General features: G+C 65.4%; 43 protein-coding genes and 5 pseudogenes (2 of these 48 running past the window's edge). 38 read left to right on the top strand and 10 right to left on the bottom strand.

Annotated elements, in window-relative coordinates:
• The 9 genes in view from ACQVLG_RS19895 to ACQVLG_RS19935 are tightly spaced (at most 17 nt apart) and all read left to right on the top strand, a layout consistent with a single transcriptional unit that may run on beyond the window.
• Window positions 1–917, top strand: the final stretch of a protein-coding gene (locus ACQVLG_RS19895; RefSeq protein WP_474290734.1) for a hypothetical protein. Its footprint begins 1882 nt before the window's first position; the window shows 917 of its 2799 coding nt (coding positions 1883–2799); its start codon lies beyond the left edge, outside the window; it ends in the stop codon at window positions 915–917.
• 14 nt (window positions 918–931) lie between these two features.
• On the top strand, window positions 932–1798 hold the full coding sequence (locus ACQVLG_RS19900; RefSeq protein ID WP_474295731.1) for a DUF4132 domain-containing protein: 867 nt from the start codon (window positions 932–934) through the stop codon (window positions 1796–1798).
• Window positions 1799–1815: 17 nt separating this feature from the next.
• Window positions 1816–2922, top strand: coding sequence for an ATP-binding protein (locus ACQVLG_RS19905; RefSeq protein WP_474290735.1), 1107 nt, complete (start codon window positions 1816–1818; stop codon window positions 2920–2922).
• Window positions 2913–3119 carry a hypothetical protein gene (locus ACQVLG_RS19910; protein ID WP_474290736.1) on the top strand — a complete coding sequence of 69 codons (207 nt, stop codon included), beginning with the start codon at window positions 2913–2915 and terminating at the stop codon, window positions 3117–3119. Before ACQVLG_RS19905 ends, ACQVLG_RS19910 begins: the two co-directional genes overlap by 10 nt.
• Window positions 3120–3135: 16 nt before the next feature.
• Window positions 3136–4638: a DUF5682 family protein gene (locus ACQVLG_RS19915; RefSeq protein ID WP_474290737.1), complete on the top strand. Its 1503-nt coding sequence runs from the start codon at window positions 3136–3138 to the stop codon at window positions 4636–4638.
• The gene (locus ACQVLG_RS19920) at window positions 4635–5390 is read left to right on the top strand and encodes a DUF5682 family protein (protein WP_474290738.1); all 756 of its coding nucleotides are present in this window, start codon (window positions 4635–4637) and stop codon (window positions 5388–5390) included. The genes ACQVLG_RS19915 and ACQVLG_RS19920 overlap by 4 nt, the downstream gene beginning before the upstream one ends.
• Window positions 5383–5682: a hypothetical protein gene (locus tag ACQVLG_RS19925; protein WP_474290739.1), complete on the top strand. Its 300-nt coding sequence runs from the start codon at window positions 5383–5385 to the stop codon at window positions 5680–5682. The genes ACQVLG_RS19920 and ACQVLG_RS19925 overlap by 8 nt, the downstream gene beginning before the upstream one ends.
• A complete protein-coding gene (locus tag ACQVLG_RS19930; RefSeq protein WP_474290740.1) occupies window positions 5637–6518 on the top strand; it encodes a VWA domain-containing protein in 882 nt (293 codons plus the stop codon). The genes ACQVLG_RS19925 and ACQVLG_RS19930 overlap by 46 nt, the downstream gene beginning before the upstream one ends.
• Window positions 6515–8536 carry an SWIM zinc finger family protein gene (locus ACQVLG_RS19935; protein WP_474290741.1) on the top strand — a complete coding sequence of 674 codons (2022 nt, stop codon included), beginning with the start codon at window positions 6515–6517 and terminating at the stop codon, window positions 8534–8536. The genes ACQVLG_RS19930 and ACQVLG_RS19935 overlap by 4 nt, the downstream gene beginning before the upstream one ends.
• Window positions 8537–8549: 13 nt before the next feature.
• Here the strand turns inward: ACQVLG_RS19935 and ACQVLG_RS19940 are convergent, their stop codons facing one another.
• Window positions 8550–8948, bottom strand: coding sequence for a DUF1090 family protein (locus tag ACQVLG_RS19940; RefSeq protein WP_474290742.1), 399 nt, complete (start codon window positions 8946–8948; stop codon window positions 8550–8552).
• A gap of 152 nt (window positions 8949–9100) precedes the next feature.
• Here ACQVLG_RS19940 and ACQVLG_RS19945 point away from each other — a divergent pair, with 152 nt between their 5' ends.
• The 4 genes from ACQVLG_RS19945 (at window position 9101) to ACQVLG_RS19960 (ending at window position 13126) form a co-directional block, all read left to right on the top strand.
• Window positions 9101–9925: a tetratricopeptide repeat protein gene (locus ACQVLG_RS19945; protein ID WP_474290743.1), complete on the top strand. Its 825-nt coding sequence runs from the start codon at window positions 9101–9103 to the stop codon at window positions 9923–9925.
• Window positions 9922–10926: a tetratricopeptide repeat protein gene (locus tag ACQVLG_RS19950; protein ID WP_474290744.1), complete on the top strand. Its 1005-nt coding sequence runs from the start codon at window positions 9922–9924 to the stop codon at window positions 10924–10926. The genes ACQVLG_RS19945 and ACQVLG_RS19950 overlap by 4 nt, the downstream gene beginning before the upstream one ends.
• Window positions 10927–10994: 68 nt before the next feature.
• A complete protein-coding gene (locus tag ACQVLG_RS19955) occupies window positions 10995–12209 on the top strand; it encodes an AGE family epimerase/isomerase (protein ID WP_474290745.1) in 1215 nt (404 codons plus the stop codon).
• Window positions 12206–13126 (top strand): carbohydrate kinase family protein, encoded by a 921-nt coding sequence (locus tag ACQVLG_RS19960; RefSeq protein WP_474290746.1) that lies wholly within the window; start codon window positions 12206–12208, stop codon window positions 13124–13126. Before ACQVLG_RS19955 ends, ACQVLG_RS19960 begins: the two co-directional genes overlap by 4 nt.
• A gap of 7 nt (window positions 13127–13133) precedes the next feature.
• Here ACQVLG_RS19960 and ACQVLG_RS19965 read toward each other — a convergent pair whose 3' ends face one another.
• Complete coding sequence (locus ACQVLG_RS19965; RefSeq protein ID WP_474290747.1) at window positions 13134–14105, bottom strand: LacI family DNA-binding transcriptional regulator; 972 nt, start codon at window positions 14103–14105, stop codon at window positions 13134–13136.
• Window positions 14106–14180: 75 nt separating this feature from the next.
• Window positions 14181–16094 carry a glucokinase gene (locus tag ACQVLG_RS19970; RefSeq protein WP_077402982.1) on the bottom strand — a complete coding sequence of 638 codons (1914 nt, stop codon included), beginning with the start codon at window positions 16092–16094 and terminating at the stop codon, window positions 14181–14183.
• 345 nt (window positions 16095–16439) lie between these two features.
• Here ACQVLG_RS19970 and ACQVLG_RS19975 point away from each other — a divergent pair, with 345 nt between their 5' ends.
• From ACQVLG_RS19975 to ACQVLG_RS19995, 5 genes and pseudogenes are all read left to right on the top strand, one after another.
• A complete protein-coding gene (locus ACQVLG_RS19975; protein ID WP_474290748.1) occupies window positions 16440–17729 on the top strand; it encodes a carbohydrate porin in 1290 nt (429 codons plus the stop codon).
• A 244-nt stretch (window positions 17730–17973) separates the two neighbouring features.
• Window positions 17974–19229, top strand: a pseudogene (locus ACQVLG_RS19980) (ABC transporter substrate-binding protein).
• A gap of 116 nt (window positions 19230–19345) precedes the next feature.
• Window positions 19346–20237 (top strand): annotated as a pseudogene (locus ACQVLG_RS19985) (carbohydrate ABC transporter permease).
• Window positions 20234–21102, top strand: a pseudogene (locus ACQVLG_RS19990) (carbohydrate ABC transporter permease). The pseudogenes ACQVLG_RS19985 and ACQVLG_RS19990 overlap by 4 nt, the downstream one beginning before the upstream one ends.
• A gap of 9 nt (window positions 21103–21111) precedes the next feature.
• The gene (locus ACQVLG_RS19995; RefSeq protein WP_474290749.1) at window positions 21112–22221 is read left to right on the top strand and encodes an ABC transporter ATP-binding protein; all 1110 of its coding nucleotides are present in this window, start codon (window positions 21112–21114) and stop codon (window positions 22219–22221) included.
• A gap of 68 nt (window positions 22222–22289) precedes the next feature.
• On the opposite strand, the gene ACQVLG_RS20000 is transcribed toward ACQVLG_RS19995, so the two are convergent.
• Window positions 22290–23306: a ParB/Srx family N-terminal domain-containing protein gene (locus ACQVLG_RS20000; RefSeq protein WP_474290750.1), complete on the bottom strand. Its 1017-nt coding sequence runs from the start codon at window positions 23304–23306 to the stop codon at window positions 22290–22292.
• Between the two features lie 107 nt (window positions 23307–23413).
• On the opposite strand from ACQVLG_RS20000, the gene ACQVLG_RS20005 reads away from it, so the two are divergent.
• The gene (locus ACQVLG_RS20005) at window positions 23414–23857 is read left to right on the top strand and encodes a hypothetical protein (protein WP_474290751.1); all 444 of its coding nucleotides are present in this window, start codon (window positions 23414–23416) and stop codon (window positions 23855–23857) included.
• 166 nt (window positions 23858–24023) lie between these two features.
• Here ACQVLG_RS20005 and ACQVLG_RS20010 read toward each other — a convergent pair whose 3' ends face one another.
• Both ACQVLG_RS20010 and ACQVLG_RS20015 read right to left on the bottom strand, forming a co-directional pair.
• A complete protein-coding gene (locus ACQVLG_RS20010) occupies window positions 24024–25604 on the bottom strand; it encodes a ParB/Srx family N-terminal domain-containing protein (RefSeq protein WP_474295733.1) in 1581 nt (526 codons plus the stop codon).
• Window positions 25486–26319 (bottom strand): hypothetical protein, encoded by an 834-nt coding sequence (locus tag ACQVLG_RS20015; RefSeq protein WP_474290752.1) that lies wholly within the window; start codon window positions 26317–26319, stop codon window positions 25486–25488. Before ACQVLG_RS20015 ends, ACQVLG_RS20010 begins: the two co-directional genes overlap by 119 nt.
• 123 nt (window positions 26320–26442) lie before the next feature.
• On the opposite strand from ACQVLG_RS20015, the gene ACQVLG_RS20020 reads away from it, so the two are divergent.
• Both ACQVLG_RS20020 and ACQVLG_RS20025 read left to right on the top strand, forming a co-directional pair.
• Window positions 26443–26895, top strand: a complete 453-nt coding sequence (locus tag ACQVLG_RS20020; protein WP_474290753.1) for a type II toxin-antitoxin system RelE/ParE family toxin — start codon at window positions 26443–26445, stop codon at window positions 26893–26895.
• The gene (locus tag ACQVLG_RS20025; protein WP_474290754.1) at window positions 26892–27230 is read left to right on the top strand and encodes a helix-turn-helix domain-containing transcriptional regulator; all 339 of its coding nucleotides are present in this window, start codon (window positions 26892–26894) and stop codon (window positions 27228–27230) included. The genes ACQVLG_RS20020 and ACQVLG_RS20025 overlap by 4 nt, the downstream gene beginning before the upstream one ends.
• Before the next feature lie 15 nt (window positions 27231–27245).
• Here the strand turns inward: ACQVLG_RS20025 and ACQVLG_RS20030 are convergent, their stop codons facing one another.
• Genes ACQVLG_RS20030 through ACQVLG_RS20040 form a run of 3 tightly spaced genes read right to left on the bottom strand, consistent with a single transcriptional unit; the run spans window position 27246 to window position 30143 of the window.
• Entirely contained in the window at window positions 27246–28268 is a 1023-nt protein-coding gene (locus tag ACQVLG_RS20030) for a Gfo/Idh/MocA family oxidoreductase (protein WP_474290755.1), read from the bottom strand.
• A gap of 29 nt (window positions 28269–28297) precedes the next feature.
• Complete coding sequence (gene iolG / locus ACQVLG_RS20035) at window positions 28298–29284, bottom strand: inositol 2-dehydrogenase (protein ID WP_474290756.1); 987 nt, start codon at window positions 29282–29284, stop codon at window positions 28298–28300.
• The gene (locus ACQVLG_RS20040; RefSeq protein ID WP_034757651.1) at window positions 29277–30143 is read right to left on the bottom strand and encodes a MurR/RpiR family transcriptional regulator; all 867 of its coding nucleotides are present in this window, start codon (window positions 30141–30143) and stop codon (window positions 29277–29279) included. Before ACQVLG_RS20040 ends, iolG begins: the two co-directional genes overlap by 8 nt.
• Before the next feature lie 258 nt (window positions 30144–30401).
• Between ACQVLG_RS20040 and ACQVLG_RS20045 the strand changes: the two are divergent.
• The 11 genes and pseudogenes from ACQVLG_RS20045 (at window position 30402) to cobA (ending at window position 43374) form a co-directional block, all read left to right on the top strand.
• A pseudogene (locus tag ACQVLG_RS20045) lies at window positions 30402–31446 on the top strand (sugar ABC transporter substrate-binding protein).
• 169 nt (window positions 31447–31615) lie between these two features.
• The gene (locus ACQVLG_RS20050; protein WP_230542457.1) at window positions 31616–32737 is read left to right on the top strand and encodes an ABC transporter permease; all 1122 of its coding nucleotides are present in this window, start codon (window positions 31616–31618) and stop codon (window positions 32735–32737) included.
• A 3-nt stretch (window positions 32738–32740) separates the two neighbouring features.
• Entirely contained in the window at window positions 32741–33526 is a 786-nt protein-coding gene (locus ACQVLG_RS20055; protein WP_474290757.1) for an ATP-binding cassette domain-containing protein, read from the top strand.
• Between the two features lie 8 nt (window positions 33527–33534).
• Window positions 33535–35481, top strand: coding sequence for a bifunctional 5-dehydro-2-deoxygluconokinase/5-dehydro-2-deoxyphosphogluconate aldolase (locus ACQVLG_RS20060; RefSeq protein ID WP_474290758.1), 1947 nt, complete (start codon window positions 33535–33537; stop codon window positions 35479–35481).
• Window positions 35478–37307: a 3D-(3,5/4)-trihydroxycyclohexane-1,2-dione acylhydrolase (decyclizing) gene (gene iolD, locus ACQVLG_RS20065; protein WP_474290759.1), complete on the top strand. Its 1830-nt coding sequence runs from the start codon at window positions 35478–35480 to the stop codon at window positions 37305–37307. Before ACQVLG_RS20060 ends, iolD begins: the two co-directional genes overlap by 4 nt.
• Before the next feature lies 1 nt (window position 37308).
• On the top strand, window positions 37309–38223 hold the full coding sequence (gene iolE / locus ACQVLG_RS20070) for a myo-inosose-2 dehydratase (protein WP_474290760.1): 915 nt from the start codon (window positions 37309–37311) through the stop codon (window positions 38221–38223).
• Window positions 38220–39017 carry a 5-deoxy-glucuronate isomerase gene (gene iolB / locus ACQVLG_RS20075; protein WP_474290761.1) on the top strand — a complete coding sequence of 266 codons (798 nt, stop codon included), beginning with the start codon at window positions 38220–38222 and terminating at the stop codon, window positions 39015–39017. Before iolE ends, iolB begins: the two co-directional genes overlap by 4 nt.
• Window positions 39018–39029: 12 nt before the next feature.
• Window positions 39030–40531, top strand: a pseudogene (locus ACQVLG_RS20080) (CoA-acylating methylmalonate-semialdehyde dehydrogenase).
• Window positions 40532–40608: 77 nt separating this feature from the next.
• A complete protein-coding gene (locus tag ACQVLG_RS20085; RefSeq protein ID WP_230541854.1) occupies window positions 40609–41247 on the top strand; it encodes an ANTAR domain-containing response regulator in 639 nt (212 codons plus the stop codon).
• 157 nt (window positions 41248–41404) lie between these two features.
• Window positions 41405–42595 (top strand): CmpA/NrtA family ABC transporter substrate-binding protein, encoded by a 1191-nt coding sequence (locus ACQVLG_RS20090; RefSeq protein WP_474290762.1) that lies wholly within the window; start codon window positions 41405–41407, stop codon window positions 42593–42595.
• Window positions 42596–42609: 14 nt separating this feature from the next.
• Window positions 42610–43374, top strand: a complete 765-nt coding sequence (gene cobA / locus ACQVLG_RS20095) for a uroporphyrinogen-III C-methyltransferase (RefSeq protein WP_474290763.1) — start codon at window positions 42610–42612, stop codon at window positions 43372–43374.
• 12 nt (window positions 43375–43386) lie between these two features.
• Here the strand turns inward: cobA and ACQVLG_RS20100 are convergent, their stop codons facing one another.
• A complete protein-coding gene (locus tag ACQVLG_RS20100; RefSeq protein WP_474290764.1) occupies window positions 43387–44370 on the bottom strand; it encodes a cyclase family protein in 984 nt (327 codons plus the stop codon).
• 108 nt (window positions 44371–44478) lie between these two features.
• On the opposite strand from ACQVLG_RS20100, the gene ACQVLG_RS20105 reads away from it, so the two are divergent.
• The 6 genes from ACQVLG_RS20105 to recD form a co-directional block, all read left to right on the top strand.
• Window positions 44479–45369: a LysR family transcriptional regulator gene (locus ACQVLG_RS20105; RefSeq protein WP_474295735.1), complete on the top strand. Its 891-nt coding sequence runs from the start codon at window positions 44479–44481 to the stop codon at window positions 45367–45369.
• A gap of 142 nt (window positions 45370–45511) precedes the next feature.
• Window positions 45512–47734, top strand: coding sequence for a CHASE domain-containing protein (locus ACQVLG_RS20110; RefSeq protein ID WP_474290765.1), 2223 nt, complete (start codon window positions 45512–45514; stop codon window positions 47732–47734).
• Window positions 47722–48543: a response regulator gene (locus ACQVLG_RS20115; protein ID WP_474290766.1), complete on the top strand. Its 822-nt coding sequence runs from the start codon at window positions 47722–47724 to the stop codon at window positions 48541–48543. The genes ACQVLG_RS20110 and ACQVLG_RS20115 overlap by 13 nt, the downstream gene beginning before the upstream one ends.
• 75 nt (window positions 48544–48618) lie before the next feature.
• The gene (gene recC / locus ACQVLG_RS20120) at window positions 48619–52053 is read left to right on the top strand and encodes an exodeoxyribonuclease V subunit gamma (RefSeq protein ID WP_474290767.1); all 3435 of its coding nucleotides are present in this window, start codon (window positions 48619–48621) and stop codon (window positions 52051–52053) included.
• A 102-nt stretch (window positions 52054–52155) separates the two neighbouring features.
• Complete coding sequence (gene recB / locus ACQVLG_RS20125; RefSeq protein ID WP_474290768.1) at window positions 52156–55737, top strand: exodeoxyribonuclease V subunit beta; 3582 nt, start codon at window positions 52156–52158, stop codon at window positions 55735–55737.
• Window positions 55727–57671, top strand: the 5' portion of a protein-coding gene (gene recD / locus ACQVLG_RS20130; RefSeq protein ID WP_474290769.1) for an exodeoxyribonuclease V subunit alpha. The gene runs 14 nt beyond the window's last position; the window shows 1945 of its 1959 coding nt (coding positions 1–1945); its start codon is at window positions 55727–55729; its stop codon lies beyond the right edge, outside the window. The genes recB and recD overlap by 11 nt, the downstream gene beginning before the upstream one ends.

A 57671-nucleotide genomic window follows, 5' to 3' on the forward strand; every position in this document is an offset into this window, starting at 1 on the left:
CCGCCGTCCCGGCGCTGTACCAGGCGCTGGACAAGGAGACGCGCGAGACCGTGATCGCCGCGCTGATGACGGCGCTGGAAAAACTGGGCGAGGACCTGAGTCCGCGCCTGTCGCCCGAGATATTGCTGGCCGCCGCGCGCAAGGGCTTGAAGGGCAAGGCGCCCGTCGGCCTGGCCTGGTTCGTCTTCGAGGCGCTGCCCGCCTGCCGCTGGCAGGACGGCACGCCGGTCGACGCCGACGTCATCCGCTGGTGGGTGGTACTGGCCTGTAAATTGAAGGAGCCGGGCGGCAACGCCTTGCTGCAGCGCTATCTGGGCCTGCTCGACGAGGCAGGCCGCGCCGCCCTGGGCGAGACGGTGCTGCGCCTGTTCATCACCGAGGATCTGCGCGGCCCGAGCCTGGAAGTGGCGACCGCCGAAGCGCAGGCGCGCGCGCCGCAGACCTACCAGAGCTACCAGGACAACGCCAGACGCTATCCCGAGTATTATGGCGCGCAGGGCAAGATGACCGAAGAGCAGGTGTTCGACCAGATCCGCCGCAACAAGATGGCCGAATACCTGGGCAGCGCCATCGGCGAGAAGGGCATCCTGGCGCTGGCCGCCCATACGCCGGCCATGTGGCGATCAGCCTGCTGCAAGCGTATATGCGCGACCATTACCCGCGCCGCGCGCAGATCGAAGCGATGCTCGACGGCCTCGCTGACGGCTACGACCCGGCCGTTATCCAGTTATTGCTGGGCATTGCGCGGCGCTACCGCACGGCCTCGGTGCAGGAAAAGGCGCGCCTGCTGGTCGAGCGCATCGCGCAAGGCAAGGGCTGGAGCCAGGACCAGCTGGGCGACCGCACGATCCCGACCGGCGGCTTCGACGACAGCGGCCGCCTCGACCTGTCGTATGGCGAGCGTGTCTTCCATGTGACCCTGGACGGCGCCATGAAGCCGCGCCTGCACAACCCCGACGGCAAGGAGATCAAGGCCTTGCCCGAGCCGCGCCAGGACGAAGCGCCCGAACTGGCGAAGGAGGCCAAACAGCAGCTATCCGTGTGCAAGAAGGAACTCAAGCAAGTCATCACCATGCAGACGGCACGCCTGTACGAAGCCATGTGCGCGGGACGTGTCTGGCCGGCGCAGGAGTGGCGCGATTACCTGCTCGGCCATCCGATCGCTGGCCGCCTGGTGCAGGCGCTGGTGTGGATCAGCGAGGACGACGCAGGCCGCACCCTGCTGCGCCCCAGCGACGATGGCAGCCTGCTCGACGCGGACGACGAGGAAGTCGACCTGAACGATGGCAGCCGGCTGCGCCTGGCGCACGCCTCGCTGCTGGATGCGCCGCAGATCGCCGCCTGGCAGCGCCATTTCAAGGATTACAAGGTCAAGCCCCTGTTCGAGCAGCTGGCCCACCAGTTGCCCGACGCCGCGCTGATGGCAGGCCGGCACATCGCGGACCGCGAAGGCTGGGTGGGCGACACCTTCGGCTTGCGCGGCGCCTTCGGCAAGCACGGCTATCAGCGCGGCCAGGCCGAGGATGGCGGCGTCTTCACCGAGTATCACAAGGATTTCGTCAGCGCCGGCCTGCGCGCAGTGATCGAATTTTCCGGCAGCAGCCTGCCAGAGGAATTGATGGCGGCCGCCCTGAAAACGCTGCAATTCTATCCCTTGCCGCGCTCCTGGCGCGACGAGGCTGTGCCGCTGGCCGACGTGCCGTCCGTGCTGCTGGCCGAAACCTATGCCGATTATCTGGCGGTGTCGAAGGCGTGCGGCGGCTATGATGCGCAATGGGAAAGTAAAATGCCGTGGTAAGCAAAGAAAGCAAAATCATGACGGAACAAGATAACGATAACCAGGTGGTGCGCCGCAGCGCCGAACAGCGCTACGCGAGCGAGCTGGAACGCCTGAAGGAGGCCGATGCCGATCCGCGCCCGGAGGGCTGGCAGCTGTCGCCGCGCGCGGTGCGCCGCTTCATCCTGGGCGACGCGGCGCTGCAAGTGAGCCGCAAATTCTATGGCGACGATCCGCTGGTCGACCGCGCCATCGTCACCTTGATGGGGCACCAGGGGTTGATGCTGGTGGGCGAGCCGGGTACGGCCAAGTCGCTGCTGTCCGAATTGCTGCTGGCCGCGGCCATCAGCGGCGACTCCGCGCTGGCGATACAGGGCACGGCCGGCACCACTGAAGACCATATCAAGTATTCGTGGAACTATGCCTTGCTGCTGGCCGAAGGGCCGAGCCGGCGCGCACTGGTGCCGTCGCCCTTGTTCCAGGCCATGGAAGCGGGCAAGCTGGTGCGCTTCGAGGAAATCACGCGCTGCGCGCCCGAGATGCAGGACGTGCTCATTTCACTGATGTCGGAAAAGCAGCTGATGATTCCCGAACTGGGCGGCGACGCGCGCGTGCATGCGCGGCGCGGCTTCAATATCATCGCCAGCGCCAACTTGCGCGACCGCGGCGTGCATGAAATGTCGTCGGCGCTGAAACGCCGCTTCAACTTCGAAACCGTCAAGCCGATCCGCGACCATGGCTTCGAAGTCGAACTGGTGATGCAGCAGCTGCAGCGCGAACTCGATGCCATCGGCGCCGCCGTCATCGTCAGGCGTGACGTGGTCGAACTGCTGGTGACCACGTTCCAGGAACTGCGCGCCGGCCAGACCCGCGAAGGTACGGCCATCAAGACGCCGGAGGCGGTGATGTCGAGCGCCGAGGCGGTCAACCTGGTCTATGCGGCTTCGCTGGAGGCGCTGCATTTCGGCGACGGCACCTTGCGCCCGCGCGAGCTGGCCAACCAGCTGCAGGGCGTGGTCCTGAAGGACAACGCCGATGACCTCAAGCGCGTGCGCCATTACTTCGACACGGTGGTGCGCGAACGTGGCCGCCGCGACGACTTGTGGAAAAGCTTCGGCGACGCGGCGCGCCAGCTATGGCTGTAGTGCAGCCGGATTTGCCTGCCGGCGTGGCTGCTGCGCGCGCCAGGCTGTTCGGGCCGGGCGTGTACTTTGCGCCGGTGCGCCACCACAGCCCGGCATGTGCGCATGCATTGCAGGCCATGTTGCGCGAATTGCGCCCGGCCGCCGTGCTGATCGAGGGACCGGAAGGTTTTACGGACATGCTGCCCCTGCTGGGATGAACGCACGCGCCCGCCCGTGGCGCTGTTGTGCCAGACGCCGGCGGCAGGCGCGGAGGGCGCGCGCGCGCAATCGGCGTTTTTCCCGTTTTGCGATTACAGCCCCGAATGGGTGGCGCTGCGCGAGGGGGCGGCCGTGCAGGCGCAGCTGGCCTTCATCGACCTGCCGTGGCAGGCGCGCGCGGGCTCGGCCGACGCGCAGCCCGATGCCGAGGCGCGCAGCCTGATGGCCGAGCGCTACCTGGCCCACAGCAGCTATCTGAACGCCCTGGCCGCGCGCGCCGGCTGCCGCGACCAGGACGAATTGTGGGATCACCTGTTCGAGGCGCGCTCGCGCGCGGCGCTGGCGGACTGGCGCAGCGTGTTTGGCGACGTGTTTTCATACTGCGCCATGGCCCGCCTCGATTACGAGCCGGCCGTGCTGGAAGCGGAAGGCAGCCTGCCGCGCGAACGCCACATGGCGGCGCATATCGCCCGCTGGCGCAAACAGGTCGACGGCCCCGTGGTGGTGGTCACCGGCGGCTTTCACACCAGCGCGCTGATCGAACTGCTTGACGCCGATCCTGCGCCTGCCGCGTTGGCCGCGTCGGCCGCCGCTGGCGCCAGCTGGCTGATACGCTACAGCTTCGAGCGGCTCGATGCACTGAATGGCTACGGCGCCGGCATGCCGGCGCCCGCCTACTACCAGGCCGTCTGGGACGCCCTGCAGTCGCCGGCGCCTGGCGATCATCAGCTTGCCGTCGCCGTGGACCAGTTGACCAGGCTGGCCCAGGACAGCCGGGCGCGCGGCGTGCAGGAGCGCATCTCCACGGCGCAGGTACAGGCGGCGGTGCTGCAGGCGGCCAGGCTCGCCGCCTTGCGCGGCCATGCGGGGCCGGGCCGCCAGGACGTGCTTGACGCCATGCGTTCCTGCTTCGTCAAGGGCGCCATCGACGATGGCATGCAAGGCCTGTTCGACGACGTGCGGCGCCAGATGACGGGCAGCCGGCTGGGCGACGTGCCGCCGTCGGCCGGTTCGCCGCCGCTGGTGCAAGACGCGCGCGCGGCTGCGCATCGCCATGGCTTGCGCCTCGACGACGGCGACACGCGGCTGGCGCGGCTGGATCTGTACCGCAAGCAGCGCCACCGCCGGCGCAGCCGCTTCTTTCATCTGATGCAGTATCTGGACACGGACCTGGCGCGCTGGCAGGGCGGCCCCGATTTCATGGCCGGCAGCCGGCTGGAACTGCTGTTCGAGGAATGGACGTATGCGTGGACGCCGCTGGTCGAAGCGCGCCTGATCGAATTGGCCGCCGATGGCGCCACCCTGGCCGAGGTGGCGCTGGCGCGGCTGCTGCGCGAAGAGCAGGCGCTGGGTGACGCGGGCCGGGCCCGTTCGGCCGGCAGCGCCGCGGCCCTGCTGGTGCGCGCCTGCCTGGTGGGATTGCATGAACGCCTGCCCGCTCTGTTGTCGCTGTTGTCGCGCCATCTCGATGAGGATGCCGATTTTGCCTCGTCGTCGCCTGCGGCCATGCGCTGGTGACCCTGTGGCGCGCGCGCGAGCCGCTGGGCGTGCGCGACCATCCGGGCGTGCTGGCGCTGATGCGGCGTGTCTGGCCGGCCGCGCTGTTCCTGCTGCCCGGGCTGGCCGATACGGGGATGGACGGCGAAGGCGCGCAAGTGGGACAGTTGCTGGCATTGCGCGAATTCGGCCGTGCCGCACGCGGCGCCTTGCCGGAGCAGGAGGCTGGCCTGGCCTTCGAAGCCGGCGACCTGCACCGGCGCCTGCAGTCCCTGACGGCGATGCGCGGCTGCGCGCCCGGCATCTGCGGCGCCGCTGCCGCGCTGCTGTTCCTCGATGGCGCCTGGGATGAACAGGATTTGTCGCGCTTGCTGGAACAGCGCTTCGGCGCCGGCGCCACGCCGCAGGACGCCGTGCGCTTCCTGTCGGGCCTGATGGCCGCCGCGCCTGAATTGCTGCTGACGCAGCCGGGACTGCGGCGCAGCTTCAATACCCTGGTCGGCAGCTGGGACGAGGCCAGTTTCATCCAGTATCTGCCCGATTTGCGGCTGGCCTTCACTGGCCTGAAGCCGCAGGAGACGAGCGACCTGGCCGAGGCGCTGGCGGTGCTCAACGGCGCCGCGCCGGACGCCTTGCAGGCCGAATTCCACTACGACGTCAGCGAAGACGAGATGCTGGCAGGCGGCCGCCTGAACGCGGCGCTGGCCGCCTGCCTGGAGCGCGATGCGCTGTCTGGCTGGCTGGATCTTTCAACGGAGAAGCCGCATGGCTGAGAATCTGGACAATCAGGCGTTGCTGCGCCGCTGGCGCCTGATGCTGGGACGCTACGCGCAGCCGCTGCAAACCGAAGCGTGGTCCGCCAATGATGGCCGGCTCGATGCCTGCCTCGATTACCTGTATGGCCGCGAGTATGCGCGCAAGGGCATGCTGCGTGCCGGCGGTGGCGGTTCGCTGGATCCCAGCCAGCTGCGCGCCATCGACTGGCTGGCACAGACACGCGCAAGCTGTTCCCGCAGGACGTGTACGAGCGCGTGCAGGGCCACGCGATCGAGCGCTATGAATTGAGCGGCCTGCTGCGCGACCCGTTTGTCCTGGCCAGCCTGGAGCCGAACCAGGCGCTGGCGCGCGCCCTGATCGGCATGCGCGGGCGGCTCGGCGCGGACATGCACGACGCGGTGCGCGCCGTGATACGGCGCGTGGTCGAAGAAATCACCGAGCGCCTGCGCAAGGATTTCGTCAACGCGGTGGTGGGGCGGCGCAACCGCTTTCGTCGCACGCAGATGAAGAGCGCGCAGAACTTCGACTGGCGCGCCACCATCACCGCCAACCTGAAACACTACGATCTGGCCAGCCGCCGCCTGCTGATGGCGCGGCCTATCTTCAATGCGCGCGTCAAGCGCAGCCTGCCGTGGGACGTCATCCTGTGCGTCGACCAGAGCGCCTCGATGATGGATTCGGTGATCTATGCGGCGGTGGTGGCCGGCATCCTGTCCGGCCTGCCGGGCGTCAACGTGCGGCTGGTGGTGTTCGACACCGGCGTGGTGGACCTGACGCACCTGGCCGCCGACCCGGTCGAGGTGCTGCTGACGGTGCAGCTGGGCGGCGGCACGAATATCGGCCGCGCGGTGCAGTATTGCGAGCAGCTGGTAAGCAATCCGCAACGCACGGTAATGGCCCTGATCAGCGATTTCGAGGAGGGCGCGCCGCCAGGGCCGCTGCTGGCGGCGCTCAAGCGCATGGCCGAGTCGCGCGTCACCCTGCTGGGCCTGGCGGCGCTCGACGCGCGCGCGCAGCCCGTGTATGACCACGGCATGGCGCAGCGCCTGGCGGAGCAGGGCATGCACGTGGCGGCATTGACGCCGCAGCACTTTGCCGAATGGCTGGGCGGGGTGATGGGATGAGCTGGCACGCCGTGTACCGCAGCTTCGACGACGACAGCCTGGCGACGCTGGCCAACGCGGGCCTGCTGCGCCGTGCCCTGAAAGATATCGAGGCGGGCAAGGTGGGCTGGCAGGATGACGTGGGCGGCGCCCTGGTCGCCGACGGCCAGCGGGTGCTGCTCGATGCGGGCGGACCGCAGAAGGGCCGCTGCGATTGCCCGGCGCCCGGCATCTGCAAGCATATCCTGGCCGCTGCCGTGTGGTTGCGCGAACTGCCGCAGGAGAGTGGACAAGACAGTGGACAGGACGGTGTCCAAGATGCGCCGCCGGCCGGCGTGCAGGAGGAAGTGCTGGCGCTTGACAGCGCGGCCGTCTGCAAGCAGGCGGGCAAGCCGGCGGTGCGCCAGGCGCTGGCCTGGCTGGCGGAAGGCGACCAGGCGGACGTCACCATCGTCAATGCCAGGCTGCAGATCGAGCTGCCCCTGTTGAAACTGGGCTGCAGCTATCTGCGCGGCGCCGGTGCGGACGCCATGGTGTCCGATACCCCGGCGGCCCTGCGCAAGGCGCTGCACCTGTATGCGCTGGCCTGCGTCTGGCGCAAGCATGGCCGGGAGTTTGCCTGGCCGGACGGCACCGCAGCGGCGCCTGTCGCCGCAGCGCAGGGCATGAGTACGTCAGAGCTGGTGTTCCTGGCCCAGGTGCGGCGGCTGCTCGGTGAGCTGTACGACAACGGCTTGTCGCATGCCAGCGCGATTGCCGCCGGCCAGCTGCGCGCGCTGACCATGTCGGCGCGCAGCGAAAACCTGCCCCGTCTTGCCGCCCTGTTGCGTGGCCTGGGCGGTACGCTGGATTTGCTCGTGCGGCGCGATTACCACGCCAGCGAGCGCCAGGCATTTGAAGAGATGGCGGCCATCAGCGCCTTGTGCGCGGCGCTCGAACACGCGCCGGGCCCGCTCTTGCAGCGCTTGCGCGGACAGGTGCGGCGCAGCTTCGATGCGGCCGGTGATGCGCCCCTCGAGCTGCTGCCGCTGGGCGCGTATTGGTGGGAAACGCGCGGCGGCGCGCATGGCCTGACCTTGTCGTTCTGGCAGCATGCCGAGGGTCGCATCGTGCAGGCCGTGCTGGCGCGGCCCGACGCCAGCGACCACTCGTTTACGCGCGAATCGGCATGGGATGCGGGCAGCCTGTGGGCGGGCGCCGGCAGCGCGCGGCATATGTGCGAGGCGAGCTGGCAGTTGGCAGGCGCGTCCCTGGCCGACGATGGGCGGCTTGCCATGGACAGCCGGGTGCGCGCCAGTGCGGCGCCGCTGTGGGCGCTCGACGATGCGCGCTGGCAGAGTCTGGGTTTCAGCGACTGGACGGCGCTGGCCGCCTTCATGAGCGGCAACGTCGGCCTGGCGCCGGAGCCCATCGATTGCGTGCTGTTGCGCCCGGCGGCAGTGGCGCGGCCGCAGCTTGACGAAGTGGGGCAGCGGCTCGATTGGCAAGTGTTCGATGCCAGTGGCGCCGCCCTGGACTTGCAGATTCCGGCACTGCCGGCGCTACGCCCGCGCATCACGCGGCTGCAGGCGGCCGTGGCGGACGGCGCCGATATCCGGGCCGTGCTGGCCAGCCGCGCGCGCGGCGAAGCCGGCGGCTGGCAACCGGTGGCGCTGCTCATCGCCAAGAATGCCAAGCTGAGCGTGGTGTCGCTCGATTTCGAGATCGACGCAGGCAAGCTGCCGTCGGCGCTGGCGCGTTTTTTCAAGAGCCTGGGGGGTACCAGCCTGGCGCCGTCGGCGCCGCAGCAAGCCTCGGCGGCATCACGGGTGCTGGCCCAGGTGCTCGACCTTCTCGCACTGCAGGCGCGTAGCGGCCGGCCGCGGCTGGAAGCGGAACTGGCCGGTGAACTGGCGCGGCACGGCGCCACCTTGCGCGCGCTGGGCCTGGATTTGCCGGCCGGCCTGCTGGCGGCCTACGTCAGTGCGCCGCGCGCGCCTGAAGCCTTGCGCCTGGCGTACGTCTGCACGACGTGCCTCGCGCTGGAGGCGGCAGGGTAGCCGTGGCTCGCCATCAGGGCTGCTGCGCCTGCAGGGCAGCCAGTTCCGCCCTGGCTTTTTCCAGCTTGCCTTCCAGCTTGGCGATCTTCTTCGGCTCTTTATTGGCTTCCTGGGCCAGGCGCAGCGAACGCTCCGTCTGGTTCACCTTGGCTTGCGCCTTCAGCACCTTCTTGTTGTGGCGTTCGACCAGGCTGCTGTCGCGGCAGTGGGCGTTGACTTCGTCGAGCGCGCGCGTCAGGCCCGCGACCTTGTCGGACAGGCCCTGTTCCTGCGCCTGCTGCAATTCGCTGCGGATGCTTTCGCGCTTGGCGGCGCAGCCGGCCAGCTGGGAATTTGCGGCGCTGGCGGCGCTGGCGCCCACGGAGGCGGCGGCGAGCAGCAGGGTCAGGGCGGTTTTCGATAGAAGGTTCATGGCATTCCTGTGTCAGTGGTGGGCCCGTGCAATGTAAGCCTGCCGGCCTGCCCTGTCAAACTTCGCCTACCGTGCGCGCCTGTCCCGCATGGCATCGGCTACCATGCGTGTTTTCTTCTTTCCGATACCGCCGCATGACCAGGAAACTACTGTTGTTGATCCCTCTGCTATTGCCGCTGCCTGTTCTGGCGCAAACCGCGCCCACCTTGCTCGATCTGCAGTTGATCGCCATCAAGGCACGGGCGGATGCGGCCAGCCATAGTCCGGAAAGCATCGCCGAGTTTGCCGAAACCCGGCGCGTGGCTGAAACGGGCGACGTGGAGGCGCAGCTGGAGCTGGCGCGCATGCTGCAGATGGGCGTCGGCACGCCGCAAGATACGGCGCTATCGATGGCCTGGATACGCAAGTCGGCCGAGGGCGGCTATGCGCCGGCGCAAGCGGCATTGGGGCTGGCCTACACCGTGGGCGGCAAGGTGCCCGTCGACCGCGTGCAGGGCGAATACTGGCTGCGCAAGGGCACGGCGCAAGGCGATGAACTGGCGCAAACCATCCTGGCGCTGGAATTCATCAACGGCGACAGCAGTGCCGAAGAGCAGGCGCTGGCCATCACCTGGCTGAATGCGGCGGCGAACGAGCAGCACTTTGTGCCCGCCTACAATGCGCTGGGCGAGCACCTGATGCGCGCAGCCGTCGATGAACAGGACCGTGGCGAGGCTTTCCACTGGTATTACAGATCGGCGCGTGAAAAGGAGCCGGCCGGCATGCGCAACCTGGCCCGCGCACATGAGCTGGGCCTGGGCGTGGCGCAGTCGGACAAGTGGGCCCTGGTCTGGTACGAGCGGGCCGGATGGAGCGGCGACCTGCCCGCCATGCGGCGCATGATCGAGGTGTATGTCAAAGGTGAACTGGGAGAACAGGCGAATGCCGAGGACGCCGCCGAATGGCGCGCCAGGCTGGCAGAGAAGGAAAACAAATGAAGACTGTCCTGTTGATATTGAGTCTGGCCATGGCGCAGAGCGTGCTGGCGCAGCCAGCCGCCGAACCGGCGCCGCGCCAGCATCCGGCGCTGGTCGAATTCGATATGTCCGGCCTCGATGCCATACGCGCAAGGGTGCGGGCCGTGGTCGACCGCCCGGCCGACCTGTCGCCGGAGAAGGTCGTCGCCGCTTATGAAACGACGCGCCGCGCCGCGCAAGGGGGTGACACTGCCGCCCAGCTGGAACTGGCGCAGATGCTGCATGGCGGCGAAGGCACGCCGCGCGACTTTGACGCCGGCCTGGCGTGGATGCAGAAATCGGCCGAAGGCGGCTATGGCCCGGCGCAGGCTTTCCTCGGCGTGGCCTACACGCTGGGACAGGGCATGGCCATCGACCGCAAGCTGGGCGAATACTGGTCGCGCAAGGGCGCCGCGCAAGGCGTGGAACTGGCCAACTTCACGGTGGCCCAGCACTTTGAAAATATCCACAGCAGCCCGGAAGAACAGGCGCATGCGCTGCAATGGCTGAAATATTATGCGGAAAACGGTTTCATCCCCGCCTACAATGAAATCGGCTACCGCCTGATGATGACGGCGCAGGACGAGGCGCAGCGCAAGGAAGCATTCACCTGGTACATGCGGGCGGCCAAGGCGCTCGACCCGCCGGGCTTGAACAATGTCGCCTATTCATATGAAGTGGGGCAGGGCGCGCCGCAGAGCGACGAGGCGGCCCTGGGCTGGTACGAGATGGCGGCCATCGCCAAGAGCCCACCCGGTCAGACGGGTTTCGCGCGGCTGCTGGAGCAGGGCCGTGGCGGCCCGACCCGGCAAGGGCCGGCGCCCAAGCCCTTCGCGCTGTACCTGCTGGCGGCGAAGCAGGGCGACCTGGAAGCCATCGAACGGCTGGTCAAGGTGTACGATAGGGGCGAGCTGGAACAAGCGGCCGACCCTGCGCAGGCGGCGCTGTGGCGCGAAAAGCTCTGGCTGGCCAGGACGCCCTAAGTGGATGAGACGGGGCGGAAACGGCATGCTATCATCATTGTTATCGATAACAATATCATGAGAGACCCATGAATCCCGATTTCCGCTCCAGGGAAATGCTTGAAAAGCATATCCAGCACACGATGAATTTTTATCACCCGCGCGCGTTTGACCCCAGCGGCGGCTTTTATCACTTCTTCCTCGACGATGGCACCGTCTACGACGCTGCCACGCGCCACCTGGTCAGCAGCACGCGCTTCATCTTCAATTACGCCATGGCGTACCGCCGTTTCGGCGGCGACGATTACCAGGCAGCGCTGCGCCACGGCGTGGCCTTCCTGCGCGACGTACACCGCGACCCGGCCACGGGCGGCTATGCCTGGCAACTGTCGTGGAAAGACGGCGTCAAGACGGTGGAAGACGGCGCCAATCACTGCTACGGCCTGGCTTTCGTGCTGCTCGCGTATGCCCATGCCTTGCAGGCGGGGGTAACGGAGGCAGGCGCGTATCTGGACGAAACGTTCGAGTTGATGGAACAGCGCTTCTGGCTGCCCGAACACGGCCTGTATGCGGATGTGGCCAGCGCCGACTGGGCGACGCTGGACGGCTACCGGGGCCAGAACGCCAACATGCATGCCTGCGAAGCCATGCTGGCCGCATTCGAGGCGACGGGCGAAGCGAGATATCTGCACCGCGCCGAGACGCTGGCGCACAACATCACGGTGCGCCAGGCGGGTCTGGCGAACGGCATGATCTGGGAACACTACACGCCCGATTGGGCTATCGAATGGGATTACAACCTGCACGACAAGAGTAATATCTTCCGTCCCTGGGGTTACCAGCCCGGCCACTTCACGGAGTGGGCCAAGCTGCTGTTGATCATGGAGCGTCACAGCCGGTTCATGGCCGGACCGTCCGGCTGGCTGCTGCCCCGTGCGCGCGAACTGTACGACACGGCGCTGGCGAAGGCCTGGGATGGCGCGCATGGCGGCATCCACTACGGTTTCGGTCCGCACGATGAAATTTGCGACGGCGACAAATACTTCTGGGTGCAGGCGGAAAGCTTTGCCGCCGCCGCCGTGCTGGCCGCGCGCACGGGCGATGACGCCTACTGGCGCAGCTACGACAAGATATGGGATTACAGCTGGACGCACTTCGTCGACCACGAGCACGGCGCCTGGTACCGTATTTTGACGCCCGAGAATCAAAAAATCAGCAACGAGAAAAGCCCCGCTGGCAAGGTCGATTACCACACCATGGGCGCCTGCTATGAAGTGCTGAACGTGCTCAAAGGTGCCGCATGAGCGCCGCTTTCCCGACGTTCGTGTCGGCCGGCGAAGCGCTGACGGACATGCTGCGCACGGGCCCGGACGCCTGGAGCAGCCAGGTGGGCGGCTCGACCTGGAACGTGGCGCGCGTGATGGCGCGCCTGGGCGTGCCCAGCGCCTTTGCGGGCGCCGTCAGCCTCGACGTCTTCGGCGACGCGCTGGCCGCTGCCACCGAAGCGGCGGGGCTGGACATGCGTTTTTTGCAGCGCCGCGCGAAGTCGCCGCTGCTGGCCATCGTGCATGAATTGCATCCACCCACGTATTACTTCATCGGCGACGACAGCGCCGACCTGCATTTCGACGCGGCGCAGCTGCCGGCCGGCTGGATGCAGGGCGCGCAATGGGTGCATTTCGGCGGCATCAGCCTGGCGCGCGAACCGCTGGCCGGCAAGCTGCTGGCGCTGGCGCAGGAACTCAAGGCCGCTGGCGTGAAAATCAGCTACGACCCGAACTTCCGCATCATGATGGATGAACGCTACGACGCCACCCTGCGCTGCATGACGGAGCTGGCCGACGTGGTCAAGGTGTCGGATGAAGACCTGGCGGGCCTGTTCCGCCACGACGACATCGATGGCGCGTTTGCCGTGCTGCGCGGCTGGAATCCGCAAGCCACCTATTTGTATACGCGTGGGTCGCAGGGCGCGGCGCTGTACCAGGGCGGGCAGACATGGCAGGCGGCGCCGCCCGTCATCGAGGTGGTCGACTCGGTGGGCGCGGGCGACGCCAGCATCGGCGGCTTGCTGTACAGCCTGATGTACCGTCCCGAAGCGGACGGCGGCGAGCACTTGCGCTTTGCCGTCGCTGCGGGCGCGGGCGCCTGCCTGGCGGCCGGCGGCTCGCCGCCCTCGGTGGAACTGGTGCAAGCGCTGGCGCAGCGCACGCTGGTGCGCTAAGGGCAGGTCAGCGGGGGCCGCATGCCCCCGTCGACGCCCGTTCCATCAAGGTGAACGCCATCAGATGATGCGTGGCAGGCGCCGTTTCGCCCGCGCGGCGCTGGCGGATTTCGTCGATCACCAGGGTGACCGCGGCGCGCGCCATGTCGGCAATGGGCTGGTGGATGGTGCTCAGCTCGGGCCAGACGGTGGTGGCGACGGGCGTGTCGTCGAAGCCGCACACGCTCAGTTCCGCCGGCACCTGCAGGCCCATGCCGTGCGCCACGGCCAGGGTGGCGGCGGCCATGTCGTCGTTGCTGGCGAAGATGGCGCTGGGGTACGGCTTTTGCGCCAGCAGCTGGCGCGCCGCATCGAGTCCCGAACGATACGTAAAATAGCCTTGCGCCACGCGCTGCGGCGGCACCTGCACGCCCGCTTCGCGCATGGCGTCCTCGAAGGCCTGGCGGCGCAGCAGGGCGGGCGTGTGCGCCGGGTCGCCTTCGATGAAGCCGATGTCGCGGTGGCCCAGCGCGAGCAGATGGCGCGTCATGGCCAGCGCGCCTTCGTAGTCGTCGATGCGCACGGCCGACACATCGGGCGAGGGGCGCGCCGTGGCCACGGCGATGGCGGGAATGCCCATCTGGTTCAGCTGCGCCAGCACTTGCGGCGAATCGCACAGGGGCGGCGGCACCAGGATGCCGTCCACGCCCGCCGCCACCAGACAATCGATGCCGGCGCGCTGGCTGTCCAGGTCTTCGCAGCGCTCGAGCAGCAGCTGGCCGCCGCCCTGGCGGCATTGATCCATGGCGCCAACTAGAAATTCACTGAGGAAGGCCGCGCTCGGATTGCTGTACAACAGACCGATGCGCAGGGTGCCGGTGCGGGCCGCCCTGGCCGCCAGGTTGGGCTGGTAGCGCAGGCTGGCGATCGCCGCCTCGACCTTGTCGCGCGTGGCCGCGCTGACGCTGGCGCGCCCGTTGATCACGCGCGACACCGTCATGGCCGATACCCGGCCAGGCGCGCCACGTCGTGCACGGTGGCGCCGCTGGCGGTGTCGGGGGCGGCGTGCGCCGCCTTATTCGAGGTGGCCACCGAATTTCAGCTTGCCGCTGATGCGCATGCCGTGCAATTGGCCTTCTTCCAGTTCGGCGGCGCTGGTGCGCTGCGCCGTGTCGCGCCGCGCCAGTCCCACCGACAGGATATCGAGCATCATGAGCTGCAGCAAGCGCACAATCATGGGCACGAAATTGAGGTTGCCTTCCGGGTGGTTCAATGTCAGCAGCACGTCGGCCAGCTTGGCCAGCGGCGAACCGCTGGCCGTAATGGCCAGCACGCGCGCGCCGCAGCCCTGCGCCACCTTGACGGTGCGCAGCAGGTCGGGCAGGGCGCCGGAACGGGAAATGACCAGCGCCACGTCGCCTGGTTTCAGCATGGCGGCGCTCATTTCCTGCGCCTGCGGGTCGGCAAAGAAGCTGCTGACGATGCCCAGGTTGAGCAATTTGTGCTGCATGTCGTCGGCCACCACGCGGGCGCTGCCCACGGCCAGCAATTCCACGCGCTGCGCGCCGCGCAGCAGTTCGATGGCGGCCGTCAGCGCTTTGACGTCGAGCATGTCGCGCAGGGCCAGCGCGGCCGAGGCGTTATTGCCCAGCACCTTGCGCGCCAGTTCCGCGTCGGAATCCGAAATCTCCACGTGGCAGTGGGCCACCGTGATGGCGCCGCCCGTCAGGCCGGACGCGAGCTTCAGCTTGAAATCGGCCAGGCCCTGCACGCCGATCGAGCGGCAAAAGCGCATCACGGTCGGCTGGCTGACGCCGACCCTCTGGGCGATTTCGGCGATCGGCAGGGTCAGCATGGCGTTCGGTTCCTTCAGGACCCAGTCGGCCACCTTGCATTCCGAAGGGCTCATGCGGCCGCGCGCCTGGCGCACGGATTCGAGCACGGGTGCGCCGGTATGGGCGCGCTTGAGCTTTTGCGCCAGGATGGCGGCGATGCCGAGAAAAGTAGGCAGTTCGGCCGTGATCAAAAAGGTGGGAATCTGCGCCAGGTATTCGTTCAGGCGGCCTTTTTGCTCGAAGCGGGCGCGGAACTGCGACTGTTCGAACAGGGGGCCCAGGCGCGGCACGATGCCGCCGCCTATATAGATGCCGCCCAGCGCGCCCAGGGTCATGGCCACGTTGCCGGCGATGGAGCCGAGGATGGCGCAGAAGCAGTCCACCGCTTCCAGGCACACGTCGCATTCATTGTTCAGGGCGCGGCTGGTGATTTCGGCGGCCAGCAGCGGCAGCGCATCGGGCTTGCCGGCGCGTTCGGACAGGGCGCGGTAGATCAGTTCCAGGCCGCGCCCGGAAGCGAGGCGTTCGGCCGAGACGTGCGACAGTTCGCGCCAGGCGAAGGACAGCACGTCCATCTCGCGCTGGTCGCAGGGCGCGAAGCTGACGTGGCCCCCTTCGCTGCCCAGCGCGATCCAGCGGTCTTCGGCAGGGATCATGCCCGACACGCCGAGGCCCGTGCCCGAACCGAGCAGGCCGATGACGCTGTCGGCGCGCGCCATGCCGCCGCCGATCTGCAGGCGCTGGTCGGGCCGCAGGTAGGGCAGGGCCATGGCCAGCGCCGTGAAGTCATTCACCACCAGCAGGGTGTCGAGGCCCAGCGTGGCGCGCATGGCCTCGATCGAAAAGAACCAGTGATGGTTCATCATGCGGATATTGTCGTCGTCGATGGGATTGGCGATGGCGATGGCCGCATGGCGCACGCGCGCCGAACCGGCGGCGCGCGCCTCGCTGCTATCCATATAGGCGGTGATGGCGTCGAGCAGCGACGCGTAGTCGTCGCAGGGCAGCACGGCGACCGCTTCCAGGTGGCCCTGGCGCGTTTCGAGCACGAAGCGCGCGTTGGTGCCGCCGATGTCGGCCAGCAAGCGTGGCCCTTCACTGAAACGCTCCGCCGGATCGCTGCCTGCTACTTCCATTTTTTCATCAATTTTCATGGCGGTGCCTAGTCTCGTTTGCGTGCGCTGTCGTGGCGGCGCACTGTCGTTATGGCAAAAACCAAGGATTTTAATTCGTATACGTGCCGCGTGCCGAAAAATGCGGGACGCCTGCGTAAATGCTTGCCCGCAGTGCCGGAAACGGGCGGCGCCAGCGGAAAAAACGGGGCAGTCAATGCGCCTGTCGGTACGCAAATAAAGTGTCGCAGAGTAGTCGTAGGATTACAACATAATATGTTGATATTTGTTCGTAGTATAGTTACTATGTCCCTGCTGGAAAGAATTCTGGCCAGTACATTCGGCCACGAATGACTAGATAAAAAATAACTACTGAGGAGACTTACCATGCTGCATCGCACCATGTTGAAGGCCGTGTTGAAAACACTGCCAGCTGCCATCGTCTTAGCCATCGCCAGCGGTTCCGCTGCCGCCGACCCGATGTACCCATCCGACTCCGAAGGCTTCCACGGCTACCTGCGCGCCGGCGCCGGCAGCAATACGTCGGGCGACGGCGGTTCGCAAGGCTGCTTCGGCCTGGGCGGCAATACCATGAAGTACCGTCTGGGCAATGAGTGCGACGCCTACACGGAATTCGGCTACACCAAGTCCGTCGCCCAGTCCGGCGGCGTGAACTACCTGGCCACCATCTGGGTCAACGCCTACGCGCCGAATTCGGATTTCGGCGACAACAAGCTGGGCATCGTCAAGGCCTATGTCGAAGCGCAGGGACTCGATTTCCTGAACGGCGGCACGGCCTGGATCGGCAAGCGCTTCTACTACCGTCCTGACATCCACATGTTGGACTTGCAATACATCAACATGAACGGCACGGGCGCCGGCCTGGACCGCATTCCTGCCGGCCCCGGTAAATTCTCGTACGCCTTCTTCAAGGACCGCGATCTCAACAAGCGCGACGACAATGGCGCCATCCTCGGCACTACCTCGGCCGTGCGCCAGAACTTCATCTACGGTGAAATCCCCGTCAATGAAAACGGCACGCTGGACTTGGCCGCGACCTACATCATCGGCGAAGGCAAGGACAACGACGTCTACGGCAAGAAACACAACGGCTGGCAACTGTCGGCATTCCACCGTCAAGGTAAAGTGTTTGGCGGCGGCAATACCTTCGGCGTGCAGTACGGCGTCGGTCCCGGCACCGGCCAGGGCGCGCAGTTCGGCGCGTCGGGCGACACCGGTTTGGGTTCGGACGTGAAACGCACGCGCATCTTCAATGACATGGCGATCCAGCCGATGGCCAACTTCGGCATGGAATTCGTCGCCCTGTGGCAAAAAGACGAGTCGAACGCCAACGGTTCCTCGACCTGGACCTCGGTCGGCGTGCGCCCGGTGTACGCGTTCACCAACAACTTCAAGCTGGTGGGCGAACTGGGCACGGACCGCGTGACGCAAGCGGGCGGCCTGCCGGCCAAGCGCCTGACCAAGCTGACCATCGCCCCGACGATCTCGGCCGGCCCTGGCCTGTGGTCGCGTCCTGAACTGCGCGCTTTCGTGACCTACGGCAAATGGAACGATGCGGCCACCGCCTCGGTCAACGCGTCGAACAACGGCGGCCCGATCTACAACAACAATACCAGCGGCACGTCGTATGGTTTCCAGGTGGAAACTTGGTTCTAAGTTTGCAGTCGTAGTCAGTCTAGATCAACCTGGCGCATCCTTCGCGGATGCGTTTTTGGCGCCGTCCCGTGATATAAATGCAATGTAGTCATATCATGGATCGCGGCGCCGTCTTTACACCAAGATGATGCCCGTTTGCAAGCGGGTCTGAGCACAAGAGCGCCGGTACAGGCGCAGATTTCACCTTTTTCGGCCCCCGTATGCCGAAGCCCCCTAAAAGCTTGATCAAAAAAGGAATGTGGAGATGAAACTGAAATTCAAGATTACCCAACTGGCCGCATTGACCACCCTGGCGTTTGCCGGCAGCGCGTTTGCGACCGACGTGGAAGTGTTGCACTACTGGACCTCCGGCGGCGAAGCGAAGTCCGTGGGGGCCAGTTGCAGCAAATCGTGAAGGAAAGCGGCTTTGGCTGGAAAGACTTCGCCGTGGCTGGCGGCGCTGGCGAAAACGCCGCGACCGCGCTGAAAACCCGCGTCATTTCCGGCAATCCGCCAACGGCCGCCCAGATCAAGGGCCCATCGATCCAGGAGTGGGGCGCGGAAGGCGTGCTGGCCAATATCGATGATGCCGCCATTCCAGGCAAATGGGATGCCGTGCTGCCGAAAGTCGTCGCCGACATCATGAAATACAAGGGCCACTACGTCGCCGCTCCCGTCAACGTCCACCGCGTCAACTGGATGTGGGTCAATCCGGAAGTGCTGAAAAAAGCCGGCGTGGCCACCACCCCGACCACCTGGGATGCGTTCTTCGACGCGGCCGAGAAAATCAAGAAATCGGGCGGCGTCGCGATCGCCCACGGCGGCCAGCCATGGCAGGACGCCACCGTGTTTGAATCCGTCGCGCTGGGCGTGGGCGGCACGGAATTCTACAAAAAGGCCATCCTCAAGCTGGACCAGAAGGAATTGACCGGCCCGACCATGCTCAAGGTGTTCGACACCCTGGGCAAGGTGAAGACCTACATCGACAAGGATGCGGCCGGCCGCGACTGGAACCTGGCCACCGCCATGGTCATCAACAACAAGGCCGGCTTCCAGTTCATGGGTGACTGGGCCAAGGGCGAGTTCACGGCTGCCGGCAAGGTGCCGGGCAAGGACTACCTGTGCGTGGCCGCCCCTGGCACGGACAAGGCCTACACCTTCAACATCGATTCGTTTGCCATGTTCACGCAAAAGGATGCGAATGCGAAGAAAGGGCAGATCGCCCTGGCCAACGCCATCATGAATCCGAAGTTCCAGTCGATCTTCAACCTGAACAAGGGTTCCATCCCCGTGCGTTCCGGCGTATCGAAGGACAAGTTTGACGCTTGCGCCCTGAAATCGATGGAAGACATGGACGCCACCAACAAGACCGGCGGCCTGGTGCCATCGTTCGCGCACGGCATGGCGCTGCCATCGGCCACGCAAGGCGCCGTGACCGACGTCATCGCCAAGTTCATGAACACCAACATGAGCTCGAAGGACGCGGTTGCCGCCCTGGCCAAAGCGGCAAAAGTGAAGTAATCACGACGGCGCCGGCATTCCCGCCGGCGCCCGCTGCATCGCATGCATCGCAGGCGTCCGCCCTGGCTTTCGTCCGGGCCGGCGCCACACGCAGTTTTTACTTCTACGGCTGTCCTATGTCCATACGCAAGCAATTCGACCGATGGATACCGCAGATGGTGCTGGGCCCCACGCTCATCGCCAGCCTGGTATTCGTCTATGGTTTTATCTTTTTGACCGGTTGGCTGTCGCTGACCGAATCGCGGCTGATGCCGAACTACGAGTTCGCCGGCCTGGTGCAATATTACGAGCTGTTCGACAACGAGCGCTGGTGGACCTCGCTCAAGAACCTCGGCATCTTCGGTGTCCTGTTCATCGGTTGCAGCATCGCCATCGGCCTGTTCCTGGCCATGGCCATCCTGCTGGACCAGAAAATCCGCGCCGAAGGCGCGCTGCGCGCCATCTACCTGTATCCGATGGCGCTGTCCTTCATCGTCACCGGCACGGCGTGGAAATGGATGCTCAATCCCAGCCTGGGCCTGGAAAAGGTCATGCACGACTGGGGCTGGACCTCGTTCACCTTCGACTGGCTGGTGAACTCCGACATGGCCATCTACACGGTGGTGATCGCCGGCGTATGGCAGTCGTCGGGCTTCGTCATGGCGCTGTTCCTGGCCGGCCTGCGCGGCATCGATGATGAAATCATCAAGGCGGCGCAAGTCGATGGCGCGTCCTTGCCGACGATCTACTGGCGCATCGTGATTCCCGCCATGCGTCCCGTGTTCTTCAGCGTGCTGCTGATCCTCGCGCATATCGCCATCAAGAGCTTCGATCTGGTCATCGCATTGACGGCTGGCGGACCTGGCAACTCGTCGTCCGTGCCGGCCATCTTCATGTACCAGTTTTCCTCACCCCCGCGGCCAGCTGGGCCTGGGCTCGGCATCAGCAATGATGATGCTGGCCACCATCGTGGCCGTGCTCGTGCCGCTGATGTACCTGGAAACGCGCAGCGCAAAGGCGATGAGATGACACCTACACGAAATAATCGCCTCACCCTCGGACGGGTGGTGGTATACCTGCTGCTGATTCTGTTTGCGGTGTACTACATCGTGCCCCTGTACGTGACCCTGTCGACGTCGTTCAAGTCGCTCGACGAGATCCGCAGCGGCAACCTGCTGGCACTGCCGCACGTGTGGCAGTTCGATTCCTGGTCCAAGGCCTGGTCGTCGGCCTGCACGGGCGTCACCTGCGACGGCATGCAGCCGTTCTTCTGGAACTCGATCAAGATGGTGATTCCCGCCGTGCTGATTTCGACCTTCCTGGGCGCCTTCAACGGCTATGTGTTCGCGCACTGGCGCTTCCGCGGTTCGGAAATCCTGTTTGCCGCCCTGCTGGTGGGCTGCTTCATTTCTTCCAGGTGGTGATCCTGCCGATGGCGCGTTTGCTGGGCGAATTCGGCCTGGCCAATACGACTACCGGCCTGGTTTTCGTGCACGTGGTGTACGGCACGGCGTTCACGACCTTGTTCTTCCGCAACTACTATATCGGCGTGCCGGAAGAACTGATCAAGGCGGCACGCATCGACGGCGCCGGCTTCTTCTTGATCTTCCGCAAGATCGTACTGCCGATTTCGGGTCCGATCTTCGTCGTCTGCATCATCTGGCAGTTCACGCAGATATGGAACGACTTCCTGTTCGGCATTGTGTTTGCCAGCGGCGATTCGCAGCCGATCACGGTGGGCTTGAACAACCTGGTCAACACGTCCACGGGCGTGAAGGAATACAACGTCAACATGGCCGCCGCGGTGATTGCCGCGCTGCCGACCCTGCTGGTCTACCTGGTCGCAGGCCGTTATTTTGTGCGCGGCCTGACCGCAGGCGCAGTCAAAGGTTAAGGAAAGAATATGTCCAGTTTATCGATACGCAGCATCCGCAAGGTGTACACGAATGGCGTCGAAGTCTTGAAAGGCATCGACATCGAAATCAAGGATGGCCAGTTTCTGATCCTCGTCGGCGGCTCCGGCTCCGGCAAGTCGACCTTGCTCAACATGGTGGCCGGCCTGGAAAGTGTGACTTCGGGCGAAATCCTCATCGACGGCAAGGTGGTCAACGACTTGCCGCCGAAGGACCGCGACATCGCCATGGTGTTCCAGTCGTATGCGCTGTACCCGTCGATGACGGTGCGCGAGAATATCGCGTTCGGCCTGAACGTGAAAAAGGTGCCGAAGGCGGAGCAGGAAGAAATCGTCGCCCGCGTCGCCGAAACCCTGCAGATCACGCATTTGCTGGATCGCCGTCCGGCGCAGCTGTCGGGCGGCCAGCGCCAGCGCGTGGCCATGGGCCGCGCCATCTCGCGCAAGCCGTCGCTGTTCCTGTTCGACGAACCGCTGTCGAACCTGGACGCCAAGCTGCGCGTGGAAATGCGCGCCGAGATCAAGCTGCTGCACCAGCGCCTGAAGGCCACCATCGTCTACGTCACGCATGACCAGATCGAAGCGATGACGATGGGCGATTTGATCGCCGTCATGAAGGATGGGGTGGTGCAGCAACTGGGCACGCCGCAGGAAATCTACGACAATCCGGCGAATCTGTTCGTGGCCGGCTTCATCGGCTCGCCATCGATGAATTTCATCACCGTCAAGCCCGTCATCGAGGGCAACGAGGTGTTTGCCGCCATCGACAACGCGGGCAAGAGCATGCGCCTGGCCCTGCCGTTCGCCGCCGACAAGCTGCGTAGCTATGCGGGCCGCGACGTGATCCTGGGCGTGCGTCCGGAGCAGATCACGGACATGAGCAGCGCGCACGGCGACGTGGGCCAGGAACTGGGCTGCCTGATCGATCTGGTCGAGCCGACCGGCCCGGACACCCTGCTGACGACGCGCCTGAACGGCGCGGCAGTGACTTGCCGCACGCACCCGCGCGAAGCCGTGCTGCCAGGGCAGACCATGCAGCTGTCGTTCAACCTGTCGAAAGCGGCCCTGTTTGATCCGGCCAACGGCGAGCGCATCGCGTAAGCGGCACCTGCCAATAAAAACGGCCCGCTTGTCGAATGACAGGCGGGCCGTTGTCGTTTGCGCCGCGATTATTTTGCCAGCGATTTTTTATGCGCGATGGCGTAGCTGAGTTTGCCCGTCGGCTTCACCAGATCGTCCAGCGCCGCCTGGTTGAAGATGCCCGTCCAGCCCAGGGTTTGTGCCGTCACGCCGCGGCTGACGATATCGTTCGCCTTCAGGCCCGCCATCGCCAGCGACGCCGTCTTGATCGTGGCCATGTAGCTGGCGGCGTCGCTGGTATCCGTCTCGGCCAGGTCGATGCCGGCTTGCGTGCGCAGCCAGTCGGCCCAGTAGAACTCGAGGAATTCCGTGGCCGTCGACGGCACCACGTAGCCGGCGTCGCGCGTGAAGTAGACGAGCGAGCGGTACGGGTCGTTGCCCAGCGACTTCAAACCGATGGATGCGGGCAGCTGGCTGGTGGCGATGGCCTTGTTGCTGCCATCTTTCAGCCAGACCTTGTTGACCTTCTTCATCTGCGCCCAGAAATCGTATTCATTGAGCTGGCTGAAATTGTCCGTCACCTTGACCCAGACTTTCAGCTGATGGTTCTGGCCATTGTCGGCATCGCGGAAGGCGGAAAACGTGTGGTGGCCGTCCGTCAGGTACAGGCTGCCGTTCGGGCCGATGACGACGGTTTTCATGTCGCCCGGCTTGCTGCCCACGGCGGACTTGCACTGGAACGTCGCAGGCGGATTGCTCAGGGTGGCGCCGGCCACGTTGGCCGTCTTGCTGACGACATCGTCCTGGCCATTGGCTTCGCACAGTTCGGCGAATTTCTTTGGCTTGTTGGTCTTGGCCATGACCAGGTCTTCCGCGCCATAGCGGCCCAGCTTGTAATAGATCTGGTCGTAGCCGACGTGGCTGCGTGGGATGCAGTTCGTCGAGCGACACTTGCAGGAAGACGGGCGCCGCATCGGTGCCGGCAGCCGTGGCGGCCAGTACCTGCTGGCGCGCGCTGAGCACGGGCGGCGTTTCCAGCACGCTCTTGCCGGTGGCGATCGGCGCGCCGCCAGCGATGATTTGCGCGACGATGCTGCCGCTGGCATTGATGATGTCGATATCCGTGCCGCTCTGTTTCACCTGCAGGTTGTCGAGTAAAACGTCGGCCGGGTCCTTGCTGTCCGGCGTCAGGGCACCGTTGACGAAGTCATAATTGGCTGCCATGCCCAAGGTTTGCAGGGGCGCCGCCAGGGCCGTGCCCAGCTGCGTCTGCGCCGTTTGCAGCCTGGCCGCGTCGATGGCCGCCAGGCTGGCGGGGGCCGCGCTCGACGGGGTACCGCCCAGCAACTGCATGGCGATGACGGAGGTGAGCGGCGTCAGGTTGACGGCGTTTTCCTTCAGCGACAGCGCGTACAGGGTGGTGCCGCCTGCTGGCGTGACGGAGACGAGGAAGGGCGTCTTCGCCGTGGCAGCCAGGGGGATGGCCACCTTGCCTTTCGCGTCCGTGGTGCCGCTGCCGACGACATTCTTGCCGGCGTCGAGTACGGTGACGGTGGCATTCGCCACCGCCTTGCCGGTGGCCGCCACGACGTTCAGGAGGCGTGCGGGGGCGGCGGGGTCCACCGGGGCGACGGGCGCCGTGGTGGTGTCGCGATAATCCTTGCCGCCACAGGCGGCCAGGCTGGCGCCCAGCGCGAGGGCGATGGCGATCGAAAAGGTGGTGCGGCGGATGCTGTGCTTGTACATGGTGTCCCGTGATGTCGGCCTGAAAAGTGCCGACATGCTAGCGGGCGCAGATGTCAGGATGATGACACGCCGGAAGGTTACGGACGCGGCAGCGACTTGCGGTAGTCGATGGCGTAGCGCAGCTTGCCTTTGTCTTGCGTCAATGCAGCCAGCGTTTCGCGGTCGACCTCGTCCAGCGCACCCAGATCCGACGCGCGCTTGCCGCCGCTGACGATGTCATCGGGCTGCAGCGCCACCATGGCCTGCGCCGCTTGCAGGATGACGCCGGCATACGCGGCGGGCTCGCGCAGGTCGACGCGCGCCAGGTCCAGCGCCGGCATGCCGCGCAGCCAGTCGGCCCAGTAAAACTCGAGAAATTCCGTGGCGTGCTCCGGCGGCTCGTAGCCGATCCCGCGCGTAAAGTAGACGAGCGAGCGGTACGGGTCGTCGCCCAGCGTGCGCAAGCCGATGGCGGACGGCAGTTGCTGCGGCGTGATGGCCTGGTTGCGGCCGTTTTTCAGCCATACCTTGTTTTCTGCGCGCATGCGTGCCCAGAACGCCGCGTCTCCCAGCGCGCTGAAATTGTCGCTGACCTTGACCCAGACCTTCAATTGATGATTGCGCCCGCCATCGCCGCCATCGGATTCCCAGAAGGTGGAAAACGTGTGGTGGCCATCGGTCAGGTACACGACGCCGCGCGGTCCGATGACGACCGTCTTCATGTCGGCCGGACGGCTGCCGACGGCCGCCTTGCAGCGGTAGCTGGCCGGCGGCGCGGCCAGGGTGGCGCCGGCCACGTTGGCCGTGTTGGGCAAGACGTCGCCCTGGCCATTGGCTTCGCACAGGTCGGCAAATTTCTTCGGCCTGGCGATGTCGGCGATGTGCTTTTCTTCGGCCGCGTAGCGTCCCAGCTTGTAATACACCTGGTCGTAGCCGACGGCCGGCTGGGTCGGCTGCAGTTCATCGAGGCGCACCTGCAGGATGCGCGGATGGGCGGCGCTGCCCACGGCTGTCGCCATCAGCGCCTGCTGGCGCGCGCTGAGTGGCGCTGCCGTGGCGACGGCCGCATCCCTGGCCCATGCCGCATTGCTGACGGAAAGCGCCAGCAGCAGGGCGCTGGCAGTATGCGTGACGTGCATGCGACTCTCCTTTATCGTTTGTGCCTCATTCCAGCAGCGCGCTGGGGGCACGCGCGGCGGCGACGACATCAGGTCGCGGAAGGCGGCCCAGTGCGCGGCGCGCGTACTGCCCTGGCGTTCGACATAGGCTTTCGCCATGTCCTGGCCCAGGTTGTAATTAATCACATAGGCGCCCATGGCGTCGTAGAACTGCAGGCGCTGCGCCGATTTTTCGGCCGGGTACAGGCGCACGTTGACCAGCCATTCCAGCGCTTCGTCGCGCGTGATGCTGCCTTCGAGGTACTGGCGGGCGATGTCGTTGTCGGCGTAGCTCAGTTTGGCCAGCAGCGCATTGAGTTGCGCATAGCGGGGCGCCAGCTTTGGCTCGAGGCCGGCCAGCGGGTACAGCACCTGCTGTTCGAAATCCAGCCGTTCCGCATCCTTAAAACTCAGTTCGATGCCGTAGTTGGCCGTGCCTTCGGCGATCAATGATTGCGGCGAATACAGCGGATAGATGCAGTATTCCATCCAGCCCTTGCCGCGCACCAGGTCGCGTTCCAGCAGCACGTTGTAGACGTGGTGGCCCGTGGCCCGGATACGCTTCGTGGCAACCGAGGTCGACGGCGCGATCGATATACACGGGCAAGTCCGTATTGATCTGGATCACGCTCTGGTAGTTGCCCTTGTACCAGTTGTAGCCGCTCCAGGGTTTATTTGTGACAAATTCCAGGACAAAATCTTCGCCCTCGGGCAGGGCGATGTACTGCAAGGTGCGCTCGCGGCCCATGCGGATGGCCGCCTCCATGACGGCGCGCAGCTTGTCGGCAGGAATGACGAGTTGCGCGCGCAAGGCATTCACGCGTGCGCTGACCGTGCCGTCGCCGGGCAGCAAGGCGTCGATCTGCTCCACCAGTGCTTCGTACCAGGCACGGCTGTGATGGGGCGAGACGGCATCGTACAGGTGCGCGCTTTCCGTATCGAAATCGAGGCGTAATCCCTGCAGCATGTCTGCCTTGGCCAGCACGGCGTGCAACTGCTTGCGCAGGTTGACGGCGCGCAAGGAGGCGTCACCGGCCAGCAGGGCCAGCGCCTCGTTTGCAGCATCCTTGATGTCGCTCAAACCTTGTTGCTGTTCTGCCGCTTCAGCCTGCCACGCGGGCGGGCCGTAATAGGCGTCGACATACGAGGCATCGTGCTGGCCCATGGCCAGGACCAGCTTGACGTACCATTCGGCCACGTCGGCAAGGTGAGGGGAGTTGCTGTCGTTGTTCGTCATGGCGGCAGGGTTTTTCGCGGTTGGGCAGCGCTTATTGTATAGCGCAATGGCATGCGCGTGAGGCGTGTACGCGTCACATCATTTCTCTACAGTAACTGGGGAAACACATCTTGATATACATCAGTGATCCCGGCATTCGGCACCTGCGTCATGCGGTTTCGCCGCAAGATGGCGTGGTCTTCTTTTTTATGCATACGCGTGATTTTCTCCTTGATCTTTCTTCGTTTATGGACGAATATGATATACGAGATCCGGCACTATCTGACGTCAGCGGGCAGGGATTTATACACGGAATGGCTGAAGCGACAACGCGATAGCGCGGCTAAAGTGGCCATAGCCCGGCGCGTGTTGCGTCTGATAGCGGGCAATTTTGGCGACCACAAGTTTTGCCACGATGGCGTGTGGGAGTTGCGCATCGACGTGGGGCCTGGTTACCGCGTGTATTACGCCATCGCTGACGGACAGATCATTTTATTGCTGTGCGGCGGCGCAAGCGCGAGGCGACAAGCGTACCCAATCGAAAGATATCGAATACGCCTGTGCCTGCTGGCACGACTGGAAGGAGAGAGGACATGAAAGAGGAACTAAGCAAACCACCGAGAGACCGCTCGCATGACCAAGCGATGGCTGAACTGTACCGCGACGATCCCGATCTCGCCCTTGAACTGATCAACAATATCCTCGTCGATGGCGACCACGGCGAACTGCTGGCCGTGCTGCGCCAGCTGACGCGCGCCTTTGGCGGCGTGCCCGCCGTGGCGCAGGCGGCCAGGCTCAATCCTACCCAGCTGTATCGCACCCTGTCGCCCGAGGGCAATCCCTCGCTGAGCACCTTGACGGCCATCCTCGATGCCATGGGCTTGCGCCTGGCCGTCGAGCCCAAACAGCCGTTTTCTGCACCGGCCGCCTGAGTCCCTGCCTTTGGCTTAAAACTCCACAGGCCGTGCTTCGCGCATCGCTTGCGTCATGGCCAGGCCGATGCGCGTCGCTTCCGTGGCGTCGTGCAAGGTCAATGACAAGGTGCGCCGGCCCAGCGCCGCATCCGTAAATTCCTGCGCCTCGATCAAGAAGGCGTCGGCGAAGCGGGCATAGAAGTCCGGCGTGCACTCGTTGCGCACGCCATGCGCATCCGAGATTTCCACGCGGTTCAGGCGCGGATTGCTGCCCACGGCCAGGCGGCCGCCCGTGCCGAACACTTCCGTCAGGGTTTCATGGCCATGCGCCATGGTGCGCGACGCCATGAAGCTGGCCATGCTGCCGTCGCTGAACTCGACCGTCGCCAGGCCATTGTCGACGTCGCCGAACGCCTGCAAGCCCGTGTGGATGGCGTTGGTGCCGCTCGCATACACGCGTTTGGGCACGGGATTGCCCAGCAGCCAGCGCGCCAGGTCGATATCGTGCACGCTGCAATCGAGGAAGATGCCGCCGCTGGTGGGGGCGAAACGCATGAAGGCGCCGCTGGGGTCGTTCTGGTCGCAGGTTTGCGAACGCACCAGATACGGCTTGCCGATCAGGCCCTGGGCGATCTTTTGCTGCGCGTCATGGTAGCTGGCGTCGAAACGCCGCACGAAACCGATCATGATGGTCAGTTGCGGGTGGCGCGCCGCCTCCGCTTCCACCTTCAGGCAGTCGGCCAGGTCCAGCGATAGCGGTTTTTCGCAAAACACGTGCTTGCCGGCGCGCAAGGCGGCGATGATCTGGTCCGCATGCAGCGAGGTGGGCGTGACGAGGAACACGGCGTCCAGGCCCGGGTGGGCCAGCAGGGCGTCGTAGTCGGCATAGCCGGTGGTGATGCCGAGCTGGCTGGCGGCCCAGTCCAGTTCGGCCGGCACGGGGCTGCAGGCGGCGACGACTTCGGCATTCGGCACGCGCTGCGCCAGGTTGATGGCGTGGCGCTGGCCCAGCCGGCCCAGGCCGACGATGCCGACTTTTAATGTTGGGGATGACATGGTGTCTCCAGTATCTTGTTTTTGTATTTTTACAGGGTCACGACGCGCTGTTCGCGCCACGACAGGGTGGCCGCCTCGGCCAGTTCCAGTGCCTTCAAGCCATCGTGGACGGTGGTGCGCAGCGGCGTGCCGTGGCTGAGGGCGTCGAAGAAATGTGCCATTTCCTGCGCGTAAGCGTGGCGATAGCGTTCCAGGAAAAAATCTTCCGGCTTGTCCACGCTGACGTTCACCGAGCCATAGGCTGTCACTTCCGTCGGCTTGTGGTTGCCCGCCTGCAGCATGCCGGCGCTGCCCAGCACTTCGAAGCGCTGGTCGTAGCCGTAGGCGGCGCGGCGCGAGGCATTGATCTGGCACAAGCGGCCCTTGGCCGTGCGGATGGTGACGACGGCCGTATCAAGGTCGCCCGCTTCGCCGATGGCCGGGTCGACCAGGCAACTGCCCGTGGCGTGTACGCTGACGGCTTCATCGTCGAGTATCCAGCGGAAGATGTCGAAATCGTGGATCAACATATCCTTGAAGATGCCGCCCGAGACCTTGATGTAGCTCACGGGTGGCGGCCCGGGATCGCGGCTGGTCACAATGAGCAACTCCGGCGTGCCGATTTCTCCCGCTGCGATGCGTGTCTTGACGGCATTGAAGGTGGGGTCGTAGCGGCGCTGGAAGCCCAGCATGCACAGCACCTTGGCTTCCTTCACGGCGGCGGCGCAGGCGCGCGCCCGGTCGAGGGTCAAATCGACGGGTTTTTCGCAAAAGATGGCCTTTCCGGCGGCGGCCGAGCGCAGGATCAGGTCTGCGTGCGTGTCCGTGCTCGAGGCGATGACGACGGCCTTGACGGCCGGATCGGCCAATGCCGCTTCCACCGTGGCGCTGCTGCCGCCATGCAAGCCGGCCAGCGCGGCGGCCGCTTCCTGGTTGACGTCGACCACGTACTTGAACTGCACGCCGGGCTGGGCAGCCAGGTTGGCCGCGTGGATTTTGCCGATGCGTCCGGCGCCGAATAACGCTACTTCAATCATCATGTTCTCCTGGGGTGTGGATTTCTTCGATGTCGAGCTCTAATTTGTATGCCAGCGCGATGAACAGCGCCTGGCACAGGCAGATGGTGCTGGTCAGCGAGCGGAAGGCGAAGGCGCTGCCCTCGGTGACGGTGAGCAGCGCGTCGGCGGCCCGCGCGAGCGGGGCCAGCTTGCTGTCGGTAATCACCAGGACCTTTGCGCCCTTGTCCTGCGCCGCCTTGATGCACTGCTGGGTTTCCTTGCCGTAAGGCGAGAAACTGATGGCGATCGCCACATCGCGTTCGCGCACGCTGCGCATCTGTTCGCGGTGCATGCCGCCCAGTCCGCTGATCAGGTGCACGCGCTTGTCCGTGTGTTCCAGCGCGTAGGCGATGTAGGAGGCGATCGGAAACGACCGGCGCACGCCGATCACATAGATATTTTCCGCTTTCAGCAGCAGGTTGACGGCCGCTTCCAGCTGGGCGTCGTCGAGCCCTGCCGCCAGGTCGTCGAGACCGGCACGGCTGGCGCCGACGAATTCGCGCGTCAGGTCGCCCGCGCTGAGGGCGGCGTCGCGCGTGGAAATGAGCTTGCGGATGCGCTGCTGGTAGTCGGGCGTGGCGCCGGCCTGGTCCGTGTAAGCCTGGCGGAACACATCCTGCATTTCAGAAAAACCCGTGTAGCCGAAGCGCTGCGCGAAGCGCACGATGGCCGACGGCTGCACGTCGCAGGCGGCAGCGATGTCGCTGATGCGTTCGAGCATCAGGCTGGCACGGTGCTTTTCAATGTATTGGGCGATAACCTTTAATTGGCGCGACAGGTTGTCGTACTCGGCGGCAATGTGCTGCATCAGTTGTTCGATGGGGGCGGTGGCTGCCATGTTTTTTCCTTGGTGTGCTTGCTGGGCCGTGATGCTGTATCAAGTTGCGCTACGGCTGGTTCTGGCGAGAATTATAGGAGGGAATCCTGAAAATAGAAACGAATTTCTATTTAAATTTATTTTGAAAATTTTATTGCATTTGTCTTTTTTGTGGCCTAAGCTGTGCGCAGTGCATCGGGTCTTGCCGGCTTTCCGGCTCCCCGTTGACACGCTTCAAAAGCTGGCAACTATAAAAATTAATCCTTCAAGGAGACATTCATGCAAAGCAATAAGCGTAAGGGATTTCTGAAGAGCCTGGCTGTGCTGGGACTCGGCCTGGGACTGGGTCTGGGCATGAGCGCCAGCCACGCGGCAGGCGAGAAATTCGTGCTGATCAGCCATGCGCCCGATTCCGATTCCTGGTGGAATACGATCAAAAATTCCGTCAAGCAAGCAGGTGAAGACTTCAATGTCACCGTCGACTACCGCAATCCGCCGAATGGCGACCTGGCCGATATGGCGCGCCTGGTCGAACAATCGGCGGCCCGCAACTACGACGGCGTGATCGTCAGCATCGCCGACTTCAGCGTGCTGCAAAAACCGCTGGGCCTCGTTGCCGCCAAGAAGATTCCGTTTGTCACGATCAACTCCGGTACCCTGGCGCAAAGCGAGCAGCTGGGCGCCGTGATGCACGTGGGCCAGCCTGAATACGAGGCAGGCAAGGGCGCCGGCGAAAAAGCCAAGGCGGCCGGCATCAAATCCTTCGTCTGCGTCAACCACTACGCGACGAATCCGTCGTCGTTCGAGCGCTGCCGCGGCTTTGCCGAAGCCCTCGGCGTCGATTTCAAGACCGCCACCCTGGATGCGGGCGAAGATCCGACCACCATCGAAAGCAAGTTGAGCGCCTACCTGCGCAACAACCCGAAAACCCAGGCCGTGCTGGCGCTGGGGCCCACCTCGGCCCACGCTTCGCTCAAGGCGCTGGAAAAGATGGGCTTGAGGCAAGATGTGGTTCGCCACGTTCGATTTGTCCGATGACATCTCGAAAGGCATCAAGGATGGCAGCATCCAGTTCGCCATCGACCAGCAGCCCTACCTGCAAGGCTACATCCCCGTTGCCGTGCTGGCCATCATGAAGCAGGACAAGACCACGGACCTGGCCAAGGTGCGCGAAAAGCTGATCAATAACGCCAAGTTCAAGGCGCGCCTGGCCGAATATGGCCTGGCACCATCGTATGGCCCGCGCCATATCGGTTCCGGTCCTGGTTATGTCACCAAGGACAATATCGGCAAGGTAGAGAAATACGCCGGCCAGTTCCGTTAAGCACCCGCTTTTCAAATCAATTAATACTTAGTTGTTGTCCCCGCGCGCAGCAATGCTTGCCGGCGCGCGGGTCCTGCCGTCCTGGAATTGTTGTCGAGGCTGGCAGGTTGCTATAAATCAAGGGAGACATAGCATGAGTACCGTGAAATTCAGCGTGGAACAGGGCGGCATGGCCGCCTCGGGCACGCCGCCGCAGAAGCAGGGCCTTGATGAGCGCGTGGGACAGGTCAGCTGGCTCAAGCGGCTGTTCAGCCGTCCTGAGTTCGCCTCGATCTCGGGCGCCATCCTGGTGTTCGCCTTCTTCATCCTGACGGCCGGCGATTCCGGCATGTTCAACCTGGACGGCGTGATCAACTGGGCGCAAGTGGCCGCCTATCTGGGCATCATCGCCATCGGCGCCTGCGTCTTGATGATCGCCGGCGAATTCGACCTGTCGATCGGCTCCATGATCGGCTTTGCCGGCATGATGATCGCCATTCCTTCCGTGTATTTCCACTGGCCCGTGTGGGCCGCCATCCTGTTCGCCTTTGCCGGTTCGATGGCGCTGGGCTGGCTCAACGGCTACCTCGTCATCAAGACGCGTTTGCCGTCGTTCATCGTCACCCTGGCCTTTTTGTTCATCCTGCGCGGCCTGACCCTGGCCCTGTCCATCATGTTTGCCAACCGCACCATCGTCAGCGGCATCGGCGCGCTGGCCGCCGACGACTGGCTGGCCATGACCCTGTTCCATGGCGAAGTGGGCACTTCGCTGTTCGCCTGGATGGCCAAGGCGGGCTGGATCACGGCGCTCGACAATGGCGCGCCGCTGGTCAAGGGCATCCCCAAGGTCATCGTCTGGTGGGCGGGCCTGGCGCTGGTGTCCGGCTTCGTCCTGGCCCGCACCCGCATCGGCAACTGGATCTTCGCCGTCGGCGGCGACGCCAACGCGGCCAAGAATGTGGGCGTGCCCGTGAAAACCATCAAGGTCTCGCTGTTCGTCTTCACGGCCTTCTGCGCCTGTTTATTTGCCACATTGCAAGTATTTGACGTGGGATCGGCCGCCGCCGACCGCGGCATGCAAAAGGAATTCGAAGCCATCATCGCGGCCGTCATCGGCGGCGCCTTGCTGACGGGCGGCTACGGTTCCGTCGTCGGCGCCTGCTTCGGCGCGCTGATCTTCGGCGTGGTGCAGATCGGCATTACTTATACGAATATCAATTCCGACTGGTTCCGTGTCTTCCTCGGCGTCATGCTGCTGATCGCGGTACTGTTCAACAACTTTGTCCGTGCCCGTGTCACGGAAGCGAGATAAGCCATGAGCGAATACATCCTTGCGCTGGAAAACATCAGCAAACGCTTCGGCTCCGTCATCGCCCTGCAAAACGTCACCTTGCGTTTGAAACCGGGCGAAGTACATTGCCTGCTGGGCGATAACGGCGCCGGCAAGTCGACCCTGATCAAGACCCTGGCCGGCGTGCACAAGCCCACCGATGGCCAATACCTGGTCGATGGCAAGCCCGTCAGCTTCAATTCGCCGAAAGAGGCGCTCGACCTGGGCGTGGCCACCGTCTACCAGGACCTGGCGCTCGTGCCCCTGCTGTCCGTGGCGCGCAATTTCTTCATGGGCCGCGAGCCGATCAAAAAGATGTTCGGCGTGCTGCCCGTGATGGATATGGACTATGCGGCCACCACGGCGCGCGACAAGCTGGCCGAAATGGGCATCATGGTGCGCGACCCGCACCAGGCCGTGGGCACCATGTCGGGCGGCGAGCGGCAATGCCTGGCCATTGTCCGCGCCATCCACTTCGGCGCCCGCGTGCTGATCCTCGACGAGCCGACGGCCGCGCTGGGCGTCAAGCAATCGTTCAATGTGCTGAAACTGATTTACAAGGCGCGCGAACGGGGCTTGTCCGTGATCTTTATCACCCACAATGTGCACCACGCCTATCCCGTGGGCGACTCGTTCACTCTGTTGAACCGGGGCAAGTCGCTGGGGACTTACACCAAGGAAACCGTTTCCAAGGATGAAGTACTCGACATGATGGCGGGCGGCGCGGAAATGCAAACGCTGATGGCTGAACTCGACGGTGTCACGATTTAAGGATAACCATGAATAACCCGACACAATTTGCCCAGGGCCGCGCGCTCGACGTGATCTGCCTGGGCCGCCTGGCGGTGGACCTGTATGCGCAGCAGATCGGCAGCACCCTGGAAGACGCCACCAGTTTCGCCAAATACCTGGGTGGCTCGTCCGCGAACATTGCTTTCGGCACGGCCCGGCTGGGCTTGAAATCGGCCATGCTGTCGAAGGTGGGCGACGATCATATGGGCCGTTTCCTGACGGACACTTTGGCGAAGGAGGGCTGCGACGTCAGCCACGTCGGCATCGACCGCGAGCGGCTCACTGCCCTGGTGATGCTGGGCATCAAGGATAAAAACACCTTTCCCCTGATTTTCTACCGTGAAAATTGCGCCGACATGGCCATCGACGCATCGTCGGTGGATGCGGCTTTCATTGCGTCGAGCAAAGCGTTATTAATCACCGGCACGCATTTTTCGACCGCCGCCATGCACGCCGTCAGCACGCAGGCATTGAAACTGGCCCGCGCGAATAACGTGCGCACCGTGCTCGACATCGATTACCGGCCCGTGCTGTGGGGCTTGTCGGGCAAGGCGGACGGCGAAACGCGTTTCGTCTCGAACGACGGCGTCACCCGCCACTTGCAGGCGATCCTGCCGCAGTTCGACCTGATCGTCGGCACGGAAGAGGAATTCATGATCGCCGGCGGCGGCGCGGACATCATGGCGTCCCTGCGCGCCGTGCGGGCCGCCACCCTGGCCACCCTGGTCGTCAAGCGGGGGCCATTGGGCAGCGCCGTCATCGACAGCGTGGTGCCGCAAAGCCTGGACGACGCCTATAACTACCGCGGCGTGCGCGTGGAAGTGCTGAACGTGCTGGGTGCGGGTGACGCTTTTCTCTCCGGTTTCCTGAAAGGCTGGCTGCGTGGCGAGGATTACGAGGCGTGCTGCCGCTATGCGAACGGCTGCGGCGCCCTCGTCGTGTCGCGCCATGGTTGCGCGCCGGCCATGCCGTCGCCTGTCGAACTCGATTATTTCCTGGCCAACGCGGCAAAACTGACGCAGCCGGACCAGGACGCCACCTTGTCGCGCCTGCACCGCACGACGGTGGCGCGCAAGGAGTGGAACGAGCTGTGCGTGTTCGCCTTTGACCACCGCACGCAATTCTTTGAGCTGGCGCAACAAGCGGGCGCGCCCGAATCGCGTATCTGCGCCTTGAAGCAATTGATGGTGCAAGCCGTGGCGCAGACGGAAACGGCCTTGCAACTGGCCGGCAAGACGGGCGTGCTGATCGATGGCCGTTATGGCGTCGACGCGCTCAACGATGCGACGGGGCGGGGCTGGTGGATAGGCCGTCCCGTGGAATTGCCCGGTTCCAATCCGCTGCAGTTCGACTGGGGCCGCTCCATCGGCTCGCATCTGCTCAGCTGGCCAAAGGAACACGTGATCAAGTGCCTGGTGCAACTGCATCCGGACGACGCCGTGGAAAACCGGCTGGAACAGGAAGCGCAGATCAAGGCCCTGTATGACGCGGCGCAAGTGAGCGGTCACGAACTGTTGCTGGAAGTCATACCGTCGGACGCCTTGCCGCACGGCGACGACACAGTCTTGCGCGCCGTCAAGCGCCTGTACAACCTCGGCATCTACCCGGAATGGTGGAAGCTGGAAAGCATGTCGGCCAAGCAATGGCAAGCCATCGATGCCCTCGTGCACGAGCGCGATCCGTATTGCCGTGGCGTCGTCTTGCTGGGCCTGAATGCGCCCATCGACAAACTGGCCGCCAGTTTTGAACAGGCCAGTGCCAGCACGACGTGCCGCGGCTTCATGGTCGGCCGCACCATCTTCCAGGAACCGAGCCGCCGCTGGCTGGCCGGAGAACTCGACGATGCGGGCCTGATCGCCGCAGTGCGCGCCAACTTCGAACAGCTGATCAGCTTGTGGCAGCGCACGCGCAACCGCCTGGAGCGTGCCGCATGAGCGCCACTGTCCGCTTGACCATGGCGCAGGCTTTAGTCCGCTACCTGTCCGTGCTGCGCACCGAGGATGGACAGCCCTTGTTCGGCGGCGCCTTCGCCATCTTTGGCCACGGCAACGTGGCGGGCCTGGGCGAGGCGCTGTACCAGTACCGGGAATCCTTTCCTACCTACCGCGCCCACAACGAGCAGGCGATGGCGCACTCGGCCATTGCCTATGCGAAAGCCTACATGCGCCGGCGCATGATGGCGGTGACCACTTCCATCGGTCCCGGCGCCACGAATCTGCTGACGGCCGCCGCGCTGGCGCACGTCAACCGCCTGCCCGTGCTGCTGTTGCCCGGCGACGTGTTCGTCTCGCGCGCGCCGGACCCCGTCTTGCAGCAACTGGAAGACGCCAGCGACGGCAGCGTCTCGGTCAACGATGCTTTTAAACCTTTATCGCGCTATTTCGACCGCATCGTGTATCCGGAGCAATTGCTGACCGCCTTGCCACGGGCCATCGCCGCCTTGACGGACGCGGCCGCTTGCGGTCCCGTGACCTTGTCCCTGCCGCAGGACGTGCAGACGATGGCGTATGACTATCCGGTCGACTTTTTCGAACCGAGAGTCGTGCGTTTCCGCTCCGTGCCGCCCGTCGAGCTGGAACTGGAAGAGGCCGCGTTGCTGTTGAAAAACGCGAAACAGCCGCTGATCGTGGCCGGCGGCGGCGTGTTGTACGGCAAGGCCAGCGCCGCCCTGCAGGCGTTTGCTGAGCGGCACGGCATTCCCGTGGCGGAAACCCAGGCCGGTAAAAGCTCCCTGCCGTGGAACCACCCATTGCAGCTGGGCGCCATCGGCGTCACCGGTTCGCCTGCCGCGAATGCGCTGGCGGCGGACGCGGACGTGGTGCTGGCCATCGGCACGCGCCTGCAGGATTTCACGACCGGTTCCAACTCCCTGTTTGCGCAGGCGCAACTGGTCAGCCTGAACGTCAACCGTTTTGATGCGCTGAAACGCCGCGGCCTGGGTGTGCAGGCGGACGCAACCCTGGGTTTGCAGGGCCTGTCGCGCCTGCTGGGCAACTGGAACAGCGCGGGCCAGTGGCTGGAGCGGGCGCAGCAGGCGGGGAGCGCGTGGCGCGATACCGTGCTGGCGATCACCGGCAAACGGGAAGTCGCCGGCTTGCCGTACGACGGCGAAGTCATCGGCGCCGTGCAGCGTTCATCTAAGGATTCCACCACCCGCGACATCGTCGTCTGCGCGGCAGGGACTCTGCCGGCCGAACTGCATAAACTGTGGAGAACAAGCACGCCCGGCGGCTACCACATGGAATACGGCTATTCGTGCATGGGCTATGAAATCGCCGGCGGCCTCGGCGTCAAGATGGCCAAGCCTGACTCGGAAGTGATCGTCATGGTGGGCGATGGCAGCTATCTGATGATGAATTCGGAAATCGCCACCTCCGTCATGCTGGACAAAAAACTGATTATTGTCGTGCTCGACAACCGCGGCTACGGCTGCATCAACCGCCTGCAGCAGGCGTGCGGCAATGCCTCGTTCAACAATATGTTGCCCGACAGCGCACCGCGCATCGACTTCGCCCTGCATGCGCAATCCTTGGGCGCATTGAGCGAGCACGTGGCCAGTATCGCAGAACTGGAGCAAGCCATGCTGCGCGCCCGCGAAGCTAGCCGCACGTATCTGATCTGCATCAATACGGACGACACGCGCACGACCGAGGAGGGTGGCTGCTGGTGGGAAGTGGCCGTACCCGAAGTCTCCACGCAAGCCGGCGTGCAAGCTGCCCGTGCCCGTTATGAAAACGATCGCCTGAAACAAAGGAATTGAAATGACTACATGGAATGTCAAGATCGGCATCAACCCGATTTCGTGGATGAACGACGATTTGCCGAGCCTGGGCGGCGAGACGCCTTTGGCGACGGCCCTGAAGGAAGGTGCTGAGATCGGCTACGTGGGTTTTGAGCTGGGCAACAAGTTTCCGAAAGATGCCCCGGCCCTGAACGCCGTGCTGGGCAAATATAATCTGGCCTGCGTCTCCGGCTGGTATTCGGGCCGGCTGGCGCACCGCAGCGTCGAAGAGGAGATCGCTTCCGTCGCATCGCACTTGCGCTTGCTTGCCGACAGCGGCGCCACCGTCATGGTCTACGGCGAAGTGGCCGACGCCATCCAGGGCGAAGCCCGTCCGTTATATAAACGTCCGCGTTTCCAGTCGCAGCAGCAGTGGCAGGACTACGCCGATAAACTCACGGCTTTTGCCGCCCACCTGCTGGCCCACGGCGTACGGCTTGCCTACCACCACCACATGGGCGCTTACGTGGAAACGCCGGCTGACGTGGATCAACTGATGGCCCTGACGGGGCCGGAAGTCGGCTTGTTGTTTGATACGGGTCATATCACCTTTGCCGGCGGCGACGCGCTGGCGGTTTTAAATAAGCATATCGATCGCATTTGCCACGTGCATTGCAAGGACGTGCGCCCCAACGTGGTGAAACTGGCGAGAAATGGCCACTGGAGTTTCCTGCAAGCGGTCATCAACGGCGCCTTCAGCGTGCCGGGCGACGGCTGCATCGACTTCCCGGCCATCCTGACGCGTTTGTATCTGCACGGCTACGAAGGCTGGCTGGTGGTGGAAGCGGAGCAAGATCCGGCCGTCGCGCCCAGCTATCAGTATGCGAAGATGGGCCACGATTACCTGGCACGCCTGGTCGACGCGATTCCGCGCCTGGGCCGGGAGGCGGCATGAGCCCGCTGCTGGTCAAGGCAAAGTCCGGTTCCACAATTGTCGAGGTGACACCGGCGTCGGCCGGCTGGACGCACGTGGGCTTTGCCGCGCACAGGTTGCAGGCCGGCGAACACATCAGCCTGGAGACGGGCAGCCGCGAGCTGTGCCTCGTCGTGCTGACGGGCACGGTCACCGTGCAGGCGGGCGATCACGTCTGGGAAGGCATCGGCAAGCGCGCCAGCGTTTTTGAAGACGTCTCGCCCTATGCCGTGTATGTGCCGCTGGAAACACAGGTCCGTATCACGGCCGTGAGCGCTGCCGAGGTAGCCCTGTGCAGCGCGCCAGCCGCCACCCACCGTCCGGCGCGCCTGATCGAGCCATCGAGCATGACGCGTTCCGTGCGCGGCCAGGGCGCGAATACCCGCTACGTGTGCGACATCCTGCCGCAGACGGAGGAAGCGGACGGCTTGCTGGTGGTCGAGGTGGTCACGCCGTCCGGCCATTCGTCGAGCTATCCGCCGCACAAGCACGACAGCGACAATGTGCCGCTGGAAAGTTCGCTGGAAGAAACGTACTACCACCGCCTCAATCCCGAGCAGGGTTTTGCCTACCAGCGCGTCTACACGGATGACCGCTCCATCGATGAAGCCATGGCCGTGGAAAACCACGACGTGGTGATGGTGCCCAGGGGCTACCACCCCGTCACCGTGCCGTATGGCTACGACGGCTATTACCTGAACGTGATGGCCGGCCCGAAACGCGTGTGGCACTTTAAAAACGACCCGGCCCATGAGTGGCTGATGCCTACCAAATAACAAGGATTCAAGATGACAACGCAACAGATTGGCCACTTTATTGGTGGCAACCCCATGGCCTCGCGCTCGGAGCGCACGAGCGACGTCTTCAATCCCGCCACGGGCGCGCCGTGACGGCGAAGGTATCGCTGGCCACTGCCGCCGAGCTGAACGCGGCCGTGGCCGCCGCCCATGCGGCGTTTCCCGCCTGGTCGCAGACCTCGCCCCTGCGCCGCGCCCGCGTCATGTTCAAATTTAAAGAGTTGCTGGAAGAACATTCCGACCAGCTGGCCGCCCTGATCACGGCCGAGCACGGCAAGGTGTTCACGGATGCGAAAGGGGAAGTGACGCGCGGCATCGAAGTGGTGGAATTTGCCTGCGGCATCCCGCAGATGATGAAGGGCGAGTATTCGGAACAGGTGGCCGGCGGCATCGACGCCTGGTCGATCCGCCAGGCGCTCGGCGTCTGCGTCGGCATCACGCCGTTCAACTTTCCCGTGATGGTGCCGATGTGGATGTTCCCGATGGCGATTGCCTGCGGCAACACGTTCGTGCTCAAACCGTCGGAACGCGACCCGTCGGCCAGCCTGCTGCTGGCGCAGTTGCTGACGGACGCGGGCTTGCCGGACGGCGTCTTCAACGTCGTGCAAGGAGATAAAGAAGCCGTGGATGGGTTATTGCACCACCCGGACGTGCGCGCCGTCAGCTTCGTCGGTTCCACGCCGATCGCCGAGTATATCTATGCGACGGGCTGCGCCCAGGGCAAGCGCGTGCAGGCGCTCGGGGGCGCGAAAAACCACATGGTCGTCATGCCCGACGCGGATATTCCCCAGACGGTCGATGCCCTGATGGGCGCCGCGTTTGGCTCGGCGGGCGAGCGCTGCATGGCCATTTCCGTCGTCGTGGCGGTGGGCAATGTGGCGGACCAGCTGGTGGAAGCCCTGGTGCCGCGCATCGCGGCGTTAAAGATCACGCAAGGCATGGATCTGTCGGCCGAGATGGGCCCCGTGGTGACGCAGGTGCACAAGGACAAGATCGCCGGCTACATCGCCACGGGCGTCAAGGAAGGCGCCAGGCTGGTGGCCGACGGGCGCGGCTTCGTGCTGCCCGGTCACGAGCACGGCTTTTTCCTCGGCGGCAGCCTGTTCGACCACGTCACGCCGGAGATGACGATTTATAAGGAAGAAATCTTCGGCCCCGTACTGTGCATCGTGCGCGTGCCCGATTTTGCCACCGCGCTGGACCTCGTCAATGCGCATGAATACGGCAACGGCACGGCCATCTACACGCGCGACGGCAATACGGCGCGCGAATACACGCACCGGGTGCAGGTGGGCATGGTGGGCGTGAACGTGCCGATTCCCGTGCCGATGGCCTTCCACAGCTTCGGCGGCTGGAAGCGCAGCCTGTTCGGCGACCACCATGCGCACGGCCCGGAATCCGTGCGCTTCTATACGAAGCAGAAGGCCGTCACCCAGCGCTGGCCGGCCTCGACGGCGGCCGGCGCCGAGTTCGCCATGCCGACACTGAAGTAAAATCCGCTGTAAAACCCGCTGGTTCGCTTCTTGCTTGATGCAATGGTTAACTATTTAGCCATTGCAGATCGCCCTCCATGACGTCCAGCCGTACCCAGCCTTTGCGCATCGTTGTCGTCAACACTATTGTCGAGCATGGCGTGCACGAGAATGCGGCCTTGGCTGCCCAGGTGCAGCGCGGCAATGCCTTGCGCATCGGCTTGCTGGAATCGGGGTACGACATCGTCGCCTCGCTTCCAGCCGACCTCTACCTTCCTGAGCGCATCGCGCAGTTGCAGCCTGATCTCATCATCATCGACGCGGAATCGGATGCGCGCGACGTGCTCGAACACATCGTCATCGCCACGCGCGACGAGCGCCGCCCCATCGTCCTGTTCACGGAAGACGGCGCCACGGCCAGCATCGACGCGGCCATGGCGGCCGGCGTATCCGCCTATATCGTGGCCGGCTTGCAGGCCGAGCGCATTCAGCCGGTGCTGAACGTGGCGCTGGCGCGCTTTCGCCAGGAAGAAAAACTGCGCGCCGAATTGCTCGACACGCGGCACAAGTTGCTGGAACGCAAGGTCATCGAGCGGGCCAAGGGCTTGCTGATGACGCATCATGGCTTGACGGAGGAGCAGGCTTACCAGCGCTTGCGCAGCATGGCCATGAACAAGAAACTCAAGCTGGCCGACATCGCCCAGCGCATCCTCGACGTGGAAGACTTGCTGGGATGAATCGTTCATTTCCTGATACATGCTGGTGCAATGCACCATCGCGGTGCGTTTCCCGCCGCCATCAACCGGGCATGCACGGGCACGGTCCTTGCTGCTGGAACAGCATGACCTTGCCCATGGCGGCGCGGCAAAACAGTATTTATCAGCAAGGAATGGTATGACAGAGCAAATGGGCAAAGAGACAGGGCAGGGCGTCCAGGTGTTGCGGACCCTGCAGCCAGAAAAACGGACGATACGCATCGGCTACCTGCCGCTGACCGATTGCGGCTCGCTGGTGATGGCGTCGAAGCTGGGCCTGGATGAAAAATACGGCATCAAGATCGAACTGAGCCGCGAAATGTCGTGGGCCGGCGTGCGCGACAAGCTGAACAGTGGTGAACTCGATGCGGCCCACGTCTTGTACGGGCTCGTGTATGGCGTGCAGATGGGCATCGGCGGGCAGCGGCACGACATGGCCGTCTTGATGAATCTCAATCACAGCGGCCAGGCCGTGACCCTGTCGGCGGCGCTGGCGCGCGACGGCGCCCACGATGGCCCATCCTTGGCGCGGCACATGCGGGCTGTGGCGCGTCCGTTTGCGTTTGCGCATACTTTCCCGACCGGCAACCACGCGATGCTGCTGCAATACTGGCTGGCCGCGCATGGCATCGATCCGCTGCGCGACGCGCGCGTGCTGACGGTGCCGCCATCGCAGATGGTGGCGGCCTTGCGCGCGGGCCAGATGGATGGCTTTTGCGCGGGCGAGCCGTGGGGCTACAAGGCCATCGTCGATGGCGTGGGCGTGACGGCCACCACCAGCGGCGCCATCTGGCCCGACCATCCGGGCAAGGTGCTGGGCACCAGCGCCGCGTTTGCGCACGCGCATCCGAACAGCTGCCGCGCCCTGATCGCCGCCGTGCTCGAGGCGGGGCGCTGGATCGACGCCAGCGATGCCAACCGGCTGGCCATGGCGGCTACCCTGGCCGAGCCCGCTTACCTGAACGCGCCGCAGGAAACGCTGGCGCCGCGCATCCTCGGCCATTACCAGGATGGCCTGGGCAAGACCTGGGACGAGGCGCACGGCTTGAAGTTCTACGGCGATGGCGCCGTCAATTTCCCGTACTTGTCCGACGGCATGTGGTTCATGACCCAGCACCGGCGCTGGGGCTTGCTGCGCGACGAACCCGATTACCTGGCGGTGGCAAGGCAAGTCAACCGCATCGACCTGTACCGCCAGGCGGCGGAAATGACGGCCACGCCATTGCCAGCGTCCCCCATGCGCAGCTCGACCCTGTGCGATGGCGTCGTGTGGGACGGCAGCGCGCCAGAAGCGTACGCGGCAGCGTTTGCCATCGGTCATTTTTTTTAATGGGAGATGTCATCATGGCGCAACTTGGAAGCGTAACCCTGGTCGGCGCCGGTCCCGGGGACCCGGACTTGCTGACGATCAAGGCGGTGAAGGCCATCGCGCGGGCCGACGTGGTGCTGATCGACGACCTCGTCAACCCGGCCATTCTCGCGCATGCGGCGCAAGGCGTGCGCGTGGTCGAGGTGGGCAAGCGGGGCGGCTGCGCTTCCACGCCGCAAGCGTTCATCGAACGCCTGATGCTGGCTGAGGCGCGCGCCGGCCTGCACGTGGTGCGCCTGAAAGGGGGCGACCCGTATTTGTTCGGGCGCGGCGGCGAGGAACGCGCCTACCTGCGCAGCCACGGCGTGGCCGTCGAGGTGATCCCCGGCATCAGCAGCGGCCTGGCTGCACCGTCCAGCATCGGCGTGCCGCTGACGCACCGCGGCTGGAGCCAGGGCGCGATCTTCGTTACCGGTCATGGCAAGGATAGCGCCTCGGAGCCGAACTGGCTTGCGCTGGCGCAAAGCGGCCTGACGCTCGTCATCTACATGGGCGTGGCCAGGGTGGCCGCCATCCAGGCGGGCTTGCTGGCCGGCGGCATGGCGCCAGGCACGCCCGTGGCCGTGGTGCAATCGGCCAGCCTGCCGGCGCAGCGCCAGTTGCTGAGCACTTTGCGGGAGCTGCCCGCCGACTTGCAGGCCAGCGGCCTGGGCAGCCCCAGCATCATCGTCGTGGGCGAGGTGGTGCGCTGCGCCGATGCCTGGGATGACCATGGCGCCTTGCTGGCCGCGACCGTCTGAGCCTGCCGGCGGCTAGCGGATCGGCAGGGCCACGGGGCGGATGGGCGCCGCGTCGCCGCCACGGAATTTCAAGGAGGCGCCGATGAAGGCAAACTGGTACACCTTGTCGCGCGACAAACCTTCCAGGTCGACCAGTTCCAGGATGGGCGTGCCCTGCTGCGCCAGCAGATACGTGTGTACGGGCAGGTAATTGTTCGCCACTTCGGACGGAAACGCCTCGAAACTGAGGTTGTCCGCGCCCACCACCATGGCGCCGCCATCTTCCACGAGGAATTTCGCCGCATCGAGCGACAGGCCGGGCGGATTGGCCATGTACGCTTGCGCCTGCTCATAATGCTGCATGCGGCCCGTGCGTATCAGCACCACGTCGCCTTTTTCCAGTGTGACCTTCTGTTTTGCCAGTGCCGCGCGCAAGTCTTGCCGCGTCACCCGGTAATTGTCGGGCAGTTGCGACAAGCCCTTGGCCACGGCCACGTCGATCAGCACGCCGCGCGCGACGATGGGCGGCAGTTTTTCAGCCCCCGTCACGGTCCAGCCCCGGTCGCCCAGGTATTGTTCCTCCGTAAAACCGTTCCAGATCTTGCCGTTCAAGCCGAAATGGTTGAGGGCGTCGATATGCGTGCCCATGTGCGCATACATGGACACGGCCGAGCCCGTGTAACTGACGTGGCGGTTCATGGCGTCGCCCACCTGCATCGAGTCGGCCACCACATTGCCCTTCGGCGTGTGCGTCATCCACATTTGATAGGGCGGGTCGCCTGCCGCCTGCCAGCTGGGCATGCCGACATAGAAATCGACGGCCAGGTCGTAGCTCTTGCCGCCGTCGATGCGGGCCAGGATGGCGGCGCGCGAGGCTGGCGTCATCAGGTTCAGGCGGCCGATCTCGTCTTTCGGACCCCAGGGGCTGATGCCCACTTCGGGCAGGGCGGCGGCTTGCGTCGTTCCTGCCAGCAGCGCCAGCAGCAGGGCGGTCAGGGTGGCGGATGGTTTGAACATGGTGTGCTCCTTGTGTCAGCGAAAGAAAGAAGCAACCATCATATTGTTTTTCATTTCAATGATAATCAGCGATAAAATAATAAGATATTCAACTGGAAGGAAAGAATGATGGATGTTCTCGCGCACATGCGCGTGTTTCGCAAGGTGGTCGAGCGCGACAGCTTCAGCAAGGCGGCGCTGGACTTGCACCAGTCGGCGGCCGCCATCAGCAAGCAGGTGCGCCAGCTCGAAGCGCGCCTGGGTACCGTGCTGCTGGTGCGCACGACGCGGCGCATGAGCCTGTCGGACGGCGGGCGTGCCTACTATCTTGAATGCTGCCGCCTGCTCGATGAAATCGACGCGCTGGAATTGGCCACGCGCGGCTGCGCCGGCAAGGTGGCAGGGCGGTTGCGCGTGAATGCGCCGCTGTCGTTTGGCCTGAAGGTGCTGTCGCCGCTGCTGCCGGACTTCATGACCCGTTATCCGGACGTCAAGATCGAGATGACCCTGGACGACCGCCTGCGCGACGTGGTGGGCGAAGGCTACGACGTGTCGCTGCGCATCCGCGCCGCGCTGGCCGATTCGACCCTGGTGGCGCGCCGCCTGGGCGACGTCGAGCAAATGATCTGCGCAGCGCCGGCCTACCTCGCCCGGCGTGGCACGCCAGGCCAGGCGCAGGATCTGCACGGCCACGACTGCCTGGCCTACCGGCTGGCCGACAGTCCCGGCGTCTGGCAGCTGGCCGGGCCGGAAGGGGCGAGCAGCATCGTGCTGCCCGTGCGCTTTTCCGCCGACAGCAGCCTGTTGCTGGCCGACATGCTGGTGGCCGGCATCGGCGTCGGTGCGCTGCCGTCGTTCGTCGCCGCGCCGCTGCTGGCCAGCGGCGCCCTGGTGCGCGTGCTGCCGTCGCACGCCATGGCCAGGCGCGGCGTGTATGCCTTGATGCCCGATGGACGCCACGTGCAGGAAAAGGTGCGCGCTTTCTGCGACTTCCTGGCCGGGGCGCTGCAGGGGGCCTAGGCGCCAGGTGTTTTCCAGGGTAACTATCATGCGCCCTTTTTTTCATGCACAGATGCGTCGGGCATGAGCTTTGATAGTATCCTCGTACTTGCTGGGCGGCGGGGCGCCGCACATTCGAGGAAACCGGAATAAGCGATCGACAATGCACACTTTGAGCAAGGGCGGGACGGCAGCGGGTATCAGAATCTGGGCGGGTGGCTTGCTGCTGGCCTTGGCGGTGGGCGGCGCGCTGTATGCGGGCGCGGCGCGCACGGTCAATGACGACGCCGAACAGCGTTTCGACAATCTCACGCATGGCGCCCAGCATAGCCTGATCACGCGCGTAAAAAGCTATTCCGACCTGCTGCGCGGCCTCGAAGCCCTGTTCCGCACCAGCGAGCATCTGACGCGCCGCCAGTTCCACGATTACGTGGCCGGCCTCGATATCGCGCGCCAGTTTCCCGCCATCGAATCGGTCAACTACGCGGTGGCCGTCCCATCGGCGCAGCGCGCCGCCTTCATCGAGGCCGTGCGCCGCGACACCAGTCTGGCACCGCGCGGCTATCCCGATTTCACCCTCCGCCCGCCCGGCGAGCGGCCGGAATACACGGTGCTCACTTACCTGGAGCCCGATTCCCTGCTGGGCGAGCGCATGGGCGTCGATATCGGCGCCAACCCGCTGGTGGCCCAGTCCTTGGCGCAGGCGCGCGACAGCGGCGAGGTCAGCGCGTCGGGGCAGGTGATCATGATCAAGGGGCCGCCCGCGCACGTGGGCCTGGGCATGCGCCTGCCCGTGTACCGCAACGGCATGCCGCAGGGCAGCGTGGCCGAGCGCCGCGCCGCCTACCAGGGCTCCGTCGGCATCGGCTTCGGCGTGGCCCAGCTGGTGCACAGCGCGCTCGAACGCAGCGCCCTGGAACCGCTGCACCTGACCCTGTACAGCGCCGCAGACCCGTTGCCGGCCAGCGGGACCCTGGCCATTACGCCGCAGGACCGGCTGCTGTTCAACGACGATGGCGACCTGGCGGCGCCGCCGCCGCAACCGGGCAGCGATGCCGCGTATTTCGACCAGGTGCTGCCCGTGGCTTACCAGGGCGGCCTGTGGAAAGCCCATTTCCGCGTGCGCAAGGCGGAGCTGTACAGCCCTTTCGACCGCTATTTCCCGTGGCTGGCGCTGGCCGTCGGCGTGGCCGGCACGCTGCTCGGTTATGGCTATATCTTTACCCTGTACCGTTCGCGCCGCAGCGCGGTGGCGCAGCGCACCCTGCTCGACACGGTGCTCGACAGCGTCGACGCCTATGTCTACATGAAGGACGCCGACCTGCGCTACCGCTACGTGAATGCGCGCACGGCGAAGATACTGGGCCGCCCGGCGGAGCAGCTGATCGGCCGTCAGGATGGTGAATTGATGCTCGGCGATGCGGCCGCCGCCGCGCAGCTGACCGAACGCCAGGTGTTCGACAGCGGCGCCAAGTTCGTCGGCGAGGAGCGCTTCGTCGATGCGCAGGGCCAGGTGCATCACCTGTGGAGCGTGAAGGTGCCGCTGGGCTTGCCCGGTCCCGTCACGGGCCTGATCGGCCTGTCCACCGACGTGACGGAACTGCACCGCCTGAAGGAGCAGGCCGACGCGGCCAGCCAGGCCAAGAGCGACTTCCTGTCGAACATGAGCCATGAAATCCGCACGCCGATGAACAGCATCATCGGCATGGCGCACCTGGCGCTGAAATCGGTGGCCGATGCGCGCCAGCGCGACTATCTGCAGAAAATCTTCCATTCGGGCCAGCACTTGCTGGGCCTGATCAATGACATCCTCGATTTTTCCAAGATCGAGGCGGGCAAGCTGGAGCTGGAGGTGCTGGACTTCCGTCTCGACACCCTGCTGGCGAACATCGCCAGCCAGCTCGGCGATGCGGCCGCCGTCAAGGGCCTGGCCCTGCAGTTCGATATCGCGCCGGAGCTGCCGCAGCGCTGGCGCGGCGACCCGCTGCGCCTGGAACAGGTCTTGCTGAACCTGGCCAGCAACGCCATCAAGTTTTCCGACAATGGCAGCATCTTCGTGCGCGTGCGCCAGTCCGAGGAGCGCGCCAGCCACAGCATGCTGCGCTTCGAGGTGCAGGACCGGGGCATCGGCATGAACCAGGAAGAGGTGGCGCAGCTGTTCCGTTCCTTCCACCAGGCCGACCCGTCGACCACGCGCAAGTATGGCGGCAGCGGCCTGGGGCTGGTGATCAGCAAGCAACTGGTGGAGTTGATGGGCGGCAAGGTGGGCGTGTACACAGCCAGCCGGGCCTGGGCAGCACCTTCTGGTTCACGGCGCGCCTGGAGAAAAGCGCGCAGGCCAGCGACGAGCGCATCGCCGAGGTGGAGCCGGAAGTGCTGGGGGTGATACGCGGCGCGTCCATCCTGCTGGTGGAAGACAACGTCTTCAGCCAGCAGGTGGGCTGCGAATTGCTGGAAGACGCCGGCGCCACCGTCTGCGTCGCCTGCAATGGCCGCGAAGCGCTGGAATTGCTGGCTCATCGGCGCTACGATTGCGTGCTGATGGACGTGCAGATGCCGGAGATGGATGGCTTCGAGGCGACGCGCCGCATCCGCGCCGACCCGCAGCTAGCCGGCCTGCTGGTGATCGCCATGACGGCCAATGCGGGCAGCGAAGACCGCGCCCGCTGCCTGGCGGCGGGCATGGATGAATTCGTGACCAAGCCGATCGCCCCGAATCTGCTGTTTCACCTGCTGGCGAAATGGTTCCGCTTGCGCGGAGGCATCGGCCATGCGCGCGCGGGCGACAGGCTGGTGGCCGTGCCGAAAACGCCGCCGTCGGACGCCTCGCCGGAGCCGCGCGACACGGCCATCCTCGACCTGGCCACGCTGGCGCTCACGTTCAGCAATGATGCAGTGAAGATGCGCAAGTACACCCAGCTGTTTCTCGACACGGCGCGCGACGGCATCGCCGAAATGGAGCAAGCCATGGCGCTGGAAGACCTGGGACGGCTGGCCGACCTGGGCCACCGCAGCAAATCGTCGGCGCTGGCCGTGGGCGCCCATGCCTTTGCCGGCCTGTGCACGTCGATCGAAGGCTTGCGCCGGGGCGGCGACCTGCAGCAGGCGCGCGCCTTGCTGACGGCGCTCGGGCCGGCGCTGGCGCAGGTGGCGGAACAAATTTCCATGGAATTTGCCGCCAGCGACGCTCCCTGACGCAGGCAGCGGCGATAATATGCGTTTGACGTCTGCGGCCACCCGGCCGCAGGCGCGGCAACCCATCGGATCAGCATGCATACTCCCGTCACGCCCGGCCTCCTCATCCTGCATGGCAACCAGCTGGAACAGCTGCGCGCCGCCGTCTTCCAGTGGCTGCGCCAGCACCCGCTGGCACCGCTGGAAACGGATATCTTCCTGGTGCAGTCGAACGGCGTGGCCGAGTGGCTGAAGATCGCCCTGGCCGAGGAAATGGGCGTATGCGCCGCCACGCGCATCGCGCTGCCGGCGCGCCTGCTGTGGGAAAGCTACCGTGGCATGCTGGGGCACGAGCGCGTGCCGCGCGTGTCGCCTTTCGATAAATCCCCGCTGACCTGGCGTTTGATGCGCCTGTTGCCGTCGCTGCTGGCCGACCCCGTGTTTGCGCCGCTGCGCTACTTCCTGGCCGATGGCGATAGCGAACGCCGGCTGCAGCTGGCCGAGCGCCTGGCCGATCTGTTCGACCAGTACCAGGTCTACCGCGCCGACTGGCTGGCCGACTGGGCAGCGGGGCGCGACCAGTTGCGCACGGCCCGCAATGAAGCCATCGCACTGAAGGAAGACCAGCGCTGGCAGGCGCAGTTGTGGCGCGCCGTGGCGGCCGATGTCGAGGCTTTCGAGCGCGACACGGGCCGCGCCGACATCCACGACGCCTTCCTGGCGGCGATCGCCGCCGGCGATGCACCCGCCGGCAAGCTGCCGCGCAGGGTGGTGCTGTTCGGCGTGTCGGCCCTGCCGTACCAGACCTTGCAGGCGCTCGCCGCGCTGGCGCGCCACACCCAGGTGGTGCTGGCCGTGCCGAATCCGTGCCAGTTTTACTGGGGCGACATCATCGACGGGCGCGACCTGCTGCGCGCGGAAAACAAGCGCCAGCGGCAGCGCAACGGCACCGACCTGGCGCAGATTCCGCTGGAAGAACTGCATGCGCACAGCCATCCGCTGCTGGCCAGCTGGGGCAGGCAAGGGCGCGATTTCATCCGCATGCTCGACGAATTCGACGAACACGCGCAAGCCGAAGGGCGCGACGACAGCCTGCGCATCGACCTGTTTGGCGAGGAAACGGGCGAAACCCTGCTGCAGCAGGTGCAGGTGGCCATCCGCGAACTGCGCCCGCTGGCCGAACATGAGCAAACGCCGCCCGGCGCCGGCGACCGCTCGATCGAATTTCACGTGGCGCACAGCGTGCAGCGCGAAGTGGAAGTGCTGCACGACCAGTTGCTGGCCATGTTCGCGCACAGCGCCGAGACGGGCTTGCGTCCGCGCGACGTGGTGGTGATGGTGCCCGACATCGACACGTTTACGGCTGCCATCCACGCCGTCTTCGGCCAGTACCGGCGCAACGACGAGCGTTTCATCCCGTTCGAGATCGGCGACGTGAAGGACCGCAGCGTCAACCCGCTGCTCGTCGCGCTCGAGTGGCTGCTGCAGCTGCCGCAGCAGCGCTGTCGCCAGAGCGAAGTGCGCGACCTGCTCGACGTGCCCGCGCTGGCCGCCCGCTTTGGCCTGCAGCCGGACGACCTGGCCACACTGGGCGCCTGGATCGAAGGGGCGGGCGTGCGCTGGGGCCTGGACCAGGCGCACCGCGCCGGCCTGGGACTGGGCGCGGCCGGGGAACAGAATGCGTGGATCTTCGGCGTGCGGCGCATGCTGCTTGGCTATGCCAGCGGCGATGGCGCCAGCTTTGGCGGCATCGAGCCGTATGCGGAAGTGGGCGGCCTCGATGCGGCGCTGGCGGGCTCGCTGGCGCAGCTGGTCGAGGCGCTGCTGCACTGGCGCACCGTGCTGGCCGGCGCGCGCACGCCGGCCGAATGGGGCGAACAGGCGCGCGCGCTGCTGGCGGCCTTCTTTGACGCCGACGACGAAGGCGACCGTTTGACCCTGGCGCAGCTGGAAGGCGCCTTGCAAGGCTGGCTGGAAACCTGCGAACACGCGGGCTTTGTCGAGCAGGTGCCCTTGTCGGTGCTGCGCGTGGCGTGGCTGGGCGCGCTGGACGAGCCGACCCTGAACCATCAATTCGTCTCCGGCGGCGTGACCTTCTGCACCCTGATGCCGATGCGCGCCGTGCCGTTCCGCGTGGTATGCCTGCTGGGCATGAACGATGGCGATTTCCCGCGCCGCGCGCCAAAGGCCGATTTCGACCTGCTGGCGCTGCCCGGCATGGCGCGCCCGGGCGACCGCTCGCGCCGCGACGACGACCGCTACTTGATGCTCGAAGCCTTGCTGGCCGCGCGCGACAAACTGTACGTGAGCTGGGTGGGGCGCAATGTGCGCGACAATTCCGAACAGCCGCCGTCCGTGCTGGTGTCGCAGCTGCGCGACTACCTGGCCGCCGGCTGGTCGCTGGACCGGCACCTGGCGTCGCTCACCACCGAACACGCGCTGCAGCCGTTCAGCCGCCGCTATTTCGAGGCGGGCGGCCTGCTCACCTATGCGCGCGAATGGCGCGTAGTCCATACCGATGCCGATGCGGCGGATGCGGACATGCAGGCCGCCGCGCTGCCGCTGGGCCCTTACGAACTCGATCCCGGCACGCGCCTGAAGCTGGGCGAACTGGCCAGCTTTTTGCGCCAGCCCGTCAAGTACTTCTTTCGCCGCCGCCTGAGCGTGTATTTTGCCGACGCGGCCATGCTGGGCGAGGATGAGGAGCCGTTCGGCCTGAATGCGCTCGAGCGCTATCTGCTGGAAGACACCATGCTCGATGACGGCGGTGCCGTCGAAGCGCTGGACGACGTGCGCGCCAGCCTGGAAGCGCGGGCAGGGAAACTGGCGCGCGAAGGCGTGCTGCCCATCGGCCTGATCGGCCGGCAGGTGCAGGCGCAGCTGGTCGAGGCGCTGGTGCCCGTGCGCAGCGCATGGCTGTCGCTGCGTGCCTCGTTCCCGTACGCGGCCGACAAGCGCGCCATCAACCTGCCGTTTGGCGAGCTGCAGATCGACGACTGGCTCGACAAATTGCGCAGCAACGGGCAGGAGACGGCCTGGCTGATGCAGATTTCCTCGAAAGTGACGGACAAGGGCGGCCTGGCGCGCGGCGACAAGCTGATGCTGATGTGGCTGCGCCAGCTGGCCGCCGCCGCCCTCGGCTTCCCCGTCACCGGCTACCTGGTGGCGCGCGACGCCATCGTCAGCATGGCGCCGCTCGATCCGGCCAGTTCGCGCGACGCGCTGGCGACCCTGCTGGCGCTGTGGCGCGAAGGCATGAACCATCCGCTGCCCACGGCGTGCAAGACGGGCCTGGCGCTGGTGCAGCAGGGCGACCCGCGCGCCGTGTATGACGGCGGTTTTGAACTGTCTGGCGAGCGCGATGAACTGTGCCTGGCGCGCCTGTGGCCCGAGTTTTCCGCGCTGGCGCTTGAAGAAGCGTGGGAAGACTGCACGCGCGAGCTGTATGGCCCGCTGGCCGACTGGCTGCAACAACACATTACGATCGACCCGATCAGCGCGCCCGATGATGGCGCGGGAGAAGAACAATGACGAGCCATCTGCTCAACCCCCTGGAATTTCCCCTGCACGGCTCGCGCCTGATCGAGGCGTCCGCCGGGCACCGGCAAGACCTGGACCATCGCCGCGCTGTACGTGCGCCTCGTACTTGGTCACGGCGTGGGCCACGGCGGCGAAGGCACGGCTTTTACCCGCCCGCTGCTGCCGGCCGACATCCTCGTGATGACGTTTACCCGCGCCGCCACGCGCGAATTGTCGAACCGCGTGCGCGAGCGCCTGATCGAGGCGGCCGCCTATTTTCGCCACGAATCTGGCATTGAATCCGGCGGCGGCGACCCGTTTCTCGACGCCTTGCTCGAATCCTATCCTGACGAGAGCGAACGGCAAAAGGCCGCGCACCGGCTGATGCTGGCCGCCGAGACGATGGATGAAGCGGCCATCTTCACCATCGACGCCTGGTGCCAGCGCATGCTGCGCGAGCACGCGTTCGACAGCGGCAGCCTGTTCGACGAAGAACTGGTCAGCGACGAACAAGCCCTGTTCGAGGATGCGGCCCACGATTACTGGCGCCAGCAAGTCTATCCGCTGGCACCGCAGGCGCTCGACGTGCTGCTGCTGGCCTGCTGGTCCGACGTCGGCGCGCTGAAGAAGGGCGCGCGCGAACTGGCGCGCCGCGCCGGCAGCATGCAGATGGCCGACGATGAGCCCTTATCGGTCCTGATCGCGCGCGAACAGCGGGCGCTGGCCGCGCAGCTGGCCACCCTGAAGGCGGGCTGGGTCGAGCGCACGGAGCAGATGGCCGTGTGGATCAACGACCACCGCGCCGCCAATCCCAAGTGTTTTAACGGCGTCAAGATGAAGCCGGAGAACCTGGCAAAGTGGTTCGACGGCTTGCGCCGCTGGGCGCAGGATCCGCTGTTGCTGCTGCCCGCCATCACGGCCAAGGCGTGGGAGCGCCTGACGCCGTTCGGCATCGAGGATGCGTTCGCCAAGAGTTTCACGGCGCAAGTGCCCGAGTGCTTCGAACATACGGAAGCGCTGGGGACGGCCCTGGCGGCCATTACGCCGCTGGCGCACAAGCTGCATCTGCATGCGGCGGCGGCCATCGCGCGGCGCATGGATCAGTTAAAACGCCAGTCGCGCCAGTTCGGCTTTGCCGACATGCTGCAGCGCCTGCACGACGCGCTGGCCGGCGAGAATGGCGCGGCGCTGCGCCAGCGCATCGTCGACCAGTATCCGCTGGCCATGGTCGATGAATTCCAGGATACGGCGCCTGCACAGTATCAGATCTTCAATTTGCTGTACCGCATTGCGGAGAATGATCCCGCGCAAGGATTGTTCCTGATCGGCGATCCGAAACAGTCGATCTACGGCTTTCGCGGCGCCGATATCCAGAGCTACCTGGCGGCGCGGCGCGCCACCACGGGCCGCCACTACCAGCTGGGCACCAATTACCGCTCGACGGCGCCCCTGGTGGCGGCCGTCAACCAGCTGTTCCTGCACGCCGAGCGCGCCGAAGTGCCGGCCGGCGCCTTCCGCTACCGCAAAAACGGTGAGAATCCGCTGCCGTTCGAGGCCGTCGACGCCAAGGGCCGCGACGAATGGCTGGTGAACGCCGGCGGCCCGCTGCCGGCGCTGCTGGCCGCCTGCGCCAGCGATGAAGGGCTGCGCGGCGACGGCTACCGCGAGTATTTCGCGCAGCATTGCGCGGAGCACATCGTCGCCATGCTGGGCGATGCGCAAGCCGGTTTCGACGGCCCCGACGGTTTTACGCGCCTGCAGCCGGCCGATATCGCCATCCTCGTGCGCGACCGCAAGGAAGCGGCGGCCATCCGACGCGCGCTGGCGCGCCGCCGGGTCGCCAGCGTCTACCTGTCCGACAAGGATTCCGTCGTCGACAGCGAGGAAGCTGCCGACGTGCTGCGCTGGCTGGCGGCGCTGGCCAACCCGCTCGACGGCGGCCTGGCGCGCGCCGCGTTTGCCACGCGCACCATCGGCCTGTCGCTGGGCGAGCTGGCGCGCCTGTCGAGCGATGAACTGGAGTGGGAGCGCCGGGTCGAGCAATTGAAGGCCCTGCACCTGATCTGGCAGCGCCAGGGCGTGCTGGCCATGCTGCGCCGCTTCATCCACGAACTGCAATTGCCCGCCATGCTGCTGCAGCAGACGGGCGGCGAGCGGCGGCTGACGAATCTGCTGCACCTGGCCGAATTGCTGCAATCGGCCAGCCGCCAGCTCGATGGCGAGCAGGCGCTGATACGCTGGCTGGCCGAGCAGATCGCCGGCGAAGGCGAGGGCGGCGACGAGCGCGTGCTGCGCCTGGAAAGCGATGCGGAGCTGGTCAAGGTCATCACCGTGCACAAATCCAAGGGTCTCGAATACCCGCTCGTGTATCTGCCGTTCGCCGTCACGGCGCGCAAGGTGGATAAACGCAACCGCAGCTTCTTCGAGTATGCGGGCGAGGATGGCGAACGCCGCCTCGACCTGTCTTTGTCCGACGAAGCCATGGCGGCGGTCGAAGAGGCGCGCATCGAGGAAGACCTGCGCCTGCTGTACGTGGCCCTGACGCGCGCGCGCCACTTTTTGTGGCTGGGCGTGGCCGCCCAGGCGGCGCGCAAGGCGGGCGAGAACACCCTGCACGAATCGGCGCTCGGCTATTTGCTGACGGGCGGCGACAAGCTGCCGGCGGAGCAGCTGCTTCTGCGCTGGCAGCAGGTGGCGGGCGATTGCGACGCCATCTACGTGAGTTCCCTGGCGCAGCCCGATGCCTGCACGGTGCTCGACCGCATCGAGCGGCGTCCCGAGCTGCGTCCCGCGCCCGTGTTCACGGGCGAATTCGAGCGCGACTGGTCGGTGGGCAGCTTTACCTCGCTGACGCGCCAGATCGGCGCCGTGGCGGCCGCGCACGTGCCGCAGCGGGCGCTGGAAGAGACCCTGCTGGAAGATGGCACGGCTGTGGCAGTGGCCGCGCCGACGCCTATGGGCGACGCGCCCTGGCACCGCTTCCCGCGCGGTTCCGTGCCCGGTAATTTCCTGCACGAGCAGCTCGAGTGGATGGGCAGCGAAGGCTTTGACGGCGTCCACGATGCCAATTTCGACACGCGCCTGGCCGCGCGCTGCGAACGGGCTGGCTGGGGCCACCGCCAGGAAGACGCCATCGCCTGGCTCCGGGAAATTGCCGTCACGCCGCTGCCGCTGCTCGATGCATCGCTGTCGCAGCTGGACAGCACCCTGTCCGAGATGGAGTTCTGGTTCCCCAGCGAGCATTTGTCCACGGGCGCGCTCGACCAGCTGTGCACGCGCTTGCTGCTCGACGGCGCGCCGCGTCCCGTGCTGCCGCGGCGCCAGCTGCACGGCATGCTGAAAGGCTTTGCCGACCTGGTCATCGAAAGGGAGGGGCGCTACTGGGTGCTCGACTATAAGTCGAACGCGCTGGGCGCCAGCGACGCCGCCTACCACACGCAGGCGCTGGCGGCCGGCATGGCGCAGCACCGCTACGACATCCAGGGTGCCATCTACATGCTGGCCCTGCACCGGCTGCTGAAAAGCCGGCTTGGCGACGCCTACGACCCGGCCGAACACCTGGGCGGCGCATCTTCTGTCCTCCTGCGCGGCATAGCGAACGCGGACACGCATGGCTGCTACTGGCTGGCGCCGCAGCTGGAACTGCTGGACGGCCTCGATCAACTGTTAGAAGAAACGGAACACCATGCAGCATGACGCGCAGACGGACGCTTTGTTTACCCATGTCGACGGCATCGCCGGGGATGGCCATCTGCGCCGCCTGAGCGCCGCCTTTGCCCGCTTCATTGCCAGCCTGGACGAGGGGGCGCCGCATGCGCCCGCCGTCGCCGTCGCGTGCGTGGTGCTGTCCGAGCTGGAAGGGCGGGGCCACAGCTGCCTGATGCTGGCGGACCTGGCCAGCGAACCGTCGCAGCTGCTGGGCTGGAGCGAGGAATTGTGGCATGGCGTGCTGGCCGTTTCCGGCCCGCTGCCGGACAGCGCCGCCGGCTGGCACGCGCTGCTGGCCGGCGCGCCGCAGGTGTGGCGCGTCGGTGCGCCCGACGTGAAACAGCCGCTGGTGCTCGACGGCGACCGCCTGTACCTGCGCCGCTACTGGCGCGACGAGACACTGGTCGGTGAAAAGATCGCCGTGCGGGCGCAGGATTTGACGAATCCGCCGCTGGCGCAGGTGCGGCAATGGCTCGATATCCTGTTCGACCAGCCCACGCAGGATGGTGGCCCGGACTGGCAAAAGGTGGCGTGCGCCGTTGCCCTGCGCGGCAAGGTGGCCATCATCACGGGCGGCCCGGGCACGGGCAAGACGTACACGGTGGCCAGTTTGCTGACCTTGCTGTTTGCCGTCTCGCCGCAGCCGGAGCAGCTGCGCATCGCGCTGGCCGCGCCCACGGGCAAGGCGGCCGCGCGATTAAAACAGTCGATCGACAAGGCGCTCGAAGGCCTGGCGGCCAAGGCGGGCGGCGCGCTGCCCCTGCTGGAACTGGCGCGGCGCATGGGCGCGGCGCGCACCCTGCATAGTTTGCTGGGCGCGCGGCCTGACACGCGCGCCTTTGCCCACCACGCGGGCAATCAGCTCGACGTCGACGTGCTGATCGTCGATGAAGCGTCGATGGTGCACCTGGAAATGATGGCGTCCGTGCTCGACGCCTTGCCGCCCACGGCGATCCTGATCCTGTTGGGCGACAAGGATCAATTGGCGTCCGTGGAGGCGGGCGCCGTGCTGGGCGACTTGTGCCACGACGCGCAGGCGGGCGGCTACACGGGGGATACCATCGCGTATGCGCAGGCGGCCAGCGGCGTAGCCATTCCCGCCGCTTTTGCGGGGAGCGCCGGCGCGCTGGCGCAGCAGACGGTGATGCTGCGCCACAGCCACCGTTTCAGCGGTCCGATCGGCGAACTGGCGCTGGCCGTGAATGGCGGCAGGCCCGATCTGGCCAAGGCGTGTTTTGCCGCCGACAGCGGCGGCCAGCTGGCGTGGAGCGTGCCGGCGCAGCAGGAAGACGTGCTGCGCCTGGCCTTGCGCGGACGTCCTGATGCGCCGGGCGGCTATCAGCCCTACCTGGCGCTGGTGCATGCCGGCGAGGCGGCGTACGCGCGGCATGACGACTGGGTGCGCGCCGTGCTGCACGCTTTCGAGTCGTTCCGCATCCTGTGCGCCGTGCGCGAAGGCGAGTGGGGCGTGGCGGGCCTGAACACGGCCATCGAGCTGCGGCTGGAAAAGGAAGGGCTGATACGCCGCAGCGAGTGGTATGTGGGCCGTCCCGTGATGGTCACGCGCAACGACTACGGCACGGGCGTGTTCAATGGCGACATCGGCCTGACCTTGCACGACCCTGCGCGGCCGGGATCATTGCGCGTGTACTTCCTGGAAGGGGATAATGTGCGCAGCGTGCTGGCCACGCGTTTGCGCCACGTGGAAACGGCGTTCGCCATGACGGTGCACAAGTCGCAGGGTTCGGAATTCCGCCATACTGTGCTGGTGCTGCCGCAGGAGGGCGGCGCCATGCTGGCGCGCGAACTGGTCTACACGGGCATCACGCGCGCCCGCGATTTCTTCACCCTCGTTTCGCCCACGCAGGCGGTGCTGTTCGACGCGATCCTGCGCCGCACGCAGCGCGCCAGCGGGCTGCGGG

The sequence above is a fragment of the Janthinobacterium sp. TPC_1 genome (assembly GCF_056037845.1).

What these genes read in the sequence shown, in the direction of transcription:
- iolG (WP_474290756.1), bottom strand. Translation starts at nt 29,284, where the DNA reads ATGATTGAAGTAGCGTTATTCGGCGCCGGACGCATCGGCAAAATCCAC.
- ACQVLG_RS20050 (WP_230542457.1), top strand. Translation starts at nt 31,616, where the DNA reads ATGGCCGCCTCGGGCACGCCGCCGCAGAAGCAGGGCCTTGATGAGCGC.
- ACQVLG_RS20110 (WP_474290765.1), top strand. Translation starts at nt 45,512, where the DNA reads ATGCACACTTTGAGCAAGGGCGGGACGGCAGCGGGTATCAGAATCTGG.
- ACQVLG_RS20055 (WP_474290757.1), top strand. Translation starts at nt 32,741, where the DNA reads ATGAGCGAATACATCCTTGCGCTGGAAAACATCAGCAAACGCTTCGGC.
- ACQVLG_RS20030 (WP_474290755.1), bottom strand. Translation starts at nt 28,268, where the DNA reads ATGTCATCCCCAACATTAAAAGTCGGCATCGTCGGCCTGGGCCGGCTG.
- ACQVLG_RS20100 (WP_474290764.1), bottom strand. Translation starts at nt 44,370, where the DNA reads ATGTTCAAACCATCCGCCACCCTGACCGCCCTGCTGCTGGCGCTGCTG.
- ACQVLG_RS19970 (WP_077402982.1), bottom strand. Translation starts at nt 16,094, where the DNA reads ATGAAAATTGATGAAAAAATGGAAGTAGCAGGCAGCGATCCGGCGGAG.
- ACQVLG_RS19955 (WP_474290745.1), top strand. Translation starts at nt 10,995, where the DNA reads ATGAATCCCGATTTCCGCTCCAGGGAAATGCTTGAAAAGCATATCCAG.
- ACQVLG_RS20090 (WP_474290762.1), top strand. Translation starts at nt 41,405, where the DNA reads ATGACAGAGCAAATGGGCAAAGAGACAGGGCAGGGCGTCCAGGTGTTG.
- iolE (WP_474290760.1), top strand. Translation starts at nt 37,309, where the DNA reads ATGACTACATGGAATGTCAAGATCGGCATCAACCCGATTTCGTGGATG.
- ACQVLG_RS19995 (WP_474290749.1), top strand. Translation starts at nt 21,112, where the DNA reads ATGTCCAGTTTATCGATACGCAGCATCCGCAAGGTGTACACGAATGGC.
- ACQVLG_RS19935 (WP_474290741.1), top strand. Translation starts at nt 6,515, where the DNA reads ATGAGCTGGCACGCCGTGTACCGCAGCTTCGACGACGACAGCCTGGCG.
- iolD (WP_474290759.1), top strand. Translation starts at nt 35,478, where the DNA reads ATGAGCGCCACTGTCCGCTTGACCATGGCGCAGGCTTTAGTCCGCTAC.
- ACQVLG_RS19960 (WP_474290746.1), top strand. Translation starts at nt 12,206, where the DNA reads ATGAGCGCCGCTTTCCCGACGTTCGTGTCGGCCGGCGAAGCGCTGACG.
- ACQVLG_RS19965 (WP_474290747.1), bottom strand. Translation starts at nt 14,105, where the DNA reads ATGACGGTGTCGCGCGTGATCAACGGGCGCGCCAGCGTCAGCGCGGCC.
- iolB (WP_474290761.1), top strand. Translation starts at nt 38,220, where the DNA reads ATGAGCCCGCTGCTGGTCAAGGCAAAGTCCGGTTCCACAATTGTCGAG.
- recC (WP_474290767.1), top strand. Translation starts at nt 48,619, where the DNA reads ATGCATACTCCCGTCACGCCCGGCCTCCTCATCCTGCATGGCAACCAG.
- ACQVLG_RS20025 (WP_474290754.1), top strand. Translation starts at nt 26,892, where the DNA reads ATGAAAGAGGAACTAAGCAAACCACCGAGAGACCGCTCGCATGACCAA.
- cobA (WP_474290763.1), top strand. Translation starts at nt 42,610, where the DNA reads ATGGCGCAACTTGGAAGCGTAACCCTGGTCGGCGCCGGTCCCGGGGAC.
- ACQVLG_RS20040 (WP_034757651.1), bottom strand. Translation starts at nt 30,143, where the DNA reads ATGGCAGCCACCGCCCCCATCGAACAACTGATGCAGCACATTGCCGCC.
- ACQVLG_RS19900 (WP_474295731.1), top strand. Translation starts at nt 932, where the DNA reads ATGAAGCCGCGCCTGCACAACCCCGACGGCAAGGAGATCAAGGCCTTG.
- ACQVLG_RS20085 (WP_230541854.1), top strand. Translation starts at nt 40,609, where the DNA reads ATGACGTCCAGCCGTACCCAGCCTTTGCGCATCGTTGTCGTCAACACT.
- ACQVLG_RS19910 (WP_474290736.1), top strand. Translation starts at nt 2,913, where the DNA reads ATGGCTGTAGTGCAGCCGGATTTGCCTGCCGGCGTGGCTGCTGCGCGC.
- ACQVLG_RS20060 (WP_474290758.1), top strand. Translation starts at nt 33,535, where the DNA reads ATGAATAACCCGACACAATTTGCCCAGGGCCGCGCGCTCGACGTGATC.
- ACQVLG_RS20000 (WP_474290750.1), bottom strand. Translation starts at nt 23,306, where the DNA reads ATGCCAGCGGCAGCATCGTCGCGCAAATCATCGCTGGCGGCGCGCCGA.
- ACQVLG_RS20105 (WP_474295735.1), top strand. Translation starts at nt 44,479, where the DNA reads ATGGATGTTCTCGCGCACATGCGCGTGTTTCGCAAGGTGGTCGAGCGC.
- ACQVLG_RS19950 (WP_474290744.1), top strand. Translation starts at nt 9,922, where the DNA reads ATGAAGACTGTCCTGTTGATATTGAGTCTGGCCATGGCGCAGAGCGTG.
- ACQVLG_RS19925 (WP_474290739.1), top strand. Translation starts at nt 5,383, where the DNA reads ATGGCTGAGAATCTGGACAATCAGGCGTTGCTGCGCCGCTGGCGCCTG.
- ACQVLG_RS19905 (WP_474290735.1), top strand. Translation starts at nt 1,816, where the DNA reads ATGACGGAACAAGATAACGATAACCAGGTGGTGCGCCGCAGCGCCGAA.
- ACQVLG_RS20015 (WP_474290752.1), bottom strand. Translation starts at nt 26,319, where the DNA reads ATGACGAACAACGACAGCAACTCCCCTCACCTTGCCGACGTGGCCGAA.
- ACQVLG_RS19975 (WP_474290748.1), top strand. Translation starts at nt 16,440, where the DNA reads ATGCTGCATCGCACCATGTTGAAGGCCGTGTTGAAAACACTGCCAGCT.
- ACQVLG_RS19940 (WP_474290742.1), bottom strand. Translation starts at nt 8,948, where the DNA reads ATGAACCTTCTATCGAAAACCGCCCTGACCCTGCTGCTCGCCGCCGCC.